At 67.9% G+C, this 45,593-nt stretch carries 34 protein-coding genes, 1 tRNA gene and 1 pseudogene; 21 read left to right on the top strand and 15 right to left on the bottom strand.

Translation table 11 applies throughout. The annotated features are described in order from the left end of the window. From ruvA to cutA, 9 genes are all read left to right on the top strand, one after another. On the top strand, positions 1-512 hold a 512-nt coding region (gene ruvA / locus U9983_RS08340), incomplete at its 5' end, for a Holliday junction branch migration protein RuvA (protein WP_322753458.1). Positions 513-520: 8 nt separating this feature from the next. Further along, a complete protein-coding gene (ruvB, locus tag U9983_RS08335) occupies positions 521-1,552 on the top strand; it encodes a Holliday junction branch migration DNA helicase RuvB (RefSeq protein ID WP_322750930.1) in 1,032 nt (343 codons plus the stop codon). 427 nt (positions 1,553-1,979) lie between these two features. Continuing rightward, complete coding sequence (yajC, locus tag U9983_RS08330; RefSeq protein WP_322753462.1) at positions 1,980-2,510, top strand: preprotein translocase subunit YajC; 531 nt, start codon at positions 1,980-1,982, stop codon at positions 2,508-2,510. A 480-nt stretch (positions 2,511-2,990) separates the two neighbouring features. Beyond that, on the top strand, positions 2,991-4,850 hold the full coding sequence (secD, locus tag U9983_RS08325; protein WP_322753461.1) for a protein translocase subunit SecD: 1,860 nt from the start codon (positions 2,991-2,993) through the stop codon (positions 4,848-4,850). A 2-nt stretch (positions 4,851-4,852) separates the two neighbouring features. Then, the gene (gene secF, locus U9983_RS08320) at positions 4,853-6,097 is read left to right on the top strand and encodes a protein translocase subunit SecF (RefSeq protein ID WP_322753457.1); all 1,245 of its coding nucleotides are present in this window, start codon (positions 4,853-4,855) and stop codon (positions 6,095-6,097) included. Positions 6,098-6,117: 20 nt separating this feature from the next. After that, positions 6,118-6,684, top strand: a complete 567-nt coding sequence (locus tag U9983_RS08315) for an adenine phosphoribosyltransferase (RefSeq protein ID WP_322753460.1) — start codon at positions 6,118-6,120, stop codon at positions 6,682-6,684. A 271-nt stretch (positions 6,685-6,955) separates the two neighbouring features. Then, the gene (locus U9983_RS08310) at positions 6,956-9,529 is read left to right on the top strand and encodes a bifunctional (p)ppGpp synthetase/guanosine-3',5'-bis(diphosphate) 3'-pyrophosphohydrolase (RefSeq protein WP_322753456.1); all 2,574 of its coding nucleotides are present in this window, start codon (positions 6,956-6,958) and stop codon (positions 9,527-9,529) included. A gap of 182 nt (positions 9,530-9,711) precedes the next feature. Beyond that, on the top strand, positions 9,712-12,219 hold the full coding sequence (locus tag U9983_RS08305) for a RelA/SpoT family protein (RefSeq protein ID WP_416211315.1): 2,508 nt from the start codon (positions 9,712-9,714) through the stop codon (positions 12,217-12,219). A gap of 240 nt (positions 12,220-12,459) precedes the next feature. After that, positions 12,460-12,801, top strand: a complete 342-nt coding sequence (gene cutA, locus U9983_RS08300; RefSeq protein WP_322753455.1) for a divalent-cation tolerance protein CutA — start codon at positions 12,460-12,462, stop codon at positions 12,799-12,801. Here the strand turns inward: cutA and U9983_RS08295 are convergent. Next, a complete protein-coding gene (locus U9983_RS08295; RefSeq protein ID WP_322753454.1) occupies positions 12,784-14,145 on the bottom strand; it encodes a helix-turn-helix transcriptional regulator in 1,362 nt (453 codons plus the stop codon). The two genes, cutA and U9983_RS08295, sit on opposite strands and share 18 nt — an antisense overlap. Before the next feature lie 424 nt (positions 14,146-14,569). Here U9983_RS08295 and U9983_RS08290 point away from each other — a divergent pair, with 424 nt between their 5' ends. Then, a complete protein-coding gene (locus tag U9983_RS08290; protein ID WP_322753453.1) occupies positions 14,570-16,396 on the top strand; it encodes a DEAD/DEAH box helicase in 1,827 nt (608 codons plus the stop codon). 329 nt (positions 16,397-16,725) lie between these two features. Here the strand turns inward: U9983_RS08290 and U9983_RS08285 are convergent, their stop codons facing one another. Both U9983_RS08285 and U9983_RS08280 read right to left on the bottom strand, forming a co-directional pair. Next, positions 16,726-17,592 (bottom strand): peptidylprolyl isomerase, encoded by an 867-nt coding sequence (locus U9983_RS08285; protein ID WP_322753452.1) that lies wholly within the window; start codon positions 17,590-17,592, stop codon positions 16,726-16,728. Positions 17,593-18,231: 639 nt separating this feature from the next. Beyond that, complete coding sequence (locus U9983_RS08280) at positions 18,232-18,693, bottom strand: hypothetical protein (RefSeq protein WP_322753451.1); 462 nt, start codon at positions 18,691-18,693, stop codon at positions 18,232-18,234. Between the two features lie 511 nt (positions 18,694-19,204). Here U9983_RS08280 and U9983_RS08275 point away from each other — a divergent pair. Then, entirely contained in the window at positions 19,205-23,785 is a 4,581-nt protein-coding gene (locus tag U9983_RS08275; RefSeq protein ID WP_416211313.1) for an HAD-IC family P-type ATPase, read from the top strand. 94 nt (positions 23,786-23,879) lie between these two features. On the opposite strand, the gene U9983_RS08270 is transcribed toward U9983_RS08275, so the two are convergent. The 3 genes from U9983_RS08270 to U9983_RS08260 form a co-directional block, all read right to left on the bottom strand. Continuing rightward, on the bottom strand, positions 23,880-24,803 hold the full coding sequence (locus U9983_RS08270) for an SDR family oxidoreductase (RefSeq protein WP_322750357.1): 924 nt from the start codon (positions 24,801-24,803) through the stop codon (positions 23,880-23,882). Between the two features lie 278 nt (positions 24,804-25,081). Further along, positions 25,082-25,552, bottom strand: coding sequence for a MaoC/PaaZ C-terminal domain-containing protein (locus tag U9983_RS08265; protein WP_322753449.1), 471 nt, complete (start codon positions 25,550-25,552; stop codon positions 25,082-25,084). Beyond that, positions 25,549-25,983 carry an FAS1-like dehydratase domain-containing protein gene (locus U9983_RS08260; protein WP_322753448.1) on the bottom strand — a complete coding sequence of 145 codons (435 nt, stop codon included), beginning with the start codon at positions 25,981-25,983 and terminating at the stop codon, positions 25,549-25,551. Before U9983_RS08260 ends, U9983_RS08265 begins: the two co-directional genes overlap by 4 nt. A gap of 558 nt (positions 25,984-26,541) precedes the next feature. Between U9983_RS08260 and U9983_RS08255 the strand changes: the two genes are divergently transcribed. Together U9983_RS08255 and U9983_RS08250 are read left to right on the top strand one after the other, a co-directional pair. After that, entirely contained in the window at positions 26,542-27,504 is a 963-nt protein-coding gene (locus U9983_RS08255) for a BACON domain-containing protein (protein WP_416211314.1), read from the top strand. A gap of 235 nt (positions 27,505-27,739) precedes the next feature. After that, positions 27,740-28,321 carry a TerD family protein gene (locus tag U9983_RS08250; protein ID WP_322750353.1) on the top strand — a complete coding sequence of 194 codons (582 nt, stop codon included), beginning with the start codon at positions 27,740-27,742 and terminating at the stop codon, positions 28,319-28,321. Between the two features lie 111 nt (positions 28,322-28,432). Here the strand turns inward: U9983_RS08250 and U9983_RS08245 are convergent, their stop codons facing one another. The 4 genes from U9983_RS08245 to U9983_RS08230 all read right to left on the bottom strand — a co-directional run bounded on the left by U9983_RS08245 (position 28,433) and on the right by U9983_RS08230 (position 34,297). Continuing rightward, positions 28,433-30,070, bottom strand: a complete 1,638-nt coding sequence (locus U9983_RS08245; RefSeq protein WP_322753446.1) for an aminotransferase class V-fold PLP-dependent enzyme — start codon at positions 30,068-30,070, stop codon at positions 28,433-28,435. Continuing rightward, positions 30,067-32,235: an ATP-binding cassette domain-containing protein gene (locus U9983_RS08240; RefSeq protein WP_322753445.1), complete on the bottom strand. Its 2,169-nt coding sequence runs from the start codon at positions 32,233-32,235 to the stop codon at positions 30,067-30,069. The genes U9983_RS08245 and U9983_RS08240 overlap by 4 nt, the downstream gene beginning before the upstream one ends. Before the next feature lie 212 nt (positions 32,236-32,447). Next, a complete protein-coding gene (locus U9983_RS08235) occupies positions 32,448-32,723 on the bottom strand; it encodes a type II toxin-antitoxin system RelE family toxin (RefSeq protein ID WP_322750350.1) in 276 nt (91 codons plus the stop codon). Next, positions 32,720-34,297 carry a hypothetical protein gene (locus tag U9983_RS08230; protein WP_322753444.1) on the bottom strand — a complete coding sequence of 526 codons (1,578 nt, stop codon included), beginning with the start codon at positions 34,295-34,297 and terminating at the stop codon, positions 32,720-32,722. The genes U9983_RS08235 and U9983_RS08230 overlap by 4 nt, the downstream gene beginning before the upstream one ends. A gap of 477 nt (positions 34,298-34,774) precedes the next feature. On the opposite strand from U9983_RS08230, the gene U9983_RS08225 reads away from it, so the two are divergent. Next, positions 34,775-35,131 (top strand): DUF5999 family protein, encoded by a 357-nt coding sequence (locus U9983_RS08225; protein WP_322753443.1) that lies wholly within the window; start codon positions 34,775-34,777, stop codon positions 35,129-35,131. A 137-nt stretch (positions 35,132-35,268) separates the two neighbouring features. Next, positions 35,269-35,853: a phosphatase PAP2 family protein gene (locus U9983_RS08220; protein WP_322753442.1), complete on the top strand. Its 585-nt coding sequence runs from the start codon at positions 35,269-35,271 to the stop codon at positions 35,851-35,853. Here U9983_RS08220 and U9983_RS08215 read toward each other — a convergent pair. Continuing rightward, complete coding sequence (locus U9983_RS08215; protein WP_322753441.1) at positions 35,850-36,740, bottom strand: hypothetical protein; 891 nt, start codon at positions 36,738-36,740, stop codon at positions 35,850-35,852. The genes U9983_RS08220 and U9983_RS08215 overlap by 4 nt on opposite strands. 524 nt (positions 36,741-37,264) lie before the next feature. Here U9983_RS08215 and U9983_RS08210 point away from each other — a divergent pair. Continuing rightward, a complete protein-coding gene (locus tag U9983_RS08210) occupies positions 37,265-38,044 on the top strand; it encodes a pirin family protein (RefSeq protein WP_416211312.1) in 780 nt (259 codons plus the stop codon). A gap of 110 nt (positions 38,045-38,154) precedes the next feature. Here U9983_RS08210 and aceE read toward each other — a convergent pair whose 3' ends face one another. After that, positions 38,155-40,908, bottom strand: coding sequence for a pyruvate dehydrogenase (acetyl-transferring), homodimeric type (gene aceE, locus U9983_RS08205; protein ID WP_322753439.1), 2,754 nt, complete (start codon positions 40,906-40,908; stop codon positions 38,155-38,157). 291 nt (positions 40,909-41,199) lie between these two features. Here aceE and U9983_RS08200 point away from each other — a divergent pair, with 291 nt between their 5' ends. Then, positions 41,200-41,604 (top strand): YjbQ family protein, encoded by a 405-nt coding sequence (locus U9983_RS08200; protein ID WP_322751058.1) that lies wholly within the window; start codon positions 41,200-41,202, stop codon positions 41,602-41,604. Between the two features lie 186 nt (positions 41,605-41,790). Continuing rightward, positions 41,791-42,228, top strand: coding sequence for a DUF3052 domain-containing protein (locus U9983_RS08195; RefSeq protein ID WP_322751057.1), 438 nt, complete (start codon positions 41,791-41,793; stop codon positions 42,226-42,228). 94 nt (positions 42,229-42,322) lie between these two features. On the opposite strand, the gene U9983_RS08190 is transcribed toward U9983_RS08195, so the two are convergent. Next, a complete protein-coding gene (locus U9983_RS08190) occupies positions 42,323-42,871 on the bottom strand; it encodes a DUF4234 domain-containing protein (protein WP_322753438.1) in 549 nt (182 codons plus the stop codon). 413 nt (positions 42,872-43,284) lie between these two features. On the opposite strand from U9983_RS08190, the gene U9983_RS08185 reads away from it, so the two are divergent. From U9983_RS08185 to U9983_RS08175, 3 genes are all read left to right on the top strand, one after another. Continuing rightward, a complete protein-coding gene (locus U9983_RS08185) occupies positions 43,285-43,743 on the top strand; it encodes a peroxiredoxin (RefSeq protein ID WP_322751055.1) in 459 nt (152 codons plus the stop codon). A 271-nt stretch (positions 43,744-44,014) separates the two neighbouring features. Further along, positions 44,015-44,269, top strand: a complete 255-nt coding sequence (locus tag U9983_RS08180) for a hypothetical protein (protein ID WP_322753437.1) — start codon at positions 44,015-44,017, stop codon at positions 44,267-44,269. Between the two features lie 136 nt (positions 44,270-44,405). Next, positions 44,406-44,477: transfer RNA gene (locus U9983_RS08175), tRNA-Val, on the top strand. Positions 44,478-44,634: 157 nt separating this feature from the next. Here the strand turns inward: U9983_RS08175 and U9983_RS08170 are convergent. Together U9983_RS08170 and U9983_RS08165 are read right to left on the bottom strand one after the other, a co-directional pair. Continuing rightward, positions 44,635-44,826: pseudogene (locus U9983_RS08170) on the bottom strand (tyrosine-type recombinase/integrase); the annotation flags it as partial. Between the two features lie 267 nt (positions 44,827-45,093). After that, on the bottom strand, positions 45,094-45,593 hold a 500-nt coding region (locus U9983_RS08165), incomplete at its 5' end, for a WD40 repeat domain-containing protein (RefSeq protein ID WP_416211311.1).

Here is a 45,593-nt window from a genome sequence, read left to right as displayed (position 1 = left end):
AAACCCTGCAGAGCGCGTCCGGGGTCGGTCCCCGGCTCGCCCAGGCCGTCCTCGGCGTGCACAGCCCCGACGGCGTGCGCCGCGCGGTCGCGGCTGAGGATCTGGCCGCTCTGACCAAGGTGCCCGGCATCGGCCGCAAGGGTGCGCAGCGCATCGTCCTCGATCTCAAGGACCGCCTCGCAGCGCCGATGTCGGTGCCCGTGGGCCAGGGTGGGAACGCCGGCGCGAACAACGGTGCCGATGCGGACAACGGTGCCGACGCGAACAGCGATGCCGGCGTGGGCGGCGGTCCGTCGGCGGTGCCAGACAGACCCCGGGTCGCCGTTGCCGAACAGGTTCGTCTCGCGCTGCTCGGGCTTGGCTACACCGCGCGTGAGGCCGAGGACGCGCTGACCACAGTGCGCGCCAGTGACAACGGCCTGGGTGACGCTGGCGCTGTCGGTGACGATCAGGCGCCGGACACGGTAGCTCTGCTGCTGCGCCGGACGCTGGCCGCCCTGCGGCCCCGGTGATGCAGCCCGTGGATGCCGAGGGTCTGGTCTCGCCGGTGGCTGAGCCGGAGGAGCAGGCGTTCGAGGCCGGTCTGCGGCCGGGGAGCCTGGCGGAGTTCATCGGCCAGCAGAAGGTCCGCGAGCAACTTACGATCATGTTGGAAGGGGCGCGGGCCCGCGCCCGTCCGCCCGACCACGTCCTGTTGTCCGGGCCACCCGGGTTGGGCAAGACCAGCCTGGCGATGATCATCGCACGGGAGCTGTCGGTCCCGTTGCGGATGACCAGCGGTCCGGCGGTCGAACGCGCGGGAGATCTCGTCGCGATCCTCACCGCGCTCGCTCCGGGCGACGTGCTGTTCCTGGACGAGATCCACCGGATCGCCCGCCCCGCGGAGGAACTGCTCTACGCCGCGATGGAGGACTTCCGGGTCGACGTGGTGCTCGGCAAGGGCCCCGGCGCGACCGCGATCCCGCTGGACCTCGCTCCGTTCACCCTGGTTGGCGCGACCACCCGGTCAGGTCTTCTCACCGGCCCGCTGCGTGATCGGTTCGGGTTCACCGCACACATGGACTTCTACGATCCCGATGAGCTGACCAGTGTGCTGACCCGCTCGGCCGGGTTGCTGGGGGTACGTCTCACCGGCGACGGCGCCACCGAGGTTGCCGGGCGGTCGCGTGGGACGCCGCGGATCGCCAACCGGCTGCTGCGCCGGGTTCGTGACTACGCCGAGGTGCGGGCGGACGGAATCGTCACGCGCGAGGTCGCCCGGGCCGCCCTGCGCGTCTATGATGTAGACGCGCTCGGCTTGGACCGGCTCGACCGGGCCGTGTTGGAGGCGCTGGTGCGCCGCTTCGGCGGCGGTCCGGTGGGCCTGACGACTCTGGCGGTCGCTGTGGGGGAGGAACCCGACACGGTCGAGGAGGTCGCCGAGCCGTTCCTGGTCCGTGCGGGTCTGTTGGCCCGGACCCCCCGCGGGCGGATCGCCACCCCTGCCGCGTTCACCCATCTCGGTCTTGATCCCCTTGATGATGCCCTGGGACGTTCTCAGGTCCCGCGGTAAGAGCGCCCGACAACAGGGGCGTGGATGAAGGTGCGGGGCTGGGGTACGTAGATCGCAAGACGGAGGAGGGAGGCACCGGAGGTTGTGGGTGTCGACCGACGGAGCCGGGGTACCCCGTGCATCGCGCAGCGATGGATGGGGAGCGATGCGGCGAGGCGCGTGCCCGAGCCCCGCGACGCCGCGTCCCCTGTTGCCAGGGCGCTCTAAGAGCGCCCTGGCGGGCCGAAGGCGATGCGATTGTGGTTCTGTCGCAGCGCCGGCGGCTGAAGTCCCCGGGTGACTGGCGGGCCGAAGGCGATGCGATTGTGGTTCTGTCGCAGCGCCGGCGGCTGAAGTCCCCGGGTCGCTGGGGGGCCTGCGCGTCACGAGCCCGCGGTCGGTACGTAGCATCGGCCGCACTACATGGGAGGACGTGGACGTGCAGGCAATGGTGGTCGCCGAGACGGCGGCCCAGAATGGTGGCGGTAGCGGGATCGGCGGTTTTCTGCCGCTGATCCTGATTGTGGTGGTTGTCTTCTTCTTTATGTCGACCCAGCGGCGCCGCCAGCGGGCGCAGCAGCAGACGCTGGCCTCGCTTGTTCCGGGCACCCTGGTGGTGACCACGGCCGGTCTCTACGCGACGGTGGTCGAGGTCGACGAGGGTGACGTGCTACTGGAGGTCGCGCCGGACGTCGTGTGCCGGTTCGCTCGCGCGGCGATCGCCAGGGTTGTCTCCGCGTCGGACGACGAGGCGTCGGACGACGACGCGCCGGACGATGCCGAGGCGGTCGAGGGCTACTCGGATCACGACGTCGCGCCGGGTGATGCCGGGGTTGACGACCACGGTTCGGCCAACTCGCACATCGACATGACAAAGACGGACGTAACCAAGAGTGACGCGACCAAGACGGACGTGACCAAGAGCGACTCTCCCGGGAACGGGAAGACGTCGGGGAAGTCGGATGCGCCCGGTGGGTAGTGCGGTCCGCTGATGCGACATCATCCGAACGGGCCGGACAGACGGTCGGCAACGGGCTCCAGGACGGGCCTGCCTGAACGGGGTACAGGAACGCATCCGGCTTGACAGTCGTTCCGATACCTTGGGCGCGGCTGACACTGTTGTCTCGGCCGGTGTTGTCCTGGCCGGCCGCAGGCGGAGCGAACATGGTCCGCTGTGCGTTTCCGGCGGTACTGCCGGATCTGAGGTCGCCTGCGGTGGGCCGGTTGCTCCACCAGACGGGCGACGAAGGCACTGACGAAGGCACCGACGAAGGCACCGACGAAGGCACCTAGGTAAGCACTGACGTAAGCACTGGAACAGACAGTGAAATGAGCGCACCGGCGCGTGATGAAGGGACATCCGTTGGCACAAGGGTCAGGGCCACGGCGTAAGGCCACGCGCCCCGCCTGGTCTCGGATCGGGGTCCTTTCCGGCCTTCTGGTGTTGCTCTACGGGGTCATGGCCCTGACGGGTACCTGGACGCCGAAGCTCGGGCTCGACCTGCAGGGCGGCACCAGCGTGATTCTCACGCCCAGGTCGACCGAAGCGGGCAGGGGTGTGGACAGCGGGGCGGTCGACAAGGCTGTCGACATCATCCGTGAGCGTGTCAACGGTCTTGGCGTCGCTGAGGCCGAGGTCAAGCGGAATAACACGCAGATCGAGATCGCGGTCCCCGGCCGCGGACGCAATGATGTTGTTGCGCTGGTGGGCCAGACGGCGGAACTGCGTTTCCGCCAGGTCGCCACGTCGGCGCCCGCGGCTGCGGCGCCTGCACCGGCGCCGACATCGGCCCCAGCTCCGGGTCAGACCCCAGCTGTGGGTCAGAATGGTTCGCCGACACCGGCTCCCGGCGCAACCTCATCCGGAGGTCCGGCCGCCACGTCGCCTTCCGGGACGTCGGGGGCCACTGCGAAGCCGTCTGCGTCCACAACCACTCGATCGGATGTCGTGAGCAGCGGCCTGCTCGCGCAGGCGGCTACCACGCAGGCGGGCACGACCCAGGCGCCTACCACGCAGGCTGCCACGACGGGCTCGCCGGCGCCCGCCGCGCCGTCCTCGCCGCCGGCGGCGACGGATCAGGCCGCTGCGGCCGCCGCCGGTGCCACGCCACCGGCGGAGGTCATCAGCGCGTTCGAGGCACTGACCTGCGCCCCGTCGGATGCACACCGCCGGACTGCGAGCACCGAGAAGCCGTCCGAGTGGGTTGCCGCCTGCGATCGCGCGGGCGCGACCAAATACCTGCTCATGCCCGCCGAGGTGGTGGGAACCGACGTGAAATCGGCTACGGCGGGACTGGCCAGTTCCGGCGGTAGCACGTCTGTGAGTACCGGCCAGTGGGTCGTCAACGTCAGCTTTACCGGCAGCGGGCAGGCGAAGTTCACCAAGTTGACCGAGGAGACGATCGGCAAGCAGGTGGCGATCGTTCTCGACGGCGTGGTTCAGTCCGCGCCGAGCACCAATGACCGCATCGCCGGGGACGCACAGATATCGGGGTCGTTCACCCAGTCCAGCGCTCAGGATCTTGCCAATGTGCTGCGCTATGGTGCGCTGCCGCTGGCATTCGAGCAGTCCAGCGCCGAGTCGGTATCCCCGACCTTGGGCAAGGATTCACTCAGGGCCGGCCTGTTGGCGGGTGCCATCGGTCTGCTGCTGGTCGTCCTGTACTCGTTCCTGTACTACCGGGCCCTCGGGATTGTGGTGATCAGCTCGCTGGCGGTGAGCGGCCTGCTTATCTACGCCGCTGTGGTGCTGCTCGGCCGGTGGATCGGATTCACCTTGACCCTGGCCGGTATCGCCGGTCTGATCGTCTCCATCGGCCTTACCGCGGACTCCTTCGTCGTCTATTTCGAGCGCATCAAGGACGAGGTCCGCGCCCACCGCAGCGTGCGCGCGGCGGTCGACCGGGCGTGGCCGTCAGCCCGGCGGACCATGTTGTCCGCGGACACGGTCTCCTTCCTCGCCGCCGCGGTGCTGTACGTTCTCTCGGTCGGGTCCGTCCGGGGATTCGCGTTCACGCTTGGGCTGTCAACGCTGATCGACATTCTGATCATGTTCATCTTCACCAAACCGGTTGTCTCCCTGCTCGTCCGCATGCCGTTGTTCGCGACCAGCCGATTCTCCGGCCTCACGGTCTCAGCGGTCGGCGCGAGGGAGACCCCCGGTACCGGCCGTGACAGGCCGCCAGCACCGGCACGCCTGACAAAGAGCGGGCGGTCCTCGGTCGCCCAGGGCAAGGCGGGTGCGCGTCCAGCCGATCCGCGATCGTCCGATTCACAGTCATCACGGTCGCGTCCGGCCGGCGCGGGACAGGAGGAGTAGAGGTGTCCTGGGCCAGGAGGCTCTACCGCAGCGAGTTCGAGGTCGACTTCGTCGGCCGGCGTAAGGTCTGGTATCTCGTCTCCGCCGTGGTCCTGACGATCTGTATCGCCAGTATGGCGATCCGGGGTTTCTCGCTCGGGATCGACTTCAAGGGCGGTGCGCTGTTCCAGTTTCCCGCCGGCGGCCGGCCGGTCGCGGAGGCGCAGGCTGCACTGTCCGCTGCCGGTGTCAACCCCGCCGACGCCGTGGTTCAGGAGCTGGAGACCTCGCACCAGATACGGGTGCAGACCCCGTCGTTGACCGACGTGCAGACCGCGCAACTCCAGACCGCCATCGAGCAACGGTTCGCCGTCGCCGATACGGCCATCGACATCTCGACGGTCGGTGCGTCCTGGGGGTCGACCATCACCAACAAGGCGCTGCAGGGGCTCGCGGTGTTCCTGGCGTTGGTGATGATCTATCTATCCATCAGGTTCGAGTGGAAGATGGCGGTCGCCGCCATGGCGTCGCTCGTCCACGACCTGGTCGTCACCATGGGCATCTACTCGCTGGTGGGTTTCCAGGTCACTCCCGCCACGGTGATCGCTTTGCTGACCATCCTGGGCTTCTCCCTCTACGACACGGTCGTGGTCTTCGACCGGGTCCGGGAGAACACCGCCGGGATGGGCACGACCAGCCGGCGCACCTATGCCGAGGCCACCAATGACTCGTTGAACCAGACGTTGATGCGTTCGCTCAACACATCCTTCATCGCGCTGGTACCGGTCGGTTCGCTGCTCTTCGTCGGTGCCGGGCTGTTGGGTGCCGGTACGCTGGAAGATCTTGCTCTTGCCCAGTTCGTCGGCATCGCATCGGGTGCCTATTCGTCGCTGTTCGTCGCGACGCCGCTGTTGGTGGATCTGAAGAAGAACGAGCCGGCGGTCCGGGCACTGGATGCGCGGGTGGCCCGGTCCCGGGCGGCGGCCCTGCGCGAGTCGACCAAAGGGCCCCGGGTCGCCACGGGGGTGGTGACCATGCCTGCGCCTGACCCCGATGGGCAGACAGGGGACAGCGGGGTGGACATCGGTGCGACGCGGGGTGCGACCGGTGCTGACGATTTCTCCGACGACGAACGTGAGAAACCTCTCGACAACCGTGAACCTGCCGTGGCCGGGGTCCGATCCGGCCGGCCCGGGGCGGCGCGCCGGCCGACGCAGGCGCGGCGTTCTGGCCGCAAAGGCCGTCCAGGCGGTAAAAAGCGGCGGTGACGACCACCGAACCAACCCCGATGACCGCGGCGACCTCCACCTCCGCCTCCACCGGCGTCCCAGGCCGTGCCGCGGATGTGCTGCGTGCCCACGTTCGAGACGTTCCCGACTTTCCCAAGCCCGGAGTGATCTTCAAGGACATCACGCCTCTGCTGATGACACCGGCGGCCTTCGCGGTGGTCATCGACGCGCTTGCCGAGACTGCCGACGGCCACGGTGCCACCGTCGTGGCGGCCATCGAGGCGCGCGGTTTCCTGCTGGCGGCTCCGGTTGCCTACCGTCTCGGCGTCGGTGTCGTTCCCGTTCGCAAGCAGGGCAAGCTTCCCGGTGCGACGATCAGCAGGACCTACGACCTGGAGTACGGCACCGCAACGCTGGAGGTCCAGACCGACGCCTTCAGGCCCGGTGACCGGGTCCTGCTCGTCGACGATGTCCTCGCCACCGGTGGCACCGCGCTCGCCACCGCCGAGCTGGTACGCCAGTCCGGCGCCGAGGTTGTCGGGCTCGCCGTGCTGATGGAGATCATGTTCCTGCTCGGACGCGATCGCCTGGTGCCCCTCGCGATCTCGTCGATCATGGAGGTGTGACGGATCAGGCGGCCTCGTGGTGATTCGATCACGTCAGCTCTGATCCGTGGGTCCTGCGACCTACATGTGATCCAGCTGTGTCTGCCTGGGGTTGCGGATGGAGTACGACCGACGCAGCGTTAGCCTGCAAGGGATGGCCGAAGGGGGTGCGATCGTGGTTTGTCGCACCGCCGGAGGCTGGGTGACGGGCTGGATGGCCGAAGGGGGTGCGATCGTGGTTTGTCGCACCGCCGGAGGCCGGGTGTATTGCTAGGTGAAGCAGGAGTGGCTTGTGCCCGAGGCAGCACCGGTGGTGACCGGAGTGTCCGAGCCTGGCGTGACGATCTTTGATGAATCGTCGCCGGCAGGTGAGCGCGCCGCGCGCGGCGCCGGCGAAGCCGACCGGACGCGCTCGGATGGTGAGGCTGTCCGTATCGACGGTGGATCGTCGCCCGGTTCCGCTCACCAGGCGGGCCTCCCGGGCGACCACGGGGAGCCCGACTCCGGTGACGGTTCGCCGGTGGTGCCGCGCCTGGGGCACGAGTCGCCGCCGCTGCCCCGTCGGGTCCGGGGCCGGTTCTCCAAACTGGCGTCGCATCGCGCACCCTCGCCGTCGCTGTTGGATCCGGTACTGCGGGGGCTGCTGGCCAACCATCCCCGCGCCGATGTCGGCCCCGTGTACAGGGCGTTCGAGACCGCGGCAGGGGTGCATACGGGCCAGGTGCGTCTGTCCGGGCACCCCTATGTGACCCATCCCGTAGCTGTCGCGAGCATCCTTGCCGATCTCGGCATGGACACCCCGACGCTGTGCGCCGCGCTCCTGCATGGCACCGTGGGCGACGCTCACATGACCCTCGAGGGTATCCGGGACGAGTTCGGCGACCACGTCGCGGATGTTCTCGACGCGGTGATGAAGCTCCACCGGGTGAAGGTCGGTGAGGGCGCCCAGGCCGAGACGATCCGTCGCATGGTGGTCGCGATGGCCCGTGACCCGCGGGCGCTGGTGATCAAGCTCGCCGCCCGTCTGCACAACATGCGGACCCTGCGGTTCCTGCCCGAGCACAAACAGGAACGTAAGGCCCGCGAGACCCTGGAGATCTACGCCCCCCTCGCTCACCGGTTGGGGATGAACTCGCTCAAGTGGGAGCTGGAGGATCTCGCTTTCGCGACCCTCTACCCGAAGCGTTACGACGAGATCGTCCGCCTGGTGGCCGAGCGCGCGCCGAGCCGGGACACCTACATCACCGGTGTGGTCTCCGCGGTGGTGGCCCATCTCGGTGAAGCTAAGATCAAGTCTGTCGTCACCGGTCGTCCCAAGCACTATTATTCGATCTACCAGAAGATGGTGGTGCGCGGCCGGTCGTTCGACGACATCTACGACCTGGTCGGAATCCGGGTGTTGGTTGACTCCGTCCGCGACTGCTACGCGTCCCTGGGCACGCTCCACGCGAACTGGAAGCCGATTCCGGGTCGGTTCAAGGATTACATCGCGATGCCCAAGTTCAACATGTACCAGTCGCTGCACACGACGGTGATCGGGCCCGACGGCAAGCCCGTGGAGCTGCAGATCCGCACCCACGCGATGCACAACCGGGCTGAGTACGGGATCGCGGCGCACTGGAAGTACAAGGAGGACGGGGTCGCGGCCCAGCCGTCAGGCACGGCCAAGGCGCGGGCGTTCGGGCTTGCCGACGGCGGGTCGAAGGCGGGCGGCCGGTCCCGCCGGGGTGGCTCCGGCCACGATCAGACCGCCTGGCTGCGCCAGATCCTCGACTGGCAGCGGGAGACCGCGCAACCCGGCGAGTTTCTCGACAGCCTGCGGTTCGACCTGTTCACCGATGAGGTCTTCGTCTTCACCCCCAAGGGTGACGTGATCGCATTGCCGGAAGGGTCGACCCCGGTCGACTTCGCCTACGCCGTCCACACCGACGTCGGCAACCAGTGCGTGGGCGCAAGGGTCAACAGCAGGCTCGCCGCTCTTGACACTCCGCTCGACAACGGGGACAGCGTCGAGATTTTCACCTCACGCGCACATGCGGCCGGGCCGAGCGAGGACTGGCTGACCTTCGTCCGGTCGTCCCGGGCCCGCACGAAGATCCGCCAGTGGCACGCCCGGGAGCGACGCGAGGACGCCGTCGTCGCCGGCCGGGACGCCATCGCTCGGATGATGCGTCGCCACGGTCTCCCGCTCACCCGCTTGATGAACGGCGACGTGCTGCCCAGCCTGGCCAAGGACATGCGGTACCCCGACGTTTCCGCGCTGTATGCCGCGATCGGTGAGAATCATGTCAGCGCGCAGAACGTGGTCGCCCGGCTGGTGTCCGCGCTCGGTGGACCCGAGGGCGCGGCCGAGGACGTCGCCGAGACCGCCCTGCCGACTCGGGCGCTGCGGCGGTCGGTGGGCGATCCGGGGGTAATCGTCACCGGCTCGCAGGACGTGTGGGCGAAGCTCGCCCGCTGTTGCATGCCGATGCCGGGGGACGCGATCACAGGTTTCGTCACACGGGGTAAGGGCGTGTCCGTGCATCGCCACGACTGCCAGAACCTGGCGATCCTGCGTGCGGCGCCGCACGACCGGACTATCGCGGTCGAGTGGGCCGCATCCTCGGGTTCGGTGTTCCTTGTCGTCATCCAGGTCGAGGCGCTGGACCGTGTCCGTCTACTGTCCGACGTGACCCGGGTGCTGACCAACCACCACGTCAACATCCTGTCCGCGTCGGTGACGACTACAAAGGACCAGATTGCGATCAGCCGGTTCACCTTCGAGATGGGGGACGCAAAGCACCTGGGACACATCCAGGATGCGGTGCGATCGATCGAGGGCGTGCACGACTGCTATCGGGTCACCTCGGGCGTGCGGTGCTGATCATGATTGCATCGTCCGGCTATGCGGCGGTTCCCGCCGGTGGGAACCGATTGTTCCGCGTACGACATCGATGTTGCCGCGGCAGACGGTCGTCGTCCGCCGCGGTATGGCTCGCCGGCCAGTTGCGCGCTGAGATCTGGTAAAGGGGGGGCGCTGTGGACGCCGAGATCGTAGGTGCCGGTATGCAGGGCGCGGCGTTGCCCGCGCGGATGGAACGGGCTGGCGGGGGCTGGCCGGCCGGAGAAGCTGACGGTGCCGGCGGGGGAGAGGAAACCTCGCGTACGCTTGCCGCCGCCCGGCTGGCCACTGCCCGCTTGGCCCATCTGGCCCGCTGGATGGCGGCGGTCCGCAGCACGCCGCCGGTGCCGCCGGAGCTGCGTGAAGTGACCGATGCGCACTGTCTGCATCATCCCAAGGCCGACATCGGCCTCATCGTCCACGCATACGACGTCGCGAACCGGCAGCATGCCGGTCAGGAGAGACACAGCGGCGACCCGTACATCACCCACCCGCTCGCGGTCACCGAGATTCTCGCCGAACTCGGGGTGGATACCACCACGATCGTCGGGGCATTGCTGCACGACACCGTCGAGGACACCCCCTACACACTGGAGGCCGCCGCCGCGGATTTCGGCCTTGAGGTCGCCAACATCGTCGATGGGGTGACCAAGCTCGACAAGATGCGTTTCGGCGACGCGGCCGAGGCCGAGGCGGAGACCCTGCGGAAACTGATCGTCGCCCTTGCCAAGGACTATCGGGTTCTTGTCATCAAGATTGCCGATCGTCTCCACAACATGCGGACTCTCGGCTTCAAGTCGGCGCCCAAGCAGGCGCGCATCGCCCGGGTGACCATCGAGATCCTCGCGCCCCTGGCGCATCGGCTCGGCGTGAGTGTGATCAAGAGGGAGTTGGAGGACCGTTCGTTCGCAGTCCTGTATCCCGGCGAGTACCGGCGGATACAGGAGATGGTCGACGACTTCAGCGCCGCGGAGCGCACCTCCGGCCAGGTTGCCGCTATCGTCGCCGCGCTGCAGGGCGGTCTTGAGGATGCTCGCATCAACGCCCGGGTCTCGGTCAGGACGAGCCACCTCTTCTCGATCTACAAGCGGGCGCAGGAGCGCGGCTTCCAGGCGCGTGACTACAACGACATCGCCCGTGTGCTGATCCTCGTAGATTCTGTCACTGACTGCTATGAGACGCTCGGGGAAGTGCACGCCATGTGGCGCCCGGCGCCCGGGCGGCTACGCGACTTCGTGGCCACCCCCAAGTTCAACATGTACCAGTCCCTGCACACGACGGTCGTGGACTCGGCGGGCAAGCCCGTCGACATCCAGATCCGCACCGACGCCATGCACCGTCTCGCGGAAACCGGGATCATCGCGCGGCCGGTCGGGCCGTCCGCGGACGGCGCCCGCCTGGAAGGTCTGGCATGGCTGCACAGCCTCCTCGACTGGGAGGGTGAAGCAAAGGATCCGGGTGAGTTCATCGAGTCGCTGTCGGCGGATCTCGACTCGGACGAGGTCCTCATCTTCACGCCCAAGGGCAGGATCATCGCCCTACCCGCGAGGTCGACGCCGGTTGATCTGGCCTACGCCGTCCACACCGAACTCGGCCACCGTGCCATCGGTGCTCGCGTCAACGGCAGGTTGGTTCCGCTGCACACCCGCTTGCGTAACGGTGACGTCGTGGAAATCCTGCGGTCCGGCCTGCCGGGCGCCGGTCCGTCCGAGGACTGGTTGGATTTCGTCAAGACCTCCCGCGCCAGAGTGAAGATCCGTCGCAGGACGACGAAGCAGCGGCGGGACGCCGACACGACCTCTCCTGCCACCGGGCCTGACACCACCGGGCCTGACACCACCGCCGATCCCGGCGGGCTGGCGGCGGGCGCCATGGTGCCCACGGAGGGTCCCGTGGTGCCGGCCGCGGCTCATCTGATCGAATCCCAACCGGCGGGATCCGCTGCTTCTGATGCCGCTTCTGCGACCGGGGCTGCGGCTGTGGCGGCACCGGGCGGTGCGGACCTGGCCGACTCGACCGTTCTGGCCGACTCAACCGTTCTGGCCGACTCGACCGTTCTGGCCGACTCAACCGTTCTGGACAACGAGGTCGGCCCGTCGCACCGGCCCGATCCCGGCGGGGATCGGGCCCACCGGCCCTCGGTGCGGCCCGCGGTGTCGCAGCCGCAGCTGCCGCGGGGTCGCGTTCGTTCGCAGACCGGGGCGGGGTTGGCCGCGGTTGACGGCCGGCCGGACGTCCCGGTACGTCTTGCGCGCTGCTGTCTGCCCCTGCCGGGGGATGACGTGGTCGGCTTCACCACCACGCACAGCCCGGCGGTCTCGGTACACCGGCAGGAATGCGCGAACGCGGCGGATGTCCGTGGGGATCGGCGCCGGGTCGCGGTGACCTCCTGGATTCCCACCACGACGGCGACCTTCCCCGCCGAGATCGCGGTCGAGGCATTTGACCGGTATGGCCTGCTTGCGGACATCACCGAAATGCTGTCGGACGCGTCGGCCGCCGTGCGGTCCGCGTCCACCATCACAGCCGAGGACAGGGTGGCCCGGGCCCGATTCACCGTCGAGGTCGCCGGGCCGGCGCAGCTGGACGCGGTCCTCGCAGCCGTACGGACGGTGGGTGGCGTGTATGACTGCTACCGCACCGGCGGAGTTCGAGCCGATCCCTGCGCTTAGTGGTCGGGCGGTACCCTGTTTCTGTTTGTTACATATGGTAATCAGTCGCTCGTTCGTTTCCGCCGTTCTGCGGAGAAATGGCACAAACGGCACTCTCGGTGCCCAGCCCACGGTGAGCGCCCGTCTGCCGAATGGAATGCCCGGAATCCAGTGCCGACTGCAGTCACCGTAAATTTGTCGGTGGACCCCCCCGTTCGATGTAGAGTATGTTGTTCATGCGCCGATTGATCGGGGGAGTTCGTGGGCCATCTGCAGGCCATGACCAGCATTGATTCGTCTGAAGCGGCGGAGCGGATCGGGCGTCTGCTGGTGGAGCGTCGGCTTGCCGCCTGTTTTCAGGTTCTCGGCCCGATTCGCAGCATCTACCGATGGCGCGGCGAGATCGAGCAGGCGGACGAATGGATATGTCTGGCGAAAACGACAACTGAGCGATTTGCCGAGTTGGCGCAGGAGATCGCCCAGGCGCACCCGTACGAGACGCCGGAGATCATTGCGACGCCGATCGTCCACGGGCTCGGCGACTATCTGGACTGGATCACCGCCGAGACGGCGCCGTCCACGCGCTCAGGCCAGCACCCGTAGCTGCTCGTCGAGGTCCCGTACAGGCTGTGTCTCCCGCCACGGCCGGAGTTGATCGCGGACCTGTCGGACCCGGGCCAGCCCCAGCGAGAAGTCCGTCTGCGCCACGATCGCGAGCGCGTCCGCGGCCAGTTGGCATGCCTGGTCGGGCTCCCGGCGGTGGATGTGCACCTCGGCGAGGGCGGCGAGCAGCAGCGAGCGCTTTTTCGTGGCGGTCGGGCTGGTCGGCGACAGACTCTCGGCCGCGGCCGCGTAGGCGGCGTCCGGGCGGCGTAAGCGGGTGAAGGTCGTGACCTTCATCCCGTTGAGGCGGGGGCGGTCGAAGAACTGCGTCCATACCCGGTCGTGCGCCGGATCGGCCCGGTCGTAGGCGTCGCCGGCCCGCTCGAGCGCGCGCAGCGCCGCGCCGCTGTCCCCCCGGGAAGCCTGTTCCTCGGCCTCGCGAGCGGCCAGCCACGCACGGGTCATCATGCTGCCGCCGAGCGCGGCTCGGCGCTGCGCCTCTGTCAGTAGTGCACAGGCCTGGTCCGGGCGCCCGGCCATACCCGGTTGATAGCTTTCGTACCCGAGCACACATGCCCACAGGGCGTTGTCATCGGCCTCGCGGGCGGCCTCGACCGCGACCCGGTAGTAGGCGAGTGCCCGCGTGTTGTCGCGCATGTCAAAGGCGAGCCACCCGGCAAGTGCCGCGGCCTCGCCGGCAGTGGCGGCCAGGTCACGGCGTACCGCCGACCGTGGTGAGGTCTCCAGCAGCCGGCTCAGCGTCACCAGATGCGTGGTCACCTTGTCCATGAGGGCCCGGGCCGGGACCCGTTCCTCCAATCCGAACAGACCCGCCGTGCGCGCGGACAAATCATCGACAATCGACGGGGTGACCACGGCCTGCTGCCGAAGGGCCGCGGAAAGCCGATCCCAGGGCTCGGTGTCGAAGGTGACCGGTGTGACCGCGACGCCCCCGGCTGCCGCGACCATCCGTAAGAAGGAGCGCCGCTCCACGCTCGTTTGGGGCTGTCCCGGATCGCGGCCCGCCTCCGGATCGGTGCGGACCCGGGTCATCGTTTCGTCGTCGATGAAGCCGAGTTCCCCGGAACTCCGGTGGAATAGCGCGCGCAGCAGCCGTTGGTAACGAAGGCTGGGCTTCTTGTCGCCCTTCTCCCACTTGCAGACCATATTGCCGGTGACGCCTGCCTCGCGTCCTTCGTGGATGACGGCGAAGCGTCGCAGCTCGGTCGCGAGTCGTTCCTGCGACCAGCTTCTCTCCTCGCGACAGGTTCGCAACCGGGTGTTGGGGATGCGTTCCGGGGGATTCGATACGGCGGGCGAAACCGCCCTGGCTGGCGCTGTCATCTTCCGTCTCCCCCAGATGGCGTGCTCGACAAAGGCAGCTTATCCCGTCGTCCTGGACATCCGACTTGCACCCACCCACCTGGCCGTCCGGACAAGGGCTCGGACAGTTCGGCGCCGGCCGCCGTTTGGTTCGGACGCCTTTCCCCGTGATTTCACTGGAGGCCGTCAACGCGGCACCACTGACCACCACCGAGCGCCGCTGGAAATGTCAAGGGGCGGTGGCGAGAAGCGTTCGGTCCATTGTGTCCATGACTCGCCAGATGTGATCGGTACTATAAGTAGGTATTTGTGTGGAAGCCGGTGCATCAGGTGATATCGGGACCGGTTTACCGGTGGCTGCGGGCGCAAGTATCGATCATGTGATGCCGGCCGCTCGCGGTGACCGTGCCCGGGTGCCCTCGGTGACCGCTTAGAGTCTCACTCTGTGAGCGCCGGCCCCCAACCCAGCACCCCACCGGTATCGTCTGGTGGCCATCCGCTACGAACGTGGCAGCGGGCCGCCCTCGCGGCATACCAGGCCAGGACGGGTGCCGGTGCGCGCGACTTCCTGGCGGTCGCGACGCCGGGGGCCGGCAAGACGACCTTCGCGCTGCGGGTCGCCTCAGACCTTCTGCGCGACGGCGTGGTGCGCGCGATCACCGTGGTGGCCCCGACCGAACATCTGAAACGACAGTGGGCACAGGCCGCCGCCGCGACGGGCATCGCGCTCGACCCGACCTTCCGCAACACCGCCGGGGCAACCTCGTCGGATTACACCGGTGTCGTGCTGACCTACGCACAGGTGGCGGCCCATCCGGCCCTGCACCGGCTGCGCTGCGAGCGACGCCGCACGCTGGTGATCCTGGACGAGATCCACCACGCCGGTGACGCCCGGTCCTGGGGGGATGCGGTCCGCGAGGCCTTCACACCCGCAACCAGACGGTTGGCACTCACCGGAACGCCGTTCCGGTCAGACGTCAATCCCATTCCCTTCGTGACCTATCTCCCCGGTCCAGATGGCGTGACCCGCAGCGTTGCGGACTCCTCCTACGGGTATGCCGACGCGCTACGTGACGCCGTTGTGCGTCCCGTGCTGTTCTTGGCCTATTCTGGGGAGATGTCCTGGCGGACCAGCGCCGGGCATGAGCTCTCAGCCCGTCTCGGCGAGCCGCTGAACAACGAACAGACCGCCGCCGCATGGCGCACGGCACTTGACCCGCGTGGCGATTGGATCCCCGCGGTGCTGGCCGCCGCGGACACCCGCCTGGGCCAGGTACGCGTCGGCGGAATGGCGGACGCGGGCGGGTTGGTGATAGCCACCGATCACGCGAACGCCCGCGCCTACGCCGCGATCCTGCGCCGAGTCAGCGCAACCGAGCCGGTGGTCGTGCTCTCCGACGATCCCGCGGCCAGCTCGAAGATCGAGGCTTTCCGGGGTTCGAGGGACCGTTGGATGGTCGCGGTCCGGATGGTCAGCGAGGGCGTGGACGTGCCGCGGCTGGCTGTCGGGGTCTATGCCACGTCCGTGGCCACGCCGTTGTTCTTCGCTCAGGCGGTGGGTCGCTTTGTGCGGGGCCGGGGCCGGCCGGAGATGGCGTCGGTCTTTCTGCCCAGCGTTCCGGCGTTGCTCGCGCTGGCCGGTGAGATGGAGGTCCAGCGCGACCACGCCCTCGACAAGCCACTGCGCGAACCGGATGCGTTCGACGACGAGTCACTTCGGGAGGCCAACCGGCGCCGCGACACCCCTGACCTGGTGGACCGGTCGTTCACCGCACTCGGTTCGTCCGCGCACCTCGATCGGGTGATCTTCGATGGTGGCGAGTTCGGCACCCAGGCCGCGGCCGGTTCCGCCGAGGAGGAGGACTTTCTGGGCCTTCCCGGGCTGCTGGAACCGGACCAGGTCGCGGTGCTGCTCAAGCAGCGGGAGGCGGCCCAGCAGGCCGCCCGGCGCAAGCAGGAGCGCACCGGGCGTTCCCCGTCCGCATCAGGGGCACCCGATGTCCCCGGCCAGGCCGGTTCGCAGGTCCGGCCGGACCTGCGTGCCGACGCCACCGGCGAGGCTTCGGCGGACGACCGTCCCACCCATGAGGTGATCACCGAGCTGCGCCGGGAGCTGAACCGGCTCGTCGCAGCCCACCACCACCGCACCGGGCGGGCGCACGGGATCATCCACGGTGAGCTGCGGCGTACCTGTGGCGGGCCGGCGACGGGCCAGGCCAGCGCCGCGCAGCTACGGGCGCGCATCGACACCGTCCGCCGCTGGGAGAAGTAGCGGCCCGCGGCCCCGCCGGATCATCGCGTCGATCGTGGCTCCGGACATACCGCTCGCGGTCAGCTGCGCACGTGAGAGCAGACCATCCTGGTGAGCGGCGAGCCGATCGAGATCCGGGAGCACACGGAGAGGGTCCCGAAATATCCGGACGAATGTGCCTTATCAACAGGAATCCGTCGGGCGAGGTGGGTCGTCACGGCGAGAAGATCCTTGTGTTACTGACGGTGCGATCCTGGCGAGTGGAAGGTTGACATCCCAGAGGGCCATAAATCGGACACAGGATGTACGTCTACCTTCCACTCGTGCCGGTCGCTCCAAGGGGGTCTGGGTCAGGCGGTCTGGGTCAGGGTCACGGATGTGATCTGCGCCTTGCTGACGGGGGCACCATCGGTGCTGCCTCCCTCGATGCCGGGGGAGGTGAGGGCGTCGAGGATGCTGAGACCATCGGTGATCTTACCGACTATCGTGTAGTTGCTTCCCAGCGCCTGCACACCGGCGGCGTTCGGGTCCTTGTAGATGAGGAAGAACTGGCTGCCGTTGGTGTTCGCACCGGCGTTGGCCATGGCGATCACGCCGCGGGTGTACGTGGCGCCGTTGGTGTTCTCGTTGGCGTAGGCGAAGCCCGGTCCGCCCTGGCCGGTACCGGTCGGGTCACCGCACTGCAGCACGAAGATGTTCTCGGCGGTTTCACGATGGCAGGGGGTGCCGTCGAAGTACTTGGCACTGGCCATGGTGAGCAGGGCGTGGACGGTGCAGGGAGCCTTCGCCGCGTCCAGCGCTGCCTTGATCGTGCCCTTGTTCGTGGTGATGACCATCGTGGCGGGGGACTGGTCGACGGTGCCGGCCGCCGTGGGCAGGCTCACCGGCCGTGACGGATCCCGGCCGTCCGAGGTGTAGGTGCAGGGGCCGACCTTCGTCGACGCGGGCGCGGCGGACGCCGCGGATGATGGTGACCCGGATGGCACCGCAGATGCGGACGGGGTCGCCGATGCCGACGCTGAGACGGTGGCCTTGTCGTCGTTACCGGCGAACAGCAGCACCCCGGTGACCGTGCCGGTGAGTACTACCACGACGCCCGCGGCGATGACGGCGATCAAGCGCTGGCGGCGGCGTCGCTCAGCCGCGCGGCGTTCCGTCTGGCGGGTGATCCTCGCGGCGGCAAGCTCGCGTCGTCGCCGCGTCTTGGACGTCACCACCTGTCGGTCTCCTTGGTTCCTTGGGGCCGCCGGCGCCGCGACAGTATCCATGATCGCGTCGCCCTCGGCTGGCTGGCCGTTCCGGGTACGGGCGGCTTCGTCCGGCTCCGGTGAGGGTCTGTTCATGGAGAGTACTAGGCCCGTCCGATGGATCTCCGATCGCGCGGATCGATGCCCACCGGGCAGGCCAGGGAGGCCGATGGGGTGCCGACGGTGATCCGTTGTGTTAACCGGATGTTCACGATTTTCTGCTGTGTGAGACTCCTCTCCTTCGCTCGTATGAAACCTATTCTGTGGATGGTCCCCAAGGGGTTCGTCCACGAGGAGTGCCGTGTCGGAGATTATCTTGACCTTGGTGGCGGAAGCGCTCAGCGCCGCCGTGTTCGCACTCGTAGCCTCGCTGTTCCGACGGTGGCGGGCATCGGCTACCCACGCGGCCTGATGGACACGGCGTCTGACCGGCGCGCTGTCTGACCAGGCACGGTTTCTGACCAGGCACGGTGTACTGAGCGATCCCTGCGTCGCCACCGCCCACTGCGAGCTGAAGACCGGCCACATACCGGTCCTTGTATTGATGATCATATAATCGTTGCGGTGAGTACCACTCTCCTTGATCCACGCATCTACTGCCGGTCGCTCTTAGGCTTCGGCGGGCGCGTCCGGTGAAGTCTGGGCCTCTCGTGGCATCTCGGGCCCTCCGCGGGTGGGAGCCTCTCGACGCCCCTGCGACGCCGATTCGCCGCCACGGCTGTGCTGGGCTACATAGGTGCCCACGCCGATCGCCGCTGCGATCGGCCACTCAACGACCTCCGCCACGGCAAGCGCACCCAGGCCGAGGTAGAAGGCGGTCTGGGCTGGTGATGGCAGCCTGACCGGACCCACCTTCATGCTCGTACCCGGAGCGCGGGGCACCTCAAGGCGGGCCGTCGCGAACGGTGTCCGCAGAGTCGCCGTGTGCGGGCGTCCCGCTTCGCGTTGCCCTGCGTCGCGGGCGTGGCCGTTGTCGACATTTTGATCGCCACGCTCCTCCCTGGCTTCCGCGGCGGTGGTGCCGTTGTCCCGTGCCCTGTCCTGTGACTGGTCGTCTGTCCTGCTAGGCATCGGACCTCCTTTCCGTTATGTGTTCATCCTCCCGCAGGGGAACCGCAGGTAAACGGGAGATCTCAAAATCGAAACCTCCACCTTTCTTTGAGGCAAATTTTTTACTTTCCGTCAAGTTTTCCTCACTTTTTGAATCAATTTTTTGCTCGCGATTAAGAGCGCCCGGCAGTAGGGGCGTGGATCAAGGAGTGGGGCTGGGGTGCGTGCATCGCGAGGCGGAGGAGGGAGGCACCCTGGTGTTGGGTGTCGACCGACGACAACGTGGCGAGGTGCGTGCCCCAGCCCTGCGACGCCGCGTCCCCTATTGCCGGGCGCTCTGAGCCCCGGAGGCGCCGGCGTGCCTGGACCGGGTGTTTAACGCCCGCGTCGGGGTATCGGGCCAGCTACACGCACCGGCCGGTCGGACGGTCGGAGCCGATTGGTCCTGGTGGCGTGGCGGTGGAGGCTGCCGCCTGACGTGCTGACCTCTGGTGACCGTAAAGAATCTTACGGTGATGATGGGAGGGTGCAGATGCCCCTGTCAGGGGTTTGGCACCTGCTGTCCGGCATGGGGCTTGCATCGGTGGCGAGACCGTTTCTGGATCGGATGGAGCCCGCGGTTGCTCCCTCACCCGACGATCGGATTGCCCGATCCCGGGCAAGCGTCAAGGTGCACGGTAAAGGTATCTGGGGTCCGTCGGGCGAGGCGCGGCGCAGGCTCCTGGAGCAGGAGCTCCAGCGCTGCCCAGGGGTCCTGTGGGCCCGGGTCAACGCACCGCTGGGACGGGTTCTGCTCGCGTTGTCCGATCCCTATCCGACCCAACGCGAGTTGACGGCGGTAGTCGAACGGGTGGAGCGCCTTGACGCCAGTGGTGCTGACGGCGGTGGTGCTGACGCCGGTGGTACTGCGGGGGGCGGTGGCGGTGGCGGTGAGGCGCTGGTCGGGGCGGGCGGCCACCGTAGCCCGAGGCTGTCCGATCAGCCGGATTCACCGGCTCCCGTGGTGCGGGCGGCTACCGCGCTGGTCGCAGACGGGGTCGCCTTCGGGGTGGCGTCGGCGGGTCGGGTCGCCCGCTGGTTGCCATTGCCGATCGAGCTCGCCTCGCTCGTCACGGTCGTCGACACCCAGCCGCGACTACGCGGGATCCTGGAGCGGGCGATCGGCCTGGAGCGGGCGGACATCGTCCTGGCGGTGGCCACCGCAACCGCGATGGGGCTGTCGCACGGGGACGTCGCCATCGGTGTCGATGCGGTGCTTCGAGCCGAAGCCCTTGCGGCCGCCTGCGCCCGCCGCAACGCCTTCATCGCAGCTGGCGACGATCTGCTCGGCGATCCGGACCGTGCGGCAGCCGAGGCGGTGGTCGGCGAGCGGCCCCGACCGCTGCCGCGCGGGCCGCTGGAGCGGTACGCCGACGCCGCCGGGATCGGCGCGCTGGGGGCATTCGGGGCCACCGCGGCCGTCACCGGCGACGCGCGCCGTGCCGCTGTGGCCGGGTTAGCCCTGCTACCGCGTCCCGTACGGTTCGGCCGGGAGGGATTTTCCCACCATCTCATGTGGGTGCTGGCGCGCCGCGGTGTCCACGTGATGCATCCCGAGGCCCTGCGGCGGCTCGACCGGGTCGACACCATCGTGATCGATCACGACATCCTGGTGAGCCCCATGCTCGCAGTTGGCGAGGTCATCCCGGTGGACGGCGCGGACCCGAGCGAGGTCGCAGTCCAGGCCTATGCGCTGTTTCAGCCGACCGATCCGGCCGCACTGGTCAGCCGGGACGGTTGGACGCTCGCCCCGCTGGACCCGCTGGACCCGCTGGACCCGCTGGACCGGCTGGACCGGCTGGACCGGCTGGACCGGCTGGCTCCGTACGGCTGCTCGGGTATCCAGGACAAGCAGCGGTTGGAAACCGCGGGGGCTGCGAGGATCCTCGGCCTCACACAGGGTGGCAGACCGATGGCGGTCGTCTGGGCGATTCCCGAGCGGGCGCCGGCGAGCGAGGCGCTGTTGGCGTCCTGTCGTCGCAGCGGACTCGCGGTGCGCGTGGCCCAGGGCGACCGGGGTCCGGCCGACGGTCTCGGGTTCCCGGTGGTCCCGGGCGGGCGGCGGCTGGTGGCGGTCATCGCCGATCTACAGGCGGAGCGCGGCGGTGTTCTTGTTGTCTCGCACCGGCGTGCCGCGGTGGCCGGCGCCGACTTCGGTGTCGGGGTCGACGACCACGACGGCTCCCCGGCCTGGGGTGCGGACGTCCTGGTCGGCGGGGATCTCTCGGCCGCGGCGATGATGGTGGAGGCTGTCGCCGCCGCCGCCACGGTGAGCCGGCAAGCGGTGCGGCTCGCCCAGATCGGGTCCGGCGCGGGTGCGCTGGTAGCGGTGACCGGCGTCGGCCCCCACCTGGTGACCCGCTCGACGCTGATGGTGCACGGGGCGACCGCGCTGTCGCTCGGCAACGGGATCCGGGTTGCACGTGATCTCGCTAGGCGTCCGCCGCCGCCGGCCAGCCCCTGTACGCCATGGCACGTGCTGCCGGCGCGACGTGTCCTGGAGCAGCTGGGCAGCACCCCCGATGGGCTCTCGCGCGCTGACGCGCTGGCGCGGCGCTCGGAGGTGGCCGGCGTGGGCGCGGTCGCGCCGGATCTGGTCGGAGCCTTCGTCCGGGAGTTCTCCAACCCGCTGATGCCGATTCTCCTCGGTGGGGCGGCTCTGTCGGCTGCCACCGGATCGGTGCTGGATGCGGCTCTGGTGGTCAGTGTCGCGGTCGTGTCCGCGCTCATGGGTGCGGTCCAGCAGCGGCGGGCCGACGCCGCTCTTGCCCGCCTGTTCGCCCAGTCCGCGGTCCGCGCACGGGTGCGTCGCGATCGCCGGGATGTCGACGTCACCGCACAGGAGGTCGTTTCCGGCGACGTGATCTCGATCGGGCCAGGGGACGTCGTTCCCGCCGACGGCCGCCTGCTGGCAGCGACAGATCTTGAGGTTGACGAGTCCTCGCTGACCGGTGAATCCCTTCCCGTTGCGAAGTCCCCACGTCCGGTCGCAGCCAGTCACGTGGCCGCCAGGGCGTCCATGGTGTACGAGGGAACCACGGTGGCCGCCGGTCACGGCAGAGCTGTGGTCGTGGCGACGGGTCCGGCCACCGAGGCGGGCCGGAGCATGGCCGTGGCGACGGGTCCGGCCAGGGCCGTCGGGGTCGAAGCGCGGCTCTCCGCGATCACCGAGTTCACCGTGCCGGTGGTGATCGGCGCGGCCGGGACGCTGCTCGCGTCCGGACTCATCCGTGGCCGGCCCGTTCGAAACACGCTGAGCGCGGGCGTGGCGCTGGCTGTTGCCGCCGTGCCTGAGGGCCTGCCGTTCCTCGCCACTGCGGCCCAGCTTTCCGCCGCCCGGCGGTTGTCCGGCCGCGGGGCACTGGTACGAAACCCGCGGACCATCGAGACTCTCGGCCGGGTGGACGTGCTTTGTTTCGACAAGACCGGCACGCTCACCAGAGGCAGGATTCGCCTGGGGGCCGTGTCGGACGGCGCCCGGACCGCCGCCGTCATGGACCTTGATGCCCGGCAACGCCAGGTCGTGGCCGCCGGACTGCGCGCCACCCCGGCCGATGTCGCCACGCATGCCAAGCTGCCCCACCCCACCGACCGGGCGGTGGCCAAGGGAGCGGCTGCCGCCGGCGTTGGGTGCGACCACGGCCTGGCGTCGTGGACGGCGGTGGCGTCGCTGCCTTTCGAACCGGGCCGCAGCTATCACGCCTGCCTCGGGCGGGCGGGCGACGGTGCGCTCCTCAGCGTCAAGGGTGCGCCCGAAGCGATTGTCCCGCGTTGCGTCCGGTGGCGCACCGTGCACGGCACCATCCCCCTTGACCGGGCCAGCCGTGCACGGTTGAACCGTGAACACAATGCGCTCGGTCGAGGTGGCTATCGGGTGCTGGCGGTCGCTGAACGGCGGATGCCGGTGGCGGCTCGGGAACTGGCCGACAGCGACCTCGACGGGCTGACCTTTCTCGGCTTCCTGGGGCTGTCCGACCCGGTCCGGGCCGGCGCTGGGCCGTCGCTCGTCCAGCTGAGCGACGCGGGCGTCCGGACCATGATGATTACTGGTGATCATCCGACCACCGCGGAGACGATCGCCACCGAACTGGGAGTACTCGACAGCGGCCGGGTGGTGACCGGTACGGAGATCGATGCCCTGGACGACGACGCGCTCGACGCGCTGCTGCCCGAGGTGTCGGTGGTGGCCCGCGGTACCCCGGCGCACAAGGTGCGCGTTGTCGAGTCCTATCAGCGGCTGGGCAAGGTGGTCGCGATGACCGGCGACGGGGCCAACGACGCCCCCGCCATCCGGCTCGCGGACGTCGGGATCGCCCTGGGCAAACGCGGCACCCCGGCAGCTCGGGCCGCCGCCGACGTGGTCGTCACCGATGACAGGCTCGAGACGATCCTGGATGTTCTGGTCGAAGGCCGGGCGATGTGGGCCTCGGTCCGCCAGGCGTTGGGTATTTTCGTGGGGGGTAACCTGGGTGAGATCGCCTTCACCCTGCTCGGGTCGGTGGCCACGGGGGCATCGCCGTTGTCGGCCCGGCAGTTGTTGCTGGTCAACCTCCTCACCGATCTCGCGCCGGGGCTCGCCGTGGCGCTGCGCCAACCCGACCCCGACAAGGCGGGTCAGTTTCTCGGCGAGGGCCCGGAGCAGTCGCTCGGCCGCGCACTCGCCCGGGAAGTGGCGGTGCGCGCCGTCGCCACCACGGCCGCCGCATCCGGTGGATGGCTTGTCGCCCGTTTCACCGGCCGTCGCCGCCACGCCGACACCGTGGGGCTTGCTGCTCTGATCGGCGCGCAGCTCGGTCAGACGGTCCTGGTTGGGGGCCGGGGCAGGTCGGTGCTGCTGAGCAGCCTCGGATCCGCGGCCGTGTTGGTTGCGGTCGTACAGACACCCGGGCTCAGCCACTTCTTCGGTTGCACCCCGCTCGGTCCGGCCGGCTGGACGATCGTGGCCGGCTCCTGTGCGGGTGGAACGCTGCTGTCCAGGGCGCTGGAGCCGGTTGCGGCCCGGGTCGTCCCGGACACCGCGGCTCTGCTCCCGGCCTGGCTCCACCCGGGTCAGTGGCGGCGTGCGGAGGACTGATCCCGCGCCGCCGCAGGCCCGGGTGAAGCCGGAAGCCGGTCGCCCCTGTTGCCGGTCGGCCCCTATTGCCGGTCGCCCCTGTTGCCGGGCGCTCTTATGCCTGGACGGGCCGGTTGCCTGTCATGTCGGCCCCGGGCGCCGCCTTTGCGACCAGGTCCGGGATCACCTCGGACAGCTCTCCCGGCGACCAGCGACCCTGTCGGTCGACGCCCGGACCGTTGACCCAGCCCTCGACAACGGTGATGGTGCCGCCGAACACGGAGAACACCCGGCCGGTGATGTCCTTCGAAGCGGTGCTCCCCAACCACACCACGGTCGGGGAGATGTTCTCCGGCGCCAGCGGGTCGGCGGCACCGGCGGAATCCTTGATTGCCTGGACGGAGGCCAGGTCCTCGGTCAACCGGGTCAGCGCGGTCGGCGAGATCGCGTTGACGGTGATCCCATAACGAGCGAGCTCCTGCGCGGTGATCACGGTGAAAGCCGCGATACCCGCCTTGGCCGCGCCGTAGTTGGACTGTCCGACATTGCCGAACAGCCCGGACGGTGAGGTCGTGTTGATGATTCGAGCGTCGTTGGGCTGACCCGCCTTGGCCCGATCGCGCCAGTAGGCGGCGGCGTGGTGGGTCGGTCCGAAGGTGCCCTTGAGGTGCACCTTGATGACCGCGTCCCACTCGGCTTCGGTCATGTTCGCGAGCATCCGGTCGCGCAGGATGCCGGCGTTGTTCACCACCACATCCAGGCCGCCGAAGGCGTCGATGGCTTGGTCGATGAGGTTCTTGCTGCCGTCCCAGCTGGAGATGTCGTCGGTGTTGGCGACGGCCTCCCCGCCCGCGGCTTTGATCTCGTCGACGACGGCCTGGGCGGGGCCGGTCGAGGCCCCCGAGCCGTCGCGGCTGCCGCCGAGGTCGTTGACGACGACCTTGGCGCCCTCCTGGGCGAACAGCTTCGCGTGTTCGCGGCCGATGCCGTTGCCAGCCCCGGTGACGACGACGATGCGTCCCTCGCAGATCCCGGTCATGCCCGTACTCCCGCTGTCACGATCTATCTCCTATGTCTGCTGGTGCCGTTGTTCCACATGATGGCTGTGGGGGTGTTGTACGCGCCGTTCGGCTTCGGCGCGCTGTTCGCCTTCGACCCGTTGTCTGACCGCAACCTGCCGGTTGGCGAGGGTGCCGGCCGGGGTGGATCGGGGGTCCCGATGCATCCTCACGCGCGGTGGGGTCCGCAAGCCACCGAAGCGCCCGAGTGCCTGCCAGGCCCGGCCGCCCGTCACCGCAATCCGACGGTGGGCCGGGCCTACGCGACGGCGAAGGTCGCCGAGCCCTTGATGTGGACACCACCGGTCTGGCGGGTCGCGGTGAGTTCGACGTCGACCAGGCGTCGTCCGTCCTTCTCGCGTCGGCCGACGACGCTGCCCGAGTAGGTCAGCACGTCATCAGGCCACGCCTGTTCCCGGAACTGCACCTGGAACCGGCGGATGTTCGCCGCGCCCAACCAGTCGGTGGCATAGGTTGCCAGGATGCCGGCCTGCAGCATCCCGACCGCGAAAACGGTCGGGAAACCGGCGGCCCGCGCGAACTGTTCGTCATGATGGATCGGGTTCATGTCGCCGGACGCGCCCTGGTAACGGACGAAATCCGTGCGGGTGAGCGGCGTGTCGGTGAACGAAGCCGCGGCCACGCCGAGCTGGAGGTCCGCCCAGCTCGTGGGATTCACCGCGGTGGTCGCCGTTGTCACAGTCGTCGCCGTGGTCACGGTGGTTGTCATGACGTGGCGGACCCTTCCGTCGGTGCCTGGCCGGTGACGATGGCGGTGCTCTTCGCCTCGGCGACGAGCCGGCCTTCGGGCGTGCGGAACTCGGTGAGGAGTTCGACGAACCGCATGCTTCCGCCGCGCCTGCCCTGCTTTTCGTAGCTGGCGCCGATGCGGGTCTGGCCGACGAGGCGGGTGCCGGCGCGCGGCGGTTCACCGTGGAAGACGAACTCCTGCTCGCCGTGCAGGAGCCGGGCCATGTCGCCGAGCTCCTCCATCGGTGGGGTGTTCTCGGGCCCCGTCCAGAAGGCGGCGGAGGCAAGGAACGTCGCCGGTGACACCGGCACGTCAGTGGTGAGGTAGTCAGGGTTGGACGACTTGGTGGCGCGGGCGAACTCGCGGATCTTGCCGAGTTCGACCTCCATCGTGAACGGGGCTCCTGGCATGGGCCGCTCCTTATCGACTGGTGATTATGCGTTCACGACGTTGTCATCTCTGCGCCCAAGATGCACCATGATCGATTTTGGTTGCGATCCGCAAGCCGTCGGTCCCGGCGTCAACCGTGGAGTCGACGGCCACCGGGCCGCGGGAAGTGCGGAGGGAAGGGGCGCGGGACGGAGTACGGGACGGGTCGCCCGTGGGGTCGCTCGAGGGGGCGCCCGCGGGGTCGCCCGCGGGGCTGACGGTGGGGCTGGTAGCAGGGTCATTGCCGACTGCGCGCAGATTTTTGCCAAATGTTTGTTGTCTGTTGCTATATTGTTTAAGAATTGATTTTTTGCCGTTGAACGGATGATCTGTTGGTTGGACCCGGGTAAGAATTGTGACCGTTTCGTCATTGCGCGAACGAACCGATCCCCTGTGCAGGCGGCCTTCGTCGACCTACGCTCGATCCGATGGCGCAGTTCTTGGACCGTGACAGCCCCACGGTGGGACGGCATCGATCACCCTGGGGGCGATCGGGCCGGATCCTTCCTGTCCGGTGGGGGCGTATCGCCGCCGTGACCATGGCCCTTGTGATGGTCATGGGGGTGGGGGCGTGGCTCCGCTTCTGGCCTACCGGGGCGCAGGCGGCAGCGGTAGGCGCACCCGCGGCCACTGCGGCGACCGGGGCAGACGGTGGTGTCGCCGAGGTCACGACCACGCCTGGCGCATCCGGCGCACCTGTGGCGACTGCCGGTACGGCTCGCGGCGTCGCGACCGGGGTCGCCGTTGGTGGCGCTCCCGGCACCACCGGGCGACTTCCGACGTCGGGTCCGGCACTGGCCGCCGACGGGAGCGGCCGGGCCGCCTCACCCGCGGCAACCGTGGCGTCGGCCGCGAGCATCGTGTTCTCGCCCGCCATGCTCGACCTTGGCTCGGTGAACTCCTCGGCGACCGTGGAACTGCGTAACACCGGCTCTGTCACCGCCGACTACCAGTTCGCGGCGACCCCGGCCTGGCTCGCCGTCGGCCCGTCAGCCGGCACGGTCGCCGCCGGCGGCCGTAAGGCGGTCCTGTTCTCCCTCGACCGCACTGCCGCGCCGGCAGGTCTGGTCGACATCTCGGTCGCGGTCGTCGTCCGCAGCGGCTCAACGCAGCCCGCAGGCACCGGTGCGGTCCGGGTGACCGCGGTGGTGTCCGGCCCGCCCGTCATCAATGCGGTGACGGCGGCCCCGTCGATCGTCTACCCGCTGGGATGCGCACCCGCGTCCGGGCCGACCCTGTCGATGGTGTCGGTGCGCGCGACCGACGCGACCGGTGTTTTCGGCGTGCAACTGGTTGCCCGGCTGCCCGATGGCAGGACGACGACCACCGCGCTCAACCTCGACAGCGCGACCGGGCAGCAGTCCGACTGGTCGGGTCCGGTCGGGCCGTCGAACACCGCCGGTCGGTTGTCGTTCACCGTGACCGTCACCGATCTCAACGGTCTGCGTACCGAGTCCGCCGGTTCACTGGATGTGAGCGACTGTCCCGCCCCGACCGGGTGAGGGCTACCGGACGCTCTGTGGGAACGATGTGAATCTGGTGTTGTGGCAGGAGCATCAGATTCACATCGTTAAGGTCGCCCGGCAATAGAGGAGCGGATCAAGGAGCGGGGCTGGGGTGCGTCCCAGCCGCGCGACGCCGCGTCCCTGTGCCGGTTGCCGGTTGCTCTTAAGATCCCGGACGCGGATCGTGGCCCATGCGCCACCGCAGGCGGGAGCGAGGCGTTAGGCTTGAGGCATGGCATCGGTGTCGCTGTCCAAGGGCGGCAATGTGTCGCTCAGCAAGGTCGCTCCGAACCTCACGGCGGTGACCGTCGGCCTCGGCTGGCAGGTGCGCCAGACTTCCGGTGCGGACTACGACCTTGACGCGAGCGCGATCGTCGTCAACGACTGGGGCAAGGTTCTCTCCGACCAGTACTTCGTCTTCTTCAACAACCTGGTGAGCCCTGACGGAGCCGTGAAGCACCTGGGCGACAACCTCGTCGGCGGCGGTGGGGGAGATGACGAGCAGATCACCGTCGAGCTGTTCGCGCTCACCCCACAGGCATCCAAGGTCGTTTTTGCAGTATCGATCTACGATGCGGAGGCGCGTCGGCAGACCTTCGGCCAGGTCCGGGAGGCGTTCATCCGGGTGCTCGACTCGACGGCCGGCACGGAGATCGCCCGCTATGACCTCACCGAGGACGCGTCGACCGAGACTGCGATGATCTTCGGAGAGCTCTACCGGCACGCCAACGAGTGGAAGTTCCGCGCGGTTGGCCAGGGTTACGCCTCCGGCCTGCGGGGGATCGCCCTCGACTTCGGGGTCAACGTCTCCTGACGTATCGGCCATCGCTTCGTGTGTGGCAGGGCATGGAGGCCTATTTTGGATCTTTTGTTCGATCGCGAACCGGCGGGCTGGGCAGAAGATCCAAAACGGGCTCTGAGGAAATTAGCAGCGTAGCCGAGGCTCGAGGCCGGATAGGTCGGAAAAGCGGTCCTGATACGTTGTCTGGAGGTGTTGCAGCAACCGGTCGACGTCCTCGATGTTCGACGCCAGGCCGAGCGACACCCGGATCGAGCCGGCACTGGGAAGCTTAAGCATGTCCAGGTAGTCGTCCAAGGACCGGACGCTGTGTCGCATAGAACCGGTGACGGCTGCCTTGGTGATGTGGAACGCGCCCTCTCCGACCCCAGGATTGCAGAAACAGCCGGTGCGCAGCGAGATGCCGGCAGCCGAGGCGTCTCGGGCCACCGCACGCTCGTCCACGACGTTGCCATCCGGATCCAGCAGGTTGAAGGCGATTGTTCCGCCCCGGTCGCGGGATTCGGTCGGCCCGTATATCCGTACCATCGGCGCGCCACTACTATGACACAGTGCAACAAGCCGGTCGAGCAGCCAGCCGGTGAGGCAGGCGACCCTGGTATGGATCAGGTCGATTCCGATGTTGTTGATCCAGGACAGGCCGATCTCGATGTCCGGGATGGCGAGAAAGTTGAGGGTGCCGTCCTCGAACGCGCTCTCGTCCTCGGTCAGTGTGTGCCAGCCGCCCTGCACGCTGACAGCCTGAATCGTCCCACCGGAAAACCACGGTCTCCGTAACCGCACCAACGCATCCCGCCGGGCGATGAGGCATCCCACGCCGGTCGGGAAGCCGAAGACCTTGTACCAGCTCACCGGTATGAAATCGGGGTGGACCGCGGACAGGTCAAGCCGATTGGTCGCAACATAGGCGGCTACATCGAGCAATACATCGTAGCCATACTCGTGGGCGGTGTCCACCCAGCGTAACGGATGTTGGACTCCGGTGAAGTTGCTCTGCGCGGGAAATGCGAACAGCCCACGGTCGTGCGTCGAGTGGCTGCCGGGGTCCCGCCAAAGGGCACCCTGGCCACCTGCCTCGGCCCAGGACCGGCCTATTCGGCGTTGTGCCGCCCGACGGCGCGGGTGGCCCGCCCACGGAACGGATCCGCTGACCACCATTCGTAGGGCCGCTTCGGTAACCCCCGGCCTCGGCTGCGCCAGTGCGGCCCGAACCGACGCGTCGTCGATCCGAAGATCGGGTGCGGTGACCGGAACGTACTGCGTCACCGCGCCCCGCATGTTCGCGAACTCCCGGATACCGTTGACCGAATTGTGGTTATCGTAGGTCAGGACGAACCGGGTCCGCGCGCCGAACCGATATGATTCGGCTACGAGTCGGCATGCTCCGGTTGCGTTCGGCGTGAAGATCGCAACGTATTCGTCCGGCGAGGCGTTGAAGTACTCCAGCACGGCCCGCCGGGTCTGTTCCACCAGTTCCGTGGTCGCCTTCGACGCCGGGCTGTCCGAATGGGGGTTGCCGAAACAGCGGTTGTGCAGGCGGGCGGTATGCGCGCGCAGTTGCGCGTCGGCGCATACTCCTGCGCCGGTGTAGTCCAGGTAGATTCCGCCGTCCGCATCAAGATGGCTGTACTCGACGGCCCGCAGTTCGTCTAGTCGGGTAGTGGTGGCGTAGTGGGGGTAGGCGGCGAGGAAGGCGGACAGCGACGGGTCGATGTCCGCGCCCGACTGGCCGGCCTGGGCTGGGTCGAGCGGTGCCGTAGTCATGCGGACCGGACCGGGCGTACGCTGAAGCGGGCGTTCAGCACGAGGTAAGTTGCCGCCAGTAACATGGTCGTGAAGCCGCTGAGAATCGCCCAGTCCAGCCAGGCGGCGTGGGTGAATGTCGTGCCGTAGGACGCCAGCAGCGGTGGGCCGAGCGGTGAACCGCCGTGGGCCCACAGGCGTTCCAGCCCGACGCTGTGTCCGAACCCCTCGAATGCCCACCGGTTGGACATGGCGTAGCTGATCGCCTTACCGGCCGGGGCCATCGCGGGGATCGGCAGTATCGCACCGGAGAACAGCACCTGCGGGAAACACAGCATCGGCAGGGCGACGGTGGCCTGTGCCGGGTTGAACACGGCCGCCGAGGTCAGCAGGCCCAGACAGAGCGCGGCGGTCGATGCCAGCAGCAATGTCACCAGCAAGGTTGCGGCCTGCGCCACGCCGAGGGCGGGCAGCCGGTCCAGCGCCCGCAGCAGGCCTATGGTGATCGTGTCGACGGCGACCAGCAGGGGTAGCAGGACGGCGAGCTTCGACAGCACATACGGACCGAGCCGAACGCCGACGAGCCGTTCTCGCCGCAGGATCGCCAACTCCCCACAGATCTGCGGCAGCCCGTAGGTGACACCGAAGAAGAAGCCGCCGAAAGTCACCCAGAAGGCCGTCATCATCGTGGCGCCGGGATCGGGGTTCCCGGCGGTGAAGGCATGCGGCCGGAACAACACGACGAACATCAGTAGGATCATCACCGGCGAGCCGAGCAGGATGGCCAGCGTGAGCCGGTCCCGGGCGAGAATCTCGACGTTGCGTCGGGTCAGTAGGTGCCACTGGCGAACCGCACCTGGCGGTTGTCCCGCGGAGCCACTGGAAGGTTTGTCTGTCCCACCGGCCGAGAATGACTGTGGCGTCGGGGAACTCGGCACATGTTCCTGGTCGCGGGCAAACCGTCGGCCCCAGGTTTGCGGAGTGTCCTCATAGGCAAGCCGGCCGTAGACCTCCTCGATCGTGGCCGTCCCGAAGTAGTGGCACGCCCGGTCTACCGGCCCGGCAAAAGCCAGATTGCCGTCCTGGGCCATGAAGACGACTGAATCGCACACACGCAGGTCGGAGACGTTGTGGGTGGCCAGCACGACCGTGGTACCACCGTCTGCCAACCGTCGCAGCAGCCGCATCAGGTCGGCTGCGGTCGCCGGATCCAGCCCGGATGTCGGCTCGTCGAGAAAGAACACCCGGGGTCTGGTCAGCAGCTCGACTGCGACGCAGGCACGCTTGCGCTCACCGCCGGACAGCGAGCGGACCTCGGCGCTGGCCAGATGGGCAAGACCGAGCTCGCCCAGGACATGTCGTACGGCGTCCGTGAGATGGCGCGGTGAGGAGTCCGCGGGCAGCCGCAATCGGGCGGCGTGCCAGAGCGTCCGCTCGAGCGAAAGCGTTCGGTGAATGATGTCATCCTGCGGTACGTAGCCCAGGGACGACCGGAACAGCGCCGGATTCGTGTGCCGGTCGACGCCGTCATATCGGACCACGCCTTCAACCGGTGCGCGTAGTCCCGCCATCGTCTCCAGCAGCATGGTCTTCCCGGCGCCGCTCGAACCGACGATGGCGACCAGCTCACCCGGTGCGACCCGGAAGGTAACGTCCCGCAGCGTCTGCCGTCCGGGTCGCCGGCCCAACCGTTGGCCAACCCCGGCGACGTCAACGCTGAGCCCGGGACGTCGGACCCCACTCGTCACGCTGGCCGCGGTCACCTGATCCAGCGTGGTGAGCGGCACCGTCCACACCCGTGCGGCAGTGAGCGTGCAGGCGGTGCAGCCGTGTCGGCGCGGTTCATCGGGTGTGGCATTGCCCGGTTCGCCGGTGGCGGCGTCATCCCGTCGCGGTGCCGCGAGGCCGATCACATTGCCGGGGACGTCCCAGCGGCCGGAGACGAGAATGAACAGGTGGCGGACGGGGTCACCCGCGCGGCACACCGTCGCGTCGGCGGGGAGATCGAGCGGGCGCATCGCATCGGCCAGATCGCGCAGCGCCGCCTGGGACAGTCCGCGAAGTATTCGTACTTCGCGGAGCGATCTTAATCGTGTGCCCAGCTCACGCCAGGCATCGTCGGTGCCATCGGGCGGCAGGCCGGGGCTGCCTTCGCCGGTCGATAGCTGAAGATCGGTTGCGTCCATCTGGCGCTCACCTCGTTAGGAACCCTCGGTTGATCTTATTGCATGATAACTTCACAAGAAGAACATAAGATATAAAATTTAATATATATACCTCATCTCCTAAATAGGACAGAATATGACTTACTTGCGGGCTATTTTCTGGATCATCGCCTGCATCGGCCAACATCCATCAGGCACGCCCTAGGCCCAATGCCGGGCGCGATCGTCGTCGGCTATGAAGCGCGACGGCCAGATTCGCTTCGCTGAGCAACGACCATGATGCGGATGGTAAGGGTATTGGCATCCACCTGGTAGAGGATCCGCCAAGCCGGGCCGGTCGCCTCCCACATGGTGGACCGCGCCTGGGATAGGGGAGTTCCAGCCTTCCGCGGGTCGTTGCGCAGCGGGCCGTTGAGGAAGCGGCGGATCTCGCCGGCCGTTTTGTCCGGTAGTCGTTGCAGGTCGCGCTCGGCCGACGCTGAGACGGTTACCTCATGTCGGGTGCTCATGCTGCTCCGCCGCCTGTGGGCGCCCCGGGTGGGAAGGTCTGCATCGGGCAAATCCGGTTGTTCACATCGTGATCGTAGAAGTCTTTGTTGTCAGCTGTCGGAAGTTCCGGTGGCCAGCTGGGCGCCTCTCCGGCTCCGGGCTCCTCGGCCGATTGGCGGCGGGCGGCGCGCACCCGGGTGATCTGTTGCCAGCCGAACGCCGCAGCCGGGGGGAACAGCACCAGCGTGGGCAGCATGTACCGGTAGTCGAAGCACACGGTTGCCGATGGGACGACGAGCAGGGCTGTTCCCGCGGCCACCAGCAGTGCACAGTCGGCTCGGATCCGCCGCCGTTCGTCGTGCTCTGCGCGCGACGAACGTCGGGGCGCCCTGCGGAACACCGCGGCGACACCGAGGGCCACCATCGCGCCCAACGCAGGCCCGGGGGTGTAGCCATGGCGCTGGTAGACCCGCAGAACCGCGGCCGGCGTCGGGGACACGGCACGGGTGACCAGCTCACCGTCGAAGGTCGCGAGGGGCGCGTTGATGTTCCAGTACAAGGGCACCGGGTAGGCGGGGAACTCCCAGGTGCCGACGGGCCAGTCACGCCGACCCACCCACCGCCCGGGCGCGAAGTAGTGGGCCACTTCGCCGGTCACCATCCGCGTGTAGTCCGCCGGTTGGTGTTCGATCACCTGGTGGGCGAAGTCGGTCATCGCGGCCTTTTTCGCGGCGTCGGGGAGAGCGACGGTGAAGCGCGGGCTGTTGCGGTTCCACACGTAGTAGTTCGGGCCGGGTCGCTCGCTCGGCGGGTGCGCAGAACACAGCTGCCGTGCCGCCGGGGTGAGGTCGAGACGTGCGCAGTCGGCAATCGGCGCGACCCGGCCGTAGAGCCAGTAGGCGTCACCGCCGCTCAGGGCATAGGAGCCGTGCGCCGAATGGAACCAGAACGCATACCCGAGCAGCGGTGCGGCCAGGGTCCCGGCGAACGCGACGGACCGCGACCACCCGAACCGTCGGGCTATGAGGTAGGCCAGCGCCAGGACCCCGAGGACGACACCCACCGTGCGGACGAGCGCGGCGAGCGCCAGCGCGCCGCCGGCGAGCCCGCAGGCCCACAGCGGCGGTTCCCGATCCCACAACAGGGCGACGAGCCCGGCGACGAGCAGCGCGTCGAACAGCGTTTCCGCCATGACGAAATGCTCGATGTTCACCTGATAGGCGTCGAGGAGAACCGGTGCTGCCGCCAGCGCCGCGATCGTGGGCGCGACGCCGCGGTGCGTCAGAAGTGCATAGACGGCAAGCCCGAGCCCCAGACCAAGAGCGTGTTGGACGGCGGGCACCACCCACAGCTCGCCGGTAACGGACAATGCGTGCAGCACCACCGGATAGCCCGCGGGCCGAACCGTGTCCGGGCTGAGGTACCGGGCCAGCTGGAGGTAGGCGTAGGAGTCGCCGGCGAACTCGAATGCAGGGCGGTAGGCGGCCATCGCCAGCACCCGCAATGCGCTGGCCAGGACAATCAGAACGATTATCAGCCGGTGCCGACGCAGGCGGGCCGGGCGTATCAGGCTCGTCGACCGTAGTCGGTTCATCGCCATCTGTATGGGTCGGTCGGCAGCGATGGGGTTGACGGTCGGTACCTCAGCATCTTCATCGACATGAACCGCTCTGTACGGACCCGGCCGGGTCTCCCGTGAGGCCGGCGGGCAACGGGCCGGGGACCGGGCTGCAATGGGTCCAGGAAAAGGTATCGAAGGTGCTTTCCCGTCATCAGGTGGGATCAGTATATTCGGTGTCTGTCACCGGGTGGTTCCACCGTGTTGGTCGACGGTAGTAGTGGTCGCAACCAAGAAGCGGCCGGCTACGAAGCGCGTCGAGCCGTGGCTGTGGCGCTCTAAACCGTGCCCGGACCGCAACCGCGTCCACATGCGAACTGTGTCCAGGGCCCCTCCGGTGGGCATTGATCCGCGCGATCGAAGATCCATCGCATAGGCCCTAGATGGGAACCATGTCTACTGCGAAGGAAGGTAGGTCGATGTGACGTCCGTTACCTGGGGGCGTAATCTTCTGTGACTGTGCGAGCAACAACGGTTTCTGGAGATCCATCGACAAGGACGTCGGCGAGTTCACAGGTACCCACCGCGTCTTCGCTACCCGGCCTGGCGGGCTGTCCTCACTCCCCGCCCTGCCCGCCCGCCGCCGGTCCCGACCGGGATGCGGCGCGGGTGACGATCCGGCACTGCGACCAGGGATGGAGCCTGCTGTGCAACGGTGTGATCTTGTTTGACGACACTGGTGAGATTTTGCCGACGGGGAGGATCATCGAACCGCGGCGGGGGCTTCCGAGCCTGGTGAGTACCGCGGCCGCGGCGGTCGTGACGCGCCACCAGACGGCCCTGCCGACGCCCCGTGGCCGGACCACCTGACGTGCCGACCTGACGTGCCGACCTGACGTGACCGCGTGACGTGACCGCGTGACGCGATCTGCCATCCGCGGAGTCTCGCCATCCGACGAGCACTGATCGTTGATGGGGCACGGCTGCTGGTTTCCGCCGTTTCCGCCGTGGACCGGGCCGTCTTCGCCCGCCTTGCCGGTGCGCGTCCGCTCCTCGACCCGATTCTGCCGGGCCTGTCCCGGGCAGGCGACCACGGTCTGCTGTGGTGGGGGACAGCGGTGGCTCTCGGCGTCAGCAGGGGACGGCGCAGGCGCGGGGCAGTGCGGGGCATGGTGGCCCTGGGGCTTGCCAGCGCGACCGCGAACGGGCCGGCCAAGATGGTGTTCCGCCGGGACCGTCCTGATCGTCACGGCATACCGCTGCGCCGCCGACTCCGCCGGGACCTGACGACTTTCTCGTTTCCCTCCGGGCATGCCGCATCTGCGGCCGCCTTCGCGACCGCGGTCGCGATGGACGCACCCGTCGCGGCGATCCCGGTCGGGATCATCGCCACAGGCGTGGCGTTCTCGCGGGTCTATGTCGGTGTCCACTACCCGAGTGACGTGCTGGCGGGTGTCGCCATCGGGGTATCCGCCGCCCTCGTGACCAGCAAGATCATGCCCAGGCGGCCCTACCGTCCGGTGCGGGCACGCCCGGCGTCGATACGGGTGCCGGCGCTACGGCCAGCTGAGGTTTACCACGAACGCGGCTAGTCTGATGATCTACCAGGAGGAAGACCTCGACCGGTCTGCCGCCGCTCGCCGCCGTGGCGGTTCTGGAGCGGGACAAGCGTGTGCAGCGGCGCCGTCAGGTTGGCCGCTGTATCGGGGTCGAGGATGTCCTGGACGAGCAGCGCGCAGGCGAGGTCCGCGCACAGTTCCATGACACGCTGGTCCGCATCGGCATCCTCAAGATTGATCATTTTGCGGCAGGATGGACACAGGCGCCAGAATCCCTCGGCTGCGCTACGCCGAACCAGGGTCCAGACGCGCCGGCGGCCGGTACGCACCGCGCTGTTGAACGCTGCTTCCATGGCGTCCCGATGCTCGATCTCATCGCGGGTGAGCGCGGTGACGAGCAGACCGTCGTAGACCCGCAGGCTGTCGGCGTCGTGGCAGCGACGTGCCAGTACCGGCAGAGCCGCGAGGACCCGTTTGACCTCGGAGCCGAAGGGACCGAGGTCCGGCTCGTGTCCCCGGCCGCGGGGATAGACCACCCGCCACGATCGCATCAAGGCCGAGTACTCCGACCGGGTGAGAATCGGTTTGGCGTAGGCGGCGGCGATCGCGTCGCGGACCGCTTTGAGCGCGGTCGCGGTGATGCCGGGATCAACCGTCACATAGTCGTCGATGCCCGCGAGGTCGTCGGCATAGATCGCCGAGAGCGCGTCGAAGGCGGCGAGAACCTCGACAACCAGCGGGGCATCCGGCGACAACGCCTTGTCGCGCGCGGCCGCGAGTTGTGGCGTGTTGCGCCAGACCGACGCGAGTTGGCCGAGTTCCGTGTCGCTGGCGTGTACCAGCTGGGTGAGGATCGCGAGAATACCACGCAGGTTCGGGTGGTCCTCCAGCCGGTCGATCCGCCGCGACCGCAGAATCATGGCTGTTTCCCGAGTACGATGCGGGCCATCTCACGGCCTCGCATTCATGCGGTAACGCCAAGTGGCAATCATGTAGCTGGCGGCCGATGACATCTGTTCCGCCGTGCTGTCGGCAGCCGTCACATCGCCTCCTCGCGAGGCACTCGCGTTGCGTCGGGGCCACTTGGCCAAAGGCCCCGAGGGGGTTGGTAGGGGCAAAGGTACCGAGATCATAGCTCTTTCGTCGGGCCCGTGGCCCCCTGGGGTTGTGAGGGCCGACGACGGTGCGATCAATGGGGGCTCGTCCGAGCGTGAAGTGACCTCATGGGCATACTTCTCGCGTCGTCAGAGGCCTTTGGAACCTACTGGTCGGGACCGTCCCGGCTCCGAGGTGAGGGCGATTACGTTGGACGATGGTCTGGCCGGATGTGGGGCTGGCCGGATGTGCATCGTACGCACTCTACGACAACTCGCCCGCTGATCGTAGCCGCACCGATGGTAGCGGACAGGGGCGCGTGGGTAGCAGGAAAGGGAAGGGCGGGACTGTGACTGATATCTCGACGTCGCGAGGAACGGCGATTGCCGTGAGGCGCTCGGAGGGCCGGGCCGTGACCCGAAACCCGTGGCTGGACTCGCGCCACTCGTTCGCGTTCGGTCGCCACTATGATCCCGCCAATACCCATTTCGGCCTTCTGCTGGTCAGCAACGACGACCGTGTCGCTCCTGGTGGCGGCTTTGATGCCCACCCGCACCGGGACATGGAGATCGTGACCTGGGTCCTCGCGGGTGAGCTTGTGCACACCGATTCCACTGGAATCAGCGGTGTGATCCGGCCCGGGGTTGTTCAGCGGATGAGCGCGGGCACCGGGATCCTGCATGCGGAGATGAACGCGGCACCGTGCTCCGGGGTGCACGCATGCTTCCCAGGGGATCCCGGTACGGTTCATTTTATTCAGATGTGGATTATTCCGGACACGTCGGGTATCACCCCCGGTTATGCCCAGATCGATGTGACGGACACTCTGGCGACCGGCAGTCTGGTGGCGATCGCGGGCGGAGCCGGCTCGCAGGCGGCGGTCGACATTCGGCAGAACAATGCAGTCCTGCACGGTGCGCGGCTGCCCGGGTCCGGCCGCGTGCAGCTGCCGTCCGCGCCCTGGGTGCATCTGTTCGTCGCGCGCGGCACGGTCACGGTGGAGACCGTCGGCGATCTCGCGGCTGGTGACGCAGCCCGGATCCGAGACTGCGACGGGCTCGCGGTCAGTGCCCCGGCCGGGCCGGCGGAAATTCTGGTCTGGGAGATGCACGCATCCCTTGGCCGGTGAGCCGCGACAGGGTGAGGCCGCGACAGCGCCTGCTGCCGGCATCCCGGTACCGCGGGATGCCGGCAGTCACCTCAGGCGGGCATGCGCCCGGCCCTGGGCCCGCAGGAGTCCTACTCGCGCAGCCCGTAACGACGGATCGCATCCTCGACGACGGCCGCCTTGACCGCGCCATGGCGGGCCAGCGCCTCCAGGGTCGCCACCGTGATCGACTGGGCGTCGACGTGGAAGTGGCGCCGCAGCGCCGCCCGGGTGTCGGAGCGGCCGTATCCGTCGGTGCCCAGCGAGGTGTAGTCCTGGGGAATCCACCGTGAGATCTGGTCGGGCACCGCGCGCATCCAGTCGCTTACAGTGATGACCGGTCCAGGTGCCCCTTCCAGGATGCGGGTCACATACGGCCGGCGCTCCACCGAATCCGGATTCAGCAGGTTGTGCTCCTCGCAGGCGAGAGCCTCCCGGCGCAGTTCGTTCCAGGAGGTCACCGACCACACGTCCGTTTCCACGCCGAAGTCGTTCGCGAGGAGCTCCTGCGCGTCCAACGCCCACCGCATCCCGGTACCGCTCGCCAGCAGCTGCGCGCGGTTGGGCACGGTTCCCGACCCGAGGTCCACCGGCGTTCGGGCGGCCAACCCCGTTTGGGTGAACGGTCGGAACAGGTACATCCCGGCGAGAATCTGTGCCGGGTCTATCCCGGCCGGCTCGGCCGGCTGCGGGAAAGGCTCGTTGTAGACGGTCATGTAATAGAAGACGTTTTCGTCGCGCTCGCCGTACATCCGGTCGAGGCCGTCGCGGACGATGTGGGATACCTCGAAGGCGAACGCCGGGTCGTAGGCCACGCAGGCCGGGTTCGTCGACGCGAGCAGCAGCGAATGGCCGTCCTGGTGCTGGAGCCCCTCACCGTTGAGCGTGGTTCGCCCGGCGGTGGCACCGAGCAGGAAACCGCGGCCGAGCTGGTCTCCGAACGCCCACATCTGGTCGCCGGTCCGCTGGAATCCGAACATCGAGTAGAAGACGTACACCGGGATCATATGGACCCCGTGCGTGGCATACGCGGTGCCCGCGGCGATGACCGAGCCCATCGAGCCGGCTTCGTTGATGCCCTCGTGGAGCATCTGGCCGGATTCGGACTCCTGGTAGGAGAGCAGCAGGTCGCGGTCGACGGCCTCGTAACGCTGCCCGTGCGGCGAGTATATCTTCGCGGTCGGGAACATGGCGTCCATGCCGAAGGTGCGGGCTTCGTCCGGAATTACCGGAACGAATCGGGCGCCTATTTCTTTCGTCTTCATCAGATCTTTGAGAAGGCGGACGAAGGCCATGGTCGTCGCCACCGGTTGTTTACCCGAGCCGCGCCGCAGGTCGTCGAAGATCGATTTTGGCGGCTGCGGAAGGGGACGCGTCCGTACGACCCGCCTGGGCAGCGAGCCGTCCAGTGTGGCCCGCCGTTCCCGCATGTACTGGATTTCGTCCGAATCCAGGCCGGGATGGAAGTACGGCGGCAGGTCCGCCTCCAGCTCGGCGTCGGGAATCTCCAGGTAGAGACGGTCGCGAAACTCCTTCAGCTCACCCTTGCTGAGTTTTTTCATCTGGTGCGTGGCATTGCGGGCCTCGAAGTCCTTGCCCAGCGTCCAGCCCTTGATGGTGTGGGCGAGGATGACCGTGGGCTGGCCGGCATGCTCGGTTGCGGCCTTGTAGGCGGCGTAGAGCTTGCGGTAGTCGTGACCACCACGGGAAAGTTTACGCAGATCGTCGTCGGAGAGGTCCTTGACCATGCGGCGCAGGCGCGCGTCCGCGCCGAAGAAATGCTCCCGGATGTAGGCTCCGGACGACGTCGTGTAGGTCTGGAACTGGCCGTCCGGCGTTGTGTTCATCCGGTGCACCAGGACTCCGTCGGTGTCCTGGGCGAGCAGCGGGTCCCAGTCGCGGCCCCAGACCACCTTGATGACGTTCCAGCCGGCGCCGCGGAACAGCGACTCCAGTTCCTGCATGATTTTGCCGTTGCCGCGTACCGGGCCGTCAAGACGCTGCAGGTTGCAGTTCACGACGAAGATCAGGTTGTCGAGTTCCTCCCGGGCGGCGATGCCGAGGGCGCCGATCGACTCGGGCTCGTCCATCTCGCCGTCACCCAGGAAGGCCCATACCCGGCTGCGCGACGTGTCCTTGATCCGCCGGTTCAGCAGGTATCGGTTGAACCGGGCCTGATAGATGGCATGGATCGGCCCGAGGCCCATCGAGACGGTCGGGAACTCCCAGAAGTCGGGCATCAGGCGTGGGTGCGGGTATGACGGAAGTCCATCGGCCGCCCCCTCCCGGCGGAACGCATCAAGGGCTCCGGTGGTCAGCCGGCCCTCGAGGAAGGCTCTGGCGTAGATTCCCGGGGAGGCATGGCCCTGGACGAAGATCTGGTCACCGGAGTCGCCGCCGGGCCCCGCGGTCAGCTTGTCCTTGCCGCGGAAGAAGTGGTTGAAACCGACCTCGTAGAGTGCGGCACTAGATGCATACGTGGCGATATGACCGCCAACGCCGTATTCCGGACGATTTGCCCGGCTCACCATGATTGCCGCATTCCATCGAATATATGCGCGTATGCGCCGTTCGATGTGTTCGTCGCCCGGAAACCACGGTTCCTGCTCCGGTGGAATGGTGTTGATGTAGTCAGTGCTGGTGAGCCCGGGCACACCGACGGCCTTCTCTCGGGCCCGCTCCAGCAGCTTGAGCATGAGGAATCGTGCCCGTCCCCGGCCCTGCTCGTCGATCACCGCATCCAGGGAATCCAGCCATTCGCTGGTTTCGGACGGGTCGATGTCCGGCAACTGGCTGGGAAGCCCGTCGGTGATGACCGAGAACCTCCTGCCGCTGTCCTTCGCCACGCGTTCTCCCTGCCGTCGCTTGGTCGTTGTTCGCATGCTTGGTCGCGAGTGGGTCCCCGTCCATCGTGCTCTGTGTGGGCGGTCTCGTCACCCTCCACCCTCGCCGCCTGGCGATAGGGGTGCGGGTCGGCGGTCGGGGCCGGAAGCGGCATCAGCCGGGCAGAACCGCCCCGGCCACATCGCCGCCGCCGATCTGGTGGGGTCGTGTCGCCGCTGTGCTGGCTTTGTGGAACGGTTGGAGACAATGGAAGGTGCGGACGGTGGGCGGCAGGTGACCACGAAGGGCGGTCCATGGAGACGACGACGGTGTCGGTGCACACCGGCGACGGGGAATGTGTTTGGGATCTCACCGCTGCCGCGCGGCGCTTCGTCACCGGTCGCGGGGATGGGTTGCTGTCCGTGTTCGTCCCACATGCGACCGCCGGCCTCGCCGTCCTTGAGCTCGGTTCGGGCAGCGACGCGGATCTTCTCGCCGCGCTCGCAGACCTGTTGCCCACCGATCGCGCATGGCAGCATGCCCATGGCTCAAAAGGTCACGGAAGGTCACACGTCCTGCCTGCGCTGATCGCACCGTCGTTGACCGTTCCGGTCCTCGATGGCGGCCTGCTACTCGGCACATGGCAGTCGATCGCATTGGTTGATCTCAACGTGGACAATCCCGAGCGCACGGTTCGGCTCTCGTTCCTGTCCGGATGAGACGGCGAGAGCGACACCTTTGTCCACAACTACCGGCGTGGCACTTGCGCTGCCCGGGGGTGCTCCGGTGGACTAGGTCCACGGCGATGCGGGCAGTAGGTGGATCGAGAGACCGCCGTGCTGCCCGGCCGTTGCATGCGGACAGCGTGTCCGTGTGCGGCTGACACGAGCAGGAGGTTGTTGAGGGTGAGTCCGACCGCGGCGAACGCCGAGGGTCAGCGGCGTGCGGAACGTCTGGGTATCACGCCAGGGGTACTGGTTCAGTCGCTCAACGAAGACGATGACATCGCCCGTGATCTTCTAGGTGCTGTCACCTCTGCCAGCGGAACGGAACTCGTCCCGGAGGATTCTGACGATGTGGTCGACGTCGTACTGCTGTGGTGGCGGGACGACGACGGCGACCTTGTGGAGGCACTCATCGACGCGCGCCGCCAGCTGTCCGAGGCTGGGGTGATCTGGCTTCTGACACCGAAGGCCGGCAGGCCTGGGCATGTCGAGCCCAGCGACGTCCTGGAGGCGGTGCCGACAGTCGGCCTGGTGCAGACAAGCACTGTGAGTGTCGCCGCGGAATGGGCCGGAATGCGGCTGGCCGCACCGAAGTCCCAGCGGGTCCGGCACCGGTAGGGCTTCCTGGGTCCCTGGCCGCCAGCTGGGTCCGGTGGCGGCCAGGGCCGGAGGGGGTTTTTGACCGGGGCAGCGCGCAGCGCGGTGGGTCGGGTCAGGCGGGCAAGGGGACCTGCTGCCCTTCGACCGCGGTCGGGTACCGGTCCCAGATGCGGTTGATCTCACTCTGGAGATTCAGCGGCCCGAAACCGAGAAGAAAGATCGTGAACGCGACCCCGGTTCGCAACGGAGGCAGGCCGGCTGATTGTTGTGCCTGGCGTGTGCGTGCACACAACCGCCACACGGCGACGAGCGGCGGAGCGAGAAGGAGGACGCCCAGGGTCACCGCGAATACTGAAAGGGTCGGATCGACCACGATTCGTCGGTCATACTCGCTGAGTTCCTTGTTGGTTTTGTAGATCCAGACGATGGTGTATATACCAAGAGTGATCAAAGGTAGGCCGAGCCAGCTGGCGCAGGGGTTGCGGCGCTTGCCGTGGATGCCGGTAGCCGTCGGCTGTGGGTAGCCGCTGGGCACGGCTGTCGCCGAAGTCGGGTATGCGCGGCCGGATCGGGGCGGGCCGTACCCGTCCACGCGCTGAAGCCCGGATGGCTGCCGGCCCCGATCGGACTGGCCGTACGGACCGAAGGTCTGCTCGGTCACTGCGTTCCCCTGTTCGGAGTGCCGCCGGTCGCCCGGCCACAGCTGATAACAGTATTGCCCTGGTGGGTCAAGATCGGTTATTGCGTACGGTTCCGTCCGGCGGGGCCTGGTCCGCGTCCATGTCCGCGTCCATGTCCGCATCCGGCCTGATAGCCGGCATGCCGACTGGGACCGAGGTAGCGGATTTTTACCCGGAGCGATGCAACGAGGCAAATGTTACTGGCCGCGACATCAGGAAACGAGACTCCGGACACATCGGTTCCGCACGATTGCGGTGCCGGCGCAGCCGTCCGGCCTGCCGTAGGGATGCCAACGTTGATCAGGTGGCATGCTGGGTGCGGGTGGCCGACCGCCCTTTCCCAACGTGACGCCGCCTGCAACGTGACACCGCCTGCCGTCGAGAGGATTGACCAGTGGCCGTAGAGGTGGGCACCGCCGCCCCAGACTTCACTCTGCGTGATCAGAACAACGAGGAGGTCACGCTCTCGGAGTTCCGCGGGCGTCGCAACGTCGTGCTCCTGTTCTATCCGCTCACCTTCACCGGGATCTGCCAGGGCGAGCTCTGTGCGGTCCGTGACGACCTCTCCGCGTTCCAGAACGACGACGTGCAGGTGCTCGCGGTCTCGGTCGACTCGCCCTACGCCCACAAGGTGTGGGCCGATCGCGAGGGCTATGACTTTCCGCTCCTCGCCGACTTCTGGCCGCACGGTGAGGTGGCACGCAGCTATGGCGTGCTGGAAGAGAGCAAGGGGTTCGCCGTGCGCGCGACCTTCGTCATCGACAAGGACGGCACTGTGCGCTGGACTGTTGTCAACGGACCAGGTGAAGCACGCGACCATGGTGAATATCTCAAGGCGCTCGCGGCCCTGTAATCCGCCTCGAGGGAGCTGGTTGGCCAAAGGGTGTGCGATTGTGGTTTTTCGCGCACCCGGAGGCCCCGAGGGGGCTGGTTGGCCAAAGGGTGTGCGATTGTGGTTTTTCGCGCACCCGGAGGCTTCGGGGGAACGTGAGGGAGTTAGTGCTTGCACGATGCCGTGTTTTCGTTGTCACATCCGCCAGACCGATCCCGCGCGCGGATCCAGTCCGTGGCGACGGGCGGTAGTCGAAGGTGAACAGGTTCTGTTCTGTCCGCCGTGCCAGCTGGTGACAGGATGGTCGGACATTCTTGACCGGTGCGCTGGCTGCGGCTCCACGCATCTGGCCAAGGCCCTGGGTGCCGTCTCGTGCCGGGACTGCGGCCGGGAGGTCTCGCCGGCCTCGGCCGCCGAGGATTTTTCGGTTTCCGATCCGCGGGTGTCGCGGGGGAGCGGACCTGGGCAGCCCGTAGCCGCATCCCCCAGTCTCAGCGACGAGGTTGAGGCCGCGCTCGCACGGGTACTGGGCCGGGCCGTGACCTGAGCGCCGACACCGGCTCGTCTACCTGACCGGGTGGACGTCGCCGTCGGACGTCGCGGGGAACGCATGCCGGCGCGGAGTCCGGTCCCACGCCGGTTCCCCACAACGGCGCGATGTTGCGTACTCTTACGAGAGCCCGGGGCGCGTAGCTCAGCGGGAGAGCGCTCGCCTTACAAGCGAGTGGTCGCAGGTTCGATCCCTGCCGCGCCCACGAGCTGGTTTCGTATGCTCGTTGATCTTCGATCAAGCTTGCCACCAGCCGCGATGTCCGCCGGGTGGCCGAGCCCCCCGAACCCCCCACGATCACAAACACCGTCCCGGCGATGATCGGGACGGCGTCCCTGTAGCAACGGGTGTAGCAACGCACTTCAGCTCAGTTGATCGTCGAGCTTCCGCAACGCCGCGCGTTTCTCCGCCATGGACGAGTGTGCGTAGATCGTCATGGTGACCTCGATCGCCGAGTGCCCCGCGATGTCCCGGACGGTGTGAGGCGGCACACCGAGATCAAGTAGGAGCGTCACGCAGGTGTGCCGCAGGCCATGAAACACGACCCCGTCAAGGCGCGGCACGGGCCGCGCCGCGCGACGGCTGCGCGTGGCGCTGGCGCGCCATGCTCGCCGGGTGCGTCGCCAGCCCGCCACCGCGCACAGCCACATCCAGGCAGCACGTCAGCCAGCCGTCCGAACAGCCAGCGTAGCCAGCCGCGGGCAGCAGCACCGGTCGGCGGCCCTGGGGACCGGCCGTTCCGAGCGGGCATCGGACCGCTGCAAGTCGCCGCGATCAGGCGTGGGCTCGTCGTCGAGTCCGCGTGCCTCACACCGGTGACGTCACGGTGGTAGCGGCGTGTCGTCAGCCAGTCGCCGGATTGACGGGATGTGCTCGTCGAGTTCCCCGGCCTCGAAACGAACATTGTTGATCGTCCACCAGATGGCCTTGGTGGGATCGCCCACAAGCTTGTATGAGCCGTTTGGAGCCACGGCAGCCCATCCCCCTACAAACCCGATCAGCGTGGCTGTCGGATTGCCGCTGGCCGCATCCCATAGCCGCACCGTCCCATCGGAGCCGGCGGAGGCCAGCCGGGTGCCGTCCGGGGAGAACCCCACCGCCTGCACCCCGCCGGTGTGGCCGGTGAGTTCGGCGAGTTGCCGGCCGCTGGCTACATCCCATAGCCGCACCGTCCCATCGAAGCCGGCGGAGGCCAGCCGGGTGCCGTCCGGGGAGAACCCCACCGCGGACACCTCGTCGGTGTGGCCGGTGAGTTCGGCGAGTTGCCGGCCGCTGGCTACATCCCACAGCCGCACTGTCCCATCGGAGCCGGGGGAGGCCA

The sequence above is a fragment of the Protofrankia sp. Cas3 genome (assembly GCF_963555955.1).
Classification (GTDB): domain Bacteria; phylum Actinomycetota; class Actinomycetes; order Frankiales; family Frankiaceae; genus Protofrankia.
Note: the sequence above shows the minus strand (reverse complement) of the source record. Positions and strands in the feature narration are given on the sequence as shown.

Bases quoted from the DNA above. Each gene is read 5' to 3' on its own strand.
- U9983_RS08235 (WP_322750350.1), bottom strand. From the start codon at position 32,723: ATGAGCACCCGACATGAGGTAACCGTCTCAGCGTCGGCCGAGCGCGAC.
- U9983_RS08270 (WP_322750357.1), bottom strand. From the start codon at position 24,803: ATGACCGGGATCTGCGAGGGACGCATCGTCGTCGTCACCGGGGCTGGC.
- U9983_RS08215 (WP_322753441.1), bottom strand. From the start codon at position 36,740: ATGATTCTGCGGTCGCGGCGGATCGACCGGCTGGAGGACCACCCGAAC.
- U9983_RS08265 (WP_322753449.1), bottom strand. From the start codon at position 25,552: ATGACAACCACCGTGACCACGGCGACGACTGTGACAACGGCGACCACC.
- U9983_RS08245 (WP_322753446.1), bottom strand. From the start codon at position 30,070: ATGACTACGGCACCGCTCGACCCAGCCCAGGCCGGCCAGTCGGGCGCG.
- U9983_RS08255 (WP_416211314.1), top strand. From the start codon at position 26,542: ATGGCCCTTGTGATGGTCATGGGGGTGGGGGCGTGGCTCCGCTTCTGG.
- U9983_RS08275 (WP_416211313.1), top strand. From the start codon at position 19,205: ATGCCCCTGTCAGGGGTTTGGCACCTGCTGTCCGGCATGGGGCTTGCA.
- U9983_RS08260 (WP_322753448.1), bottom strand. From the start codon at position 25,983: ATGCCAGGAGCCCCGTTCACGATGGAGGTCGAACTCGGCAAGATCCGC.
- U9983_RS08295 (WP_322753454.1), bottom strand. From the start codon at position 14,145: ATGACAGCGCCAGCCAGGGCGGTTTCGCCCGCCGTATCGAATCCCCCG.
- U9983_RS08230 (WP_322753444.1), bottom strand. From the start codon at position 34,297: ATGAACCGACTACGGTCGACGAGCCTGATACGCCCGGCCCGCCTGCGT.
- U9983_RS08240 (WP_322753445.1), bottom strand. From the start codon at position 32,235: ATGGACGCAACCGATCTTCAGCTATCGACCGGCGAAGGCAGCCCCGGC.
- U9983_RS08200 (WP_322751058.1), top strand. From the start codon at position 41,200: ATGGAGACGACGACGGTGTCGGTGCACACCGGCGACGGGGAATGTGTT.
- U9983_RS08250 (WP_322750353.1), top strand. From the start codon at position 27,740: ATGGCATCGGTGTCGCTGTCCAAGGGCGGCAATGTGTCGCTCAGCAAG.
- secD (WP_322753461.1), top strand. From the start codon at position 2,991: ATGGCCCTGACGGGTACCTGGACGCCGAAGCTCGGGCTCGACCTGCAG.
- U9983_RS08280 (WP_322753451.1), bottom strand. From the start codon at position 18,693: ATGCCTAGCAGGACAGACGACCAGTCACAGGACAGGGCACGGGACAAC.
- yajC (WP_322753462.1), top strand. From the start codon at position 1,980: ATGGTGGTCGCCGAGACGGCGGCCCAGAATGGTGGCGGTAGCGGGATC.
- U9983_RS08305 (WP_416211315.1), top strand. From the start codon at position 9,712: ATGCAGGGCGCGGCGTTGCCCGCGCGGATGGAACGGGCTGGCGGGGGC.
- U9983_RS08315 (WP_322753460.1), top strand. From the start codon at position 6,118: ATGACCGCGGCGACCTCCACCTCCGCCTCCACCGGCGTCCCAGGCCGT.